The 57671-nt window shown below is 45.9% G+C and carries 46 protein-coding genes (1 of these 46 running past the window's edge); 26 read left to right on the top strand and 20 right to left on the bottom strand.

What is annotated here, in order from left to right; translation table 11 throughout:
• Both H6F56_RS16255 and H6F56_RS16250 read left to right on the top strand, forming a co-directional pair.
• Positions 1–1007, top strand: the 3' portion of a protein-coding gene (locus H6F56_RS16255) for a serine/threonine-protein kinase (RefSeq protein WP_309236552.1). 199 nt of this gene lie to the left of the window's left edge; 1007 of the gene's 1206 nt are visible here — the last part of the coding sequence; the start codon falls outside the window, past its left edge; the stop codon is at positions 1005–1007.
• A gap of 363 nt (positions 1008–1370) precedes the next feature.
• Positions 1371–3221, top strand: a complete 1851-nt coding sequence (locus H6F56_RS16250; protein ID WP_190670051.1) for a serine/threonine-protein kinase — start codon at positions 1371–1373, stop codon at positions 3219–3221.
• Between the two features lie 24 nt (positions 3222–3245).
• Here the strand turns inward: H6F56_RS16250 and H6F56_RS16245 are convergent, their stop codons facing one another.
• Entirely contained in the window at positions 3246–3755 is a 510-nt protein-coding gene (locus H6F56_RS16245; protein WP_190670049.1) for a DUF29 family protein, read from the bottom strand.
• Positions 3756–3874: 119 nt separating this feature from the next.
• Here H6F56_RS16245 and dusB point away from each other — a divergent pair, with 119 nt between their 5' ends.
• A complete protein-coding gene (gene dusB / locus H6F56_RS16240) occupies positions 3875–4930 on the top strand; it encodes a tRNA dihydrouridine synthase DusB (RefSeq protein ID WP_190670047.1) in 1056 nt (351 codons plus the stop codon).
• 32 nt (positions 4931–4962) lie between these two features.
• Here the strand turns inward: dusB and H6F56_RS16235 are convergent, their stop codons facing one another.
• Positions 4963–10122, bottom strand: coding sequence for a PAS domain S-box protein (locus H6F56_RS16235; RefSeq protein WP_190670045.1), 5160 nt, complete (start codon positions 10120–10122; stop codon positions 4963–4965).
• A 534-nt stretch (positions 10123–10656) separates the two neighbouring features.
• The gene (gene apcB, locus H6F56_RS16230; RefSeq protein ID WP_190670043.1) at positions 10657–11166 is read right to left on the bottom strand and encodes an allophycocyanin subunit beta; all 510 of its coding nucleotides are present in this window, start codon (positions 11164–11166) and stop codon (positions 10657–10659) included.
• Between the two features lie 505 nt (positions 11167–11671).
• Between apcB and glnA the strand changes: the two genes are divergently transcribed.
• The 4 genes from glnA to H6F56_RS16210 all read left to right on the top strand — a co-directional run bounded on the left by glnA (position 11672) and on the right by H6F56_RS16210 (position 15772).
• Positions 11672–13093, top strand: coding sequence for a type I glutamate--ammonia ligase (glnA, locus tag H6F56_RS16225; protein ID WP_190670041.1), 1422 nt, complete (start codon positions 11672–11674; stop codon positions 13091–13093).
• A 138-nt stretch (positions 13094–13231) separates the two neighbouring features.
• Positions 13232–14287 (top strand): class I SAM-dependent methyltransferase, encoded by a 1056-nt coding sequence (locus tag H6F56_RS16220; RefSeq protein ID WP_190670039.1) that lies wholly within the window; start codon positions 13232–13234, stop codon positions 14285–14287.
• A 168-nt stretch (positions 14288–14455) separates the two neighbouring features.
• A complete protein-coding gene (locus H6F56_RS16215; RefSeq protein ID WP_190670037.1) occupies positions 14456–14956 on the top strand; it encodes a YbjN domain-containing protein in 501 nt (166 codons plus the stop codon).
• 54 nt (positions 14957–15010) lie between these two features.
• The gene (locus H6F56_RS16210; protein WP_190670035.1) at positions 15011–15772 is read left to right on the top strand and encodes a lipoate--protein ligase family protein; all 762 of its coding nucleotides are present in this window, start codon (positions 15011–15013) and stop codon (positions 15770–15772) included.
• Here the strand turns inward: H6F56_RS16210 and argF are convergent.
• The 4 genes from argF to H6F56_RS16190 all read right to left on the bottom strand — a co-directional run bounded on the left by argF (position 15758) and on the right by H6F56_RS16190 (position 20305).
• Positions 15758–16678: an ornithine carbamoyltransferase gene (gene argF / locus H6F56_RS16205; protein WP_190670033.1), complete on the bottom strand. Its 921-nt coding sequence runs from the start codon at positions 16676–16678 to the stop codon at positions 15758–15760. The two genes, H6F56_RS16210 and argF, sit on opposite strands and share 15 nt — an antisense overlap.
• A 297-nt stretch (positions 16679–16975) precedes the next feature.
• Positions 16976–17389 (bottom strand): response regulator, encoded by a 414-nt coding sequence (locus H6F56_RS16200; RefSeq protein ID WP_190670030.1) that lies wholly within the window; start codon positions 17387–17389, stop codon positions 16976–16978.
• 292 nt (positions 17390–17681) lie between these two features.
• Positions 17682–18077: a response regulator gene (locus H6F56_RS16195; protein ID WP_190670027.1), complete on the bottom strand. Its 396-nt coding sequence runs from the start codon at positions 18075–18077 to the stop codon at positions 17682–17684.
• Positions 18078–18151: 74 nt separating this feature from the next.
• On the bottom strand, positions 18152–20305 hold the full coding sequence (locus tag H6F56_RS16190; RefSeq protein WP_190670025.1) for a GAF domain-containing protein: 2154 nt from the start codon (positions 20303–20305) through the stop codon (positions 18152–18154).
• Between the two features lie 755 nt (positions 20306–21060).
• On the opposite strand from H6F56_RS16190, the gene H6F56_RS16185 reads away from it, so the two are divergent.
• Entirely contained in the window at positions 21061–21600 is a 540-nt protein-coding gene (locus H6F56_RS16185) for a pentapeptide repeat-containing protein (RefSeq protein WP_190670023.1), read from the top strand.
• A gap of 480 nt (positions 21601–22080) precedes the next feature.
• Positions 22081–25473, top strand: coding sequence for a PAS domain S-box protein (locus H6F56_RS16180; protein WP_190670021.1), 3393 nt, complete (start codon positions 22081–22083; stop codon positions 25471–25473).
• Between the two features lie 106 nt (positions 25474–25579).
• On the opposite strand, the gene H6F56_RS16175 is transcribed toward H6F56_RS16180, so the two are convergent.
• Positions 25580–25843, bottom strand: coding sequence for a transporter suffix domain-containing protein (locus H6F56_RS16175; RefSeq protein ID WP_190670019.1), 264 nt, complete (start codon positions 25841–25843; stop codon positions 25580–25582).
• Positions 25844–25851: 8 nt separating this feature from the next.
• Entirely contained in the window at positions 25852–26613 is a 762-nt protein-coding gene (locus tag H6F56_RS16170; protein WP_242032051.1) for a carbohydrate ABC transporter permease, read from the bottom strand.
• 436 nt (positions 26614–27049) lie between these two features.
• On the opposite strand from H6F56_RS16170, the gene H6F56_RS16165 reads away from it, so the two are divergent.
• The 6 genes from H6F56_RS16165 (at position 27050) to folE (ending at position 32056) form a co-directional block, all read left to right on the top strand.
• A complete protein-coding gene (locus H6F56_RS16165) occupies positions 27050–27745 on the top strand; it encodes an aldehyde oxygenase (deformylating) (protein WP_190670015.1) in 696 nt (231 codons plus the stop codon).
• A gap of 326 nt (positions 27746–28071) precedes the next feature.
• The gene (locus H6F56_RS16160) at positions 28072–29097 is read left to right on the top strand and encodes a long-chain acyl-[acyl-carrier-protein] reductase (RefSeq protein WP_190670013.1); all 1026 of its coding nucleotides are present in this window, start codon (positions 28072–28074) and stop codon (positions 29095–29097) included.
• 4 nt (positions 29098–29101) lie between these two features.
• Positions 29102–29224: a hypothetical protein gene (locus H6F56_RS26910; protein WP_255513733.1), complete on the top strand. Its 123-nt coding sequence runs from the start codon at positions 29102–29104 to the stop codon at positions 29222–29224.
• A 23-nt stretch (positions 29225–29247) separates the two neighbouring features.
• On the top strand, positions 29248–30228 hold the full coding sequence (locus H6F56_RS16155; RefSeq protein WP_190670011.1) for an acetyl-CoA carboxylase carboxyltransferase subunit alpha: 981 nt from the start codon (positions 29248–29250) through the stop codon (positions 30226–30228).
• Between the two features lie 271 nt (positions 30229–30499).
• Entirely contained in the window at positions 30500–31225 is a 726-nt protein-coding gene (locus tag H6F56_RS16150) for an SDR family oxidoreductase (RefSeq protein WP_190670009.1), read from the top strand.
• A gap of 108 nt (positions 31226–31333) precedes the next feature.
• Positions 31334–32056, top strand: a complete 723-nt coding sequence (gene folE / locus H6F56_RS16145) for a GTP cyclohydrolase I FolE (protein ID WP_190670007.1) — start codon at positions 31334–31336, stop codon at positions 32054–32056.
• A 59-nt stretch (positions 32057–32115) separates the two neighbouring features.
• Here folE and H6F56_RS16140 read toward each other — a convergent pair whose 3' ends face one another.
• A complete protein-coding gene (locus H6F56_RS16140) occupies positions 32116–32751 on the bottom strand; it encodes a phosphoribosylanthranilate isomerase (RefSeq protein ID WP_190670004.1) in 636 nt (211 codons plus the stop codon).
• Between the two features lie 157 nt (positions 32752–32908).
• On the opposite strand from H6F56_RS16140, the gene psaK reads away from it, so the two are divergent.
• The 7 genes from psaK to H6F56_RS16105 all read left to right on the top strand — a co-directional run bounded on the left by psaK (position 32909) and on the right by H6F56_RS16105 (position 39546).
• On the top strand, positions 32909–33175 hold the full coding sequence (psaK, locus tag H6F56_RS16135; protein ID WP_190670001.1) for a photosystem I reaction center subunit PsaK: 267 nt from the start codon (positions 32909–32911) through the stop codon (positions 33173–33175).
• Positions 33176–33554: 379 nt separating this feature from the next.
• Complete coding sequence (locus tag H6F56_RS16130) at positions 33555–34790, top strand: site-2 protease family protein (protein WP_190669999.1); 1236 nt, start codon at positions 33555–33557, stop codon at positions 34788–34790.
• Positions 34791–34992: 202 nt separating this feature from the next.
• Entirely contained in the window at positions 34993–35628 is a 636-nt protein-coding gene (locus tag H6F56_RS16125) for a Uma2 family endonuclease (protein WP_190669997.1), read from the top strand.
• 21 nt (positions 35629–35649) lie between these two features.
• Complete coding sequence (locus tag H6F56_RS16120; RefSeq protein WP_190669995.1) at positions 35650–36186, top strand: nucleotidyltransferase family protein; 537 nt, start codon at positions 35650–35652, stop codon at positions 36184–36186.
• Positions 36187–36546: 360 nt separating this feature from the next.
• Complete coding sequence (locus tag H6F56_RS16115) at positions 36547–37101, top strand: GIY-YIG nuclease family protein (RefSeq protein WP_190669993.1); 555 nt, start codon at positions 36547–36549, stop codon at positions 37099–37101.
• A gap of 3 nt (positions 37102–37104) precedes the next feature.
• The gene (locus H6F56_RS16110; protein WP_190669991.1) at positions 37105–38733 is read left to right on the top strand and encodes a DGQHR domain-containing protein; all 1629 of its coding nucleotides are present in this window, start codon (positions 37105–37107) and stop codon (positions 38731–38733) included.
• 183 nt (positions 38734–38916) lie between these two features.
• The gene (locus H6F56_RS16105; protein ID WP_309236550.1) at positions 38917–39546 is read left to right on the top strand and encodes a PAP/fibrillin family protein; all 630 of its coding nucleotides are present in this window, start codon (positions 38917–38919) and stop codon (positions 39544–39546) included.
• A gap of 134 nt (positions 39547–39680) precedes the next feature.
• Here the strand turns inward: H6F56_RS16105 and H6F56_RS16100 are convergent, their stop codons facing one another.
• Both H6F56_RS16100 and crtW read right to left on the bottom strand, forming a co-directional pair.
• Positions 39681–42788, bottom strand: a complete 3108-nt coding sequence (locus H6F56_RS16100; RefSeq protein WP_190669989.1) for an ExeM/NucH family extracellular endonuclease — start codon at positions 42786–42788, stop codon at positions 39681–39683.
• 507 nt (positions 42789–43295) lie between these two features.
• Entirely contained in the window at positions 43296–44120 is an 825-nt protein-coding gene (gene crtW / locus H6F56_RS16095) for a beta-carotene ketolase CrtW (RefSeq protein ID WP_190669988.1), read from the bottom strand.
• Positions 44121–44706: 586 nt separating this feature from the next.
• On the opposite strand from crtW, the gene H6F56_RS16090 reads away from it, so the two are divergent.
• Complete coding sequence (locus tag H6F56_RS16090; protein WP_190669985.1) at positions 44707–45534, top strand: SDR family NAD(P)-dependent oxidoreductase; 828 nt, start codon at positions 44707–44709, stop codon at positions 45532–45534.
• Between the two features lie 72 nt (positions 45535–45606).
• Here H6F56_RS16090 and H6F56_RS16085 read toward each other — a convergent pair whose 3' ends face one another.
• Positions 45607–46899, bottom strand: coding sequence for a glycosyltransferase (locus tag H6F56_RS16085; protein WP_190669984.1), 1293 nt, complete (start codon positions 46897–46899; stop codon positions 45607–45609).
• 32 nt (positions 46900–46931) lie between these two features.
• Positions 46932–47672, bottom strand: a complete 741-nt coding sequence (locus H6F56_RS16080; protein ID WP_190669982.1) for a DUF2993 domain-containing protein — start codon at positions 47670–47672, stop codon at positions 46932–46934.
• A 507-nt stretch (positions 47673–48179) separates the two neighbouring features.
• Between H6F56_RS16080 and H6F56_RS16075 the strand changes: the two genes are divergently transcribed.
• A complete protein-coding gene (locus H6F56_RS16075; RefSeq protein WP_190669980.1) occupies positions 48180–49745 on the top strand; it encodes an FAD-dependent oxidoreductase in 1566 nt (521 codons plus the stop codon).
• Between the two features lie 204 nt (positions 49746–49949).
• Here H6F56_RS16075 and H6F56_RS16070 read toward each other — a convergent pair whose 3' ends face one another.
• Together H6F56_RS16070 and nusA are read right to left on the bottom strand one after the other, a co-directional pair.
• Positions 49950–51887, bottom strand: a complete 1938-nt coding sequence (locus H6F56_RS16070) for an alpha-amylase family glycosyl hydrolase (RefSeq protein ID WP_190669978.1) — start codon at positions 51885–51887, stop codon at positions 49950–49952.
• A gap of 280 nt (positions 51888–52167) precedes the next feature.
• Positions 52168–53235, bottom strand: a complete 1068-nt coding sequence (nusA, locus tag H6F56_RS16065; RefSeq protein WP_242032043.1) for a transcription termination factor NusA — start codon at positions 53233–53235, stop codon at positions 52168–52170.
• Between nusA and H6F56_RS26905 the strand changes: the two genes are divergently transcribed.
• Positions 53234–53365 (top strand): hypothetical protein, encoded by a 132-nt coding sequence (locus H6F56_RS26905; RefSeq protein ID WP_255513731.1) that lies wholly within the window; start codon positions 53234–53236, stop codon positions 53363–53365. The genes nusA and H6F56_RS26905 overlap by 2 nt on opposite strands.
• Before the next feature lie 154 nt (positions 53366–53519).
• Positions 53520–53966 (top strand): helix-turn-helix domain-containing protein, encoded by a 447-nt coding sequence (locus tag H6F56_RS16060; protein WP_190669965.1) that lies wholly within the window; start codon positions 53520–53522, stop codon positions 53964–53966.
• Positions 53967–54159: 193 nt separating this feature from the next.
• Here the strand turns inward: H6F56_RS16060 and H6F56_RS16055 are convergent, their stop codons facing one another.
• The 4 genes from H6F56_RS16055 to H6F56_RS16040 all read right to left on the bottom strand — a co-directional run bounded on the left by H6F56_RS16055 (position 54160) and on the right by H6F56_RS16040 (position 57413).
• Positions 54160–55650, bottom strand: coding sequence for a serine/threonine protein kinase (locus H6F56_RS16055; protein ID WP_190669963.1), 1491 nt, complete (start codon positions 55648–55650; stop codon positions 54160–54162).
• An 87-nt stretch (positions 55651–55737) separates the two neighbouring features.
• On the bottom strand, positions 55738–56199 hold the full coding sequence (locus H6F56_RS16050; protein WP_190669961.1) for a hypothetical protein: 462 nt from the start codon (positions 56197–56199) through the stop codon (positions 55738–55740).
• Between the two features lie 70 nt (positions 56200–56269).
• Positions 56270–56647 (bottom strand): DUF1823 family protein, encoded by a 378-nt coding sequence (locus H6F56_RS16045; RefSeq protein ID WP_190669959.1) that lies wholly within the window; start codon positions 56645–56647, stop codon positions 56270–56272.
• A 265-nt stretch (positions 56648–56912) separates the two neighbouring features.
• Entirely contained in the window at positions 56913–57413 is a 501-nt protein-coding gene (locus H6F56_RS16040) for a type II CAAX prenyl endopeptidase Rce1 family protein (RefSeq protein ID WP_190669957.1), read from the bottom strand.
• Positions 57414–57671 lie beyond the last annotated feature (258 nt).

The raw sequence follows: 57671 nt of genomic DNA, 5'->3' as shown, positions 1-57671 counted from the left end.
GAGAAGGGGGGTTCGGCAGAACTTTTTTAGCAGTCGATGAAGACCGGCTCAACGCACGCTGCGTAATTAAACAGTTTTTGCCACAATTTCAAGGCACGACAGCAATTCAAAAAGCTACGGAACTTTTTAGCCGTGAAGCGGTGCGATTGGATGAATTAGGCGAGCATCCGCAAATTCCGGCACTGCTAGCATATTTTGAACAAGATAAACGGTTGTATCTAATCCAAGAATTTATCGATGGGCCGAATTTGTTGCAGGTATTACAGCAGCAAGGTGCTTTTAGCGAACAACAAATTCGGGGATTGTTGCTTGATTTACTGCCGGTTGTGCAATTTATTCACGAGCATCAAGTGATTCATCGTGATCTCAAGCCAGATAATATTTTACGGCGCAACAAAGATGGCAAGTTGGTGTTAGTTGATTTTGGCGTGGCAACGCAAGGCACCGGCACCGCACTCGCGCAAACCGGCGGCACGAGAGCCGGTACTCAAGGTTATGCGCCAATGGAACAACTCCGGGGTGGGCAAGCGTTTCCGGCGAGCGATCTTTACAGTTTAGGTGTGACTTGCATTCAATTGCTGGCAGCACGAATGCCAGATGAATTGTATAACCCTGTGGATGGAAATTGGATCTGGCGAGAAATCCTTGCGAAAAAGGGGGCATCTGTTAGTGATCATTTGGGGAAAATTTTAGACAAAATCTTACAAGAAAGACCCAGTGATCGCTATCAGTCGGCGGCGGAAGTATTGCAAGATTTAAATGCTTCCTCACCCGTAACGCCGGCAAAGGTTTCTCCCAAATCTTTATCAACAACTGCTCAGCCGGCGAAATCCGATATGATTGCTCTGGAATTAGAATCACTCAAGTCTCAGATGAGTCAAGCTCAACCGCCGGCTAATCCGCCGGCTGCCGGCAATCAATCTCCTCCATCTAAAAAAGCTGCCGGTTTTGACCCTGTAGAGGCTGATTTAGAGTCGCTAAAAACCGAGTTTGGTCAACAAAGTTAATTCCTAACGGGTGCATCTAGGATTTGCCAAAATATTGGAGTGCGAGCATCTTGCTGCCACAAATGACGACAAGCGGGCAAAATGCCGGCACGAGAAGTTTACAAAAATGGGATGATCCTATTCATAACCGTGTTTCTAAAGTCCATAGTTTTTAACCTAAAATTTGGTAAATTTACGCTAAAAACGACAGACTTTATCAATCTCTTGAAAAATCTGATCATTTCACCGGCGCAACTTCATCTGCTGATATCTGACAACAGACTGCCGGAAAAATTTGCGGTTTTTCTAAAAACTAAGTTTTGCAAAAGATATAATATAAATCATACCAAAATTTTTATCTAATATCTAAAACCTGTATTTTTTATGAGTTACTGTCTTAACCCAGACTGCCAGAATCCCCAGAATCTTGAAGGGATGATGTTTTGCAAAAATTGCGGGACAAAACTGCTGCTAAAAGATCGCTACTCTGCGATTGAAGTGTTGGGGGAAGGGGGATTTGGCAGAACATTTATCGCCGAAGATTCAGATCGGCTCAATGCTCGATGCGTGATTAAACAATTTTTGCCATTATCACAAGTTCAGCAAAACTCTGGCTTATTGCAGAAAGCAACTGAAATGTTTACCCAAGAAGCGAGACAGTTGTTGCAACTTGGAGATCATCCGCAGATTCCGGCTTTATTTGCTGACTTTGAACAAGAAGGCCGGCTGTATTTAATCCAAGAATTTATTGATGGGCAAAACTTATTACAAGAGTTAGAGCGAAAAGGCGCATTTAGTGGGGAAGAAATTGAAGAACTTTTGCTAGATTTACTGCCGGTGCTGCAATACATCCACGACCGGCAAGTGATTCACCGAGATATTAAACCCGAAAATATTCTGCGCCGTAAAAGTGATGGGAAATTAGTGCTGATTGATTTTGGCGTTGCCAAGCAATTAAGCGCTAGCGTTTTAGTAAAAACCGGCACAAAAATCGGCACAGAAGGCTACGCACCCATTGAACAACTGCGAGGCGGCAAAGCCTATCCCGCCAGCGATATTTACAGTTTAGGTGTCACCTGCATTCACCTGCTCACCGGCACAGCCCCCGATGAGCTTTATGATCCGATGAAAGGCAATTGGTTGTGGCGATCACACCTCATGGAAGAGGGACTTGCCGTCCGTGACCGATTAGGAAAAGTGATCGATAAACTACTGCAAGATTGGGTTAGCGATCGCTATCAATCTGCCGGTGAAGCGATCGCTGACCTCTATTGGTCGCTGACTTCATCCTCAAACTCGAATTCTCCCACCAAAATTCAACACCCAAACACCGGCATTCCCCAGAGTTGGCGCTGTGTTCATACCCTTGCCGGTCATACTAACTATGTCATTGGCGTTGCGATCAGCCCAGATGGCAGAACCCTGGCAAGTTGCAGCTATGATAAAACGATTAAAGTCTGGCATTTGGGCAATGGTCAACTATTAGGCACCTTAAATGCTCATGCCGCCTGGGTAAGTTCCCTCGCGATTAGTCCCGATGGCAAAACCCTGGTTAGTGGCAGTTTAGATAACACCATCAAACTGTGGGAACTTGGCAGCGGCAACCTGAGAACCACCCTCACAGGTCATTCCGGCTATATCATTTCCCTCGCCATCAGTCCCGACGGCAAGACACTCGCGAGTGGCTGTTTTGACAACACGATCAGGCTGTGGCATCTGGAAACGGGCAACCTAATGGGCACCCTCACGGGACACACCGGCTATGTGGAATCTCTCGCCATCAGTCCCGATGGGAAGCGGCTTGCCAGTGGCGGTGGCTTTGATGACAACACAATCAATCTGTGGGATTTAAGCAGTGGCAACTTGATAGATACCTTGAAGGGTCATGGTGCCTCGGTTCGTTCCGTCGCCTTCACTCCAGATGGTCAGCGACTTGCCAGTGGCAGTGAAGATAAAACGATTAAACTTTGGGATTTAACCACCAAAACAGTAGACTATACAATTGCGAATAAATCTGGCTGGGTGCAAGTGGTAGCGGTTAGACCAGATGGGAAATTACTTGCCACCGGCAGCCGGGATAGCACGATTCATCTGTGGCATCTTGATAGCGGGCAATTGCAATATACCTTGAAGTGGCATTCCGGGCCGGTTACGTCTCTCGCTTTCAGCCCTGATGGGACACGTCTGGCGAGTGGCAGTTGGGACAATATGATTAAAATTTGGCAAGCTGAATAGAAATTGCCGTGCTATTTGCGAATGCTATTCTTGCCAATCTTCTCCACCGGGTAACTGAATTAAATACTCATCCAAAATATCTGGTAAATCATAGGCTGAATGCACATAAGTAAGATCCAGCAATTGCTTTGCTGTTAAAATAATTTGCGGCTTATCCAGCATCTCTGAAAGTTGAGAAGGTCTTAAGCGTCCTCCTAGCACTTCTACGCTAGCGGGACGGATGGCAGCGGCTAGTGAGTCTTGAAGAATTTGCTCCCATTCATCACTTTTGATATAGTGTGAACTTTTATTGTCTTGCAGATTCAAGTCTTGAATTTGTACAATTGAATCAGATATAGAAGCAACCCAGGAATTTGTCAATCGTCGCTCAACTTGGTTTTTAATTAAGTGAACGAACAGCCTGATTAAAAAAGATTTGATATTTCGCAGGGTCGCTTTTTTACTCATCCAATCTAACTCATCCACAATAGCCAAAGCGTCTGCATAGCGACCTTCAAGGATACTACTTCTCAAATCTATAAGTTCTTGAGTCATAAAACTTTCCTGCACAGCCGGCATTTCTGCCCTGAGTTTAGCGCATGACACTGCTTGCAAGATTAAGTCTAGATAAAACAAGATAAAATAAAGAAATTAGATTGGCTCTGTCATTAACGATGCCTGCTCTCTCCCCAGAATTAAAACAAAGATTATCAGCGCCCCTCAAAATCGGTAACTTTGAGGTCAAAAGTCGCGTCCTGCAATCGCCGCTATCCGGCGTTACAGATATGGTATTCCGTCGCTTGGTGCGCCGGCACGCACCCGACTCGATGATGTACACCGAAATGGTGAACGCCACCGGCTTGCATTATGTGCGGGAATTGCCGAAAATTATGGAAGTTGACCCCAACGAACGTCCAATCAGCATCCAATTATTTGACTGCCGGCCTGATTTTTTGGCACAAGCAGCCGTGATGGCTGTTGAAGAAGGCGCGGATACGGTTGATATCAACATGGGGTGTCCGGTTAACAAAATTACCAAAAATGGTGGCGGTTCTTCCTTACTGCGCGATCCAGAAACCGCAGAAGCAATTGTTCGTGCCGTGGTGGAAGCTGTCGCAGTGCCGGTGACGGTTAAAACCCGTATTGGTTGGACAGACAACGAAATTAATATTCTGGAATTTGCTAAGCGCATGGAAGATGCCGGCGCACAGATGATTACCATTCACGGTCGCACTCGCGCTCAAGGGTATAATGGTGCTGCGAAGTGGGAATGGATTCGGCAGGTGAAAGAAATTCTCTCAATTCCTGTGATTGGAAATGGGGATATTTTTTCAGTTGATTCAGCAGTTCGATGCTTAGAAGAAACCGGCGCGGATGGGGTAATGTGTTCGCGGGGAACGATGGGTTATCCCTTTTTGGTGGGAGAAATTGATCACTTCCTGAAAACCGGCATAGAAAAGATTGCACCCACTGCTATTGAACGGTTGGAATGTGCCAAAGAACACCTGCAAGCCCTTTATTTATATAAAGGCGAACGCGGGGTGCGGCAAGCGCGTAAACACATGACTTGGTATGCAAAAGGTTTCCCGAATGCCGGGGAGTTGCGAGATAAGTTAGCGCGGATGGAAACAGTAACCGAAGGGTGTGATTTAATTGATCGGGCAATTGATTGTTTGAATGCCGGTGGTGAATTTGCCAGTGAACCTCTGACATTGGCAAATATCGGATAAACTTAACGGTTAGAAAAAAGCTCCAGTTGCTCTTAGAGAGGTTGCTTGACTGGAATCTCGATTATAAACTCAGATCCCGCTCCGGGGGCTGAAACACACCGCAAATTTCCTCGATGTTTTTCGACCGCAATTTGATAGCTAATCGACAAACCTAAACCCGTTCCGCTGCCGATTGGTTTGGTGGTAAAGAAGGGATCGAATAGCTTGGATCGCACTTGTTCGCTCATGCCTGGGCCATTATCAGAAATCGCGATCCGCACAAATGCTAGCTCGTTCGCAGATAAACGATCAATGAACTCTGTGTGAATTGTAATTTGGCTAGAGTTCGCTTTAATGTTTTCGGGTGGGTGGTGTTTATTGTATTCCTCAAGCGCATCAATGGCATTTGTCAGAATATTCATAAACACCTGATTGAGCGAGCCGGCATAACATTCAACTAAAGGTAAGCTGCCATATTCTTTGACAATTTCGATGGGGTTGCGCTCTGACTTCGCTTTCAAACGATTGGCGAGAATTAGCAGCGTACTTTCAATGCCATCATGAATATCAACCTCCTTCATTTCCGATTCATCTAATCGGGAAAAAGTACGGAGAGAAAGGACAATTTCGCGAATGCGTTCTGCTCCTATTCTCATTGAAGATAAAAGCTTAGGTAAATCTTCTTGCAAGAAATCTAGCTCAATGGCTTCGATTTCTTCCTGAATTGCCGGCGTAGGATTTTGATAAGTTTCCTGGTAAAGGTGCAGCAGGTTTAGTAAATCTTGGGTGTAATCATTTGCATGGGTGAGATTGCCGTAAATAAAGTTAACGGGGTTGTTAATTTCGTGAGCAACTCCAGCAACCAACTGCCCTAAAGAAGACATTTTCTCGCTTTGAATTAACTGAGTTTGCGTGCGTTGGAGTTGGTGCAAAGTTTGCTCCAGTTCGTGGGCTTTGGCGCGGCTTTGTTCGTAGAGTTGGGCTTGATCCATTGCGATAGCCAGTTGATCGCCAACCGCTTGCAACAGTTCAATTTCCTCTTCACGCCACAGCCGTGGTTGAGTATGATTGCAGACAATCACCCCAATGTCTTCGCACGATTGCGTTTGAATAGGCAGTGAGAACGACGAATTAATTCCTAAGAAGAAATAAGTTGCTTGCACTTGCGGATCGTCAATTGTTCTGATGTCGTCTACCCACATAGTTTTCCGCTGCACAATATGGGACAAGATTAGGTTCATTGACTCAAGCGGATAAGAACCCAAAAGTGATGGCAAAGCGGGATTTCTTGCTTCGTGTACTGTTTCCCAAACACCGGGAAACGACTGGATGCGAACCCAGCTAAAGGTACACCAGTCTACCTGCAAAAGATTACGAATCTCTTGTACGGTTGTTTCCAAAATCGTACCTAAATCAAGAGAATTGCGAATTTGACCGGCAAGCCGGTTTATCAGTTTTTCTCGCATTGCTTGCTGCCTCAGCGCTTGTTCAGAGCGCACCAAAGCCTCTTCTACCTGCTTGCGATCACTGATATCTCGTGACATTCCAATGATACCCAGCACATTTCCTTCCAAGTCGCGCCAAGGACTTTTGGCGGAAAGATAAGTTATGATTTGGTCATTTATTTGGACTGGCTCTTCCACAATCTCAGTCACACCCCTATTCATAATTCTGAGATCATTTTCTCTGAGCTGAAGCGCTGCTGTAGCCGGCATTATGTCAGCATCTGTCTTGCCGACAACTTCCTCAACTGATTTTCCCAAGACGTTGGTAGCAGGTGTATTCAACATCGCATAACGCCCCTCACGATCCTTGACAAAGACTAAATCAGGTGTGCTTTCCATGACAGAATGCAAGAGATTATAGCTTTGTTGAATCTCTGCTTCTGCTCGTTTGCGATCAGTGATTTCAATGACAACAATTCCTAAGCCTAAAGCTGTGCCATCTGGGCTAGGAAGCGGAAAATAAGAGTTGATCCAGTGCCGGATAACGCCTGGGTGCTTTTGGGTTTCTCCAGCAATTTCAATGTTAATGACTGGTTCGCCAGTGGCTAAAATTCTGCGATAAATTGGCTCTAAAGTGGGGGCCAGTTCAGGGATAATTTCCCATATATTGCGACCTAGACACTCTGCCACCGGCATTCCAATGAAATCTGCTAGGGTTTCGTTAATTTGAACATAACGCAGTTGGTCATCAAAGATACAGAGACCTGCAGGTGCAGTGGTGAAAAAGGCATCAAAACGAGCTTGTCGCAAGGCTAATTCTTTTTCTAAAGCTTTGCGAGTGCTGATGTCTTCTATCACCCCGATCATATACTTTGGTTCGCCGACAGCGTCGCGCACCATTGACACCGTTAAATTCACCCAAACTGGAGAACCATCTTTACGGATGTAGCGCTTTTCCAGCAAGTGCGTCTGCTTCTCACCCGACAGCACGCTTTGCATCGCCTTGATATCTGCTTCAAAATCGTCTGGGTGGGTAATCTCTAGATACTTGAGTGCCAGAATTTCCTGGTGGCTGTAACCTAAAATTTGGCAAAACTTCGGGTTCACTCTTAAAAAGCTGCCATCTAAACCGGCATCAGCAATGCCAACGGCTGCATTATCGAAAGTGACACGGAATCGTTCTTCCGACTCGCGCAAAGTTGCTTCTGTCAGTAGCCGATCATGTACCTGTTGTTGGAGTTGCTCATTTGCTGTGGAAAGTTCGGCAGTGCGTTCCGCCACCAACCCTTCTAGCTTTTCCTGATACTCGCGCAACGCTTCTTCAGCCCGTTTGCGCTCTGTAATTTCCACAACCACGCCGCCGACTCCCAAAACTGTGCCATCGGCCCCGGGAAGTGGAAAGTAAGAGACCATCCAATGCCGTTCTACACCAGGTTGTTTGGGTGTTTCACCGTTAAGCTCCATGTTAAGAATCGGTTGGCCGGTGGTCATCACCGTCTCAAAGGTAGCCTGCAAGAATGCGCCTATATCGGGCAGGGCTTCCGACACAGTTTTACCGATAGAGTCTGCCATCGACACCCCATTCATCTCGGCTAGGGCTGCGTTGATGTTAGCGTACCGCAACTGCTCATCGAAGATAACCATGCCGGCGGTGGCGGCGCTGAAGAAGGCGTCAAAACGAGCTTGCCTCCTCTCTAATTCTTTTTCGAGCGCTTTGCGTTCGCTGATATCGCGGGTGACAGTGGCGATGCCATAAACTTCGTCGGTTTGTGGATCTTTGAGGGCGAAAACATTCCAAATGACGGGAATCGCTGCGCCGGTTTTAAAGTGTCTGAATTGAACTTCGCCTTCCCATCGCCCTTGTTCCATGACAGTGGGCAGAATCTGCTCTAAAACATAGGCTCGGTCTTCAGGGAAGAAACACTCTATAATTTTGGTGTTCTTGACTTGTTCAAGGCTCTCAAAACCAATCAACTTTTGACCGGCTTCGTTCAAGTAAGTCGCTTCACCAGAAAGGTTTGAGATACCGACAAAGTCATAACTGCCTTCTATTAAAGCAATAAATTTTTGCTCTTCTTTCTCAGCTTGCTTGCGCTCACTAATATCTTGATGGGTTCCGAGCATCCTCAGCGGTTTGCCGACTTCATCTCGTTCTACTATCTTGCCGGTGCTGAAGATCCACTGCCATTCCCCCGACTTTCTCCGCATTCTAAATTCGGCTTGGTAGGCAGACGTGCGTCCTTCTAAATGTAGGTTCAGCGCCTCCTGCACTTTTGGCAGATCGTCCGAATTTACTAGATTTACCCAACTATTAACGTGTGCTTCAAGCTCTCCCACCTCATAGCCGACCATTTGTTGAAATTGAGGGCTAAAATAAGCTTCGCCGGTGGTTATATTCCAATCCCATACACCGTTATCTGCTGCCTCTAGCGCCAGCTTCAAGCGTGTTTCGCTCAGGCGCAGCGCTTCTTCAGCTTGCTTGCGAGAGGAGATGTCCCTAGCAATGCCAACTAAACCGATTACGTTTCCTTCTCGATCTCGCCAGACGCTTTTTGTCGTCAAATATGTCCGCAGAATGCCATTTATCGGCATAACTTCCTCGATGGTTTCTGCTTCACCGCTCGTCATAATTCTGCGGTCTTTTTCTTTGATTTTAGCGGCAACTTCTGGGGGAAATAAGGCAGTATCATCCTTATCCAGAATTTCCTCTTTTGCTTTCCCAAACAGCTTGGTAAACGCCGAATTAATGATTACATGGCATCCACAAGTATCCTTGACAAAAATAACATCAGGAGTTCCTTCGATGACTGTTTGTAAAAGGCTGTAATTTTCCCCAATTTCTTGTTTAGTTTGCGTTGAAGTGCGGGTGTCTTCGATGCTTGACCAGATAAATTGTTCTCCCTCGATTTCAACGAGCGTCCCCTGGAGCCGCACCGGCACTAAATGCCCATCTTTGTGAATGTACTCTTTCTCATAAGGGCCGTAGCGTCCGGTTTTTTCTAAGTTTTCTAGTTGGATTTGTTCTAGTGCAGCGTATTTTTCATGGGTTATTTGCCAATAGCTGAGATTGAGCGTTTCTGGGACGGTGTAACCAATAATGCTAGCGAAAGCTGGATTAACTTCAACTAGAGTGCCATCAGGCCGGCATAAGGCCAAGCCGGCGGGACATCTGTCAAATAGATAACGATTAAATTGAAAGCTGTCTTGTAAAGTTTTTGATACCGGCTCTGAATCAGAGTCACCCTGAACAATTTCTTTAGATAAATGCTGCTTTTCGTCTGTGATGTCAAAACAAGTGCCGATATAGCGGAGTAAATCGCCTGCCGGTGAAAATTGAGGAACGCCGGTTTCTAAAATCCACCGATATTCCCCGCCGGCATCTTTGCGGCGATATTCGATCTGGAAGTGCCGGCACTCTTCAAAGGCGCTTTGGTAAATATTTTTATATTTTTGAATATCGTCTGGATGGATAACCTCAAACCCATCACTTCCCAGTTGTTTTTCGGGAGTACCCCCTTTTAATTCCAGCCCTACCGAACTGAACAACTGTCGGTTCATCAGGGGTGAAATTCCCCCCTCATCTCCCTTTTTAGGGAAGTTTAACCCTACTCCAACCCCTACCTTCCCTTCTCTTTTAGCAATCTCATCCGCCCAAAGTGTCACAGGGAATGGGGGGGTTAGGAAGGAAACTTCTTCTAACTTCCCAAACAGCTTTGTGGTGGGGCGATTGCGTGAGGGATTTTTGCCGTTTTGTTTTCGGGGAGTCACAGACAAAAAACCTTTTTCTAGAACTATAAGTCTTTATTCTAGAGGAACTCCTTATTTAAGTTTTTCCGTAAAATTGCGGATATTTTTTGCCGGCTATCCCTTAACCCGAAATTTTTAAGAATGATACTAATAAAATTTTATTGAACACGACTCGACCTGATCCACTCTGGCGTCAAAACGCAGGCTTTCAGAAGCTCTCAATTCCACATCCTGCAAAGATCAAGACAGAATCACTACATAGATTCGTGTATCTTTGTAAACTTTCAGTTAATCCTTAAAAACAGAAAAAGTCTGCATCGGCAAACTTTCTTCAAAGTGTAAATAAAAAATACAAAAAGCCCGCCGGTGCGGACTTTATTTGATCGCGCTGCAATGATCAACGCACTTAAATCTCAGTTATCCTAATTTGCTTTTAACTTGCTTTTAATTGTGATTGGATTAGCACTTAGTAGAGAGTCGCTAAAAAATAACGGCTAACCATTAAGTGCTAACCATCACATCTAAATAAGTTGCAATCGCACTCACAAATTGTTATTAGATATCCCGCTCACTCAACTCACGGGTCATGTGTTCAAACGGCTGATCTAACCAAGCACCGGGTGCAATTCCCGCTGCTGCGACTTGCTCCTTAACAAGCTCCTTGAGAATTTCAATGCCTACAACCGTCGGCCCAATGGGTACACCTAAAGAATTATAGGTTTCCCGCAGACCTTGGAGTACCCGCTCATCGAGCACATCCGTATTACCAGCAACCAACGCATAAGAGGCATAGCGCAGGTAATAATCCATATCCCGCAGACACGCTGCGTAGCGACGGGTTGTGTAGGCATTTCCACCCGGACGGAGCAGTTCCGGCAATTCAACAAACAGACGAGATCCAGCTTGCTTAACCAGCGCTGCTGCATTCCCATTAATCACTGCTGCTGCCTGAACCCGTGCGGTGCCGGTTTCAAAATAGGATTTTAGCTTTTCAATCCCATCCCGGTCGAAGTAACGACCCGTAACATCGTAGTTTTTAATCAGGCTTGTGACTGCGTCCCGCATTCAATTTCTCTCCCAACAATCTCAACACAGAATTTGCAACTTGTGACCGGCCTCCACACACCTAGTACCATCTTGCACATTTGAAACCTGATAGCGAGAGCGTTTATCAACTGCTCTAGCTTGATAAGGAGTCGGGCAAGTTGACACCAATTGTCCCGCCAGTCCGCGTAGGCGTCATACAAATAGCCGATTGTAGTCTACTACAAAGCGTTACCCACAAACATATTTGCCAGCTTTTGTTCTTTATTTGTCATTGTTTTAGAGCGCTTTGTTGTAACGCTTCTTTACAATATCTTGCTCATCTTTAACCCCAGCAACTAACCATACTCAGCACTCTTTACTATTGGCGCTAAGTCCAGAGTGTGGTTAAATCCATCAAGCACTCTGCGCGACGAAAAGGAATATTGTATCCTACGATACAAAATACTGCCAATCCTTATCTCTAGGATGATTCAGATTCAACAGAGTGGCAAAACTTTACATATCCAGGAACAAGGAGCCGTTCATGCCCCAGACCCCTCAAGAAGTCTTGAATCTGATCCAAGAGCAAGACATCAAGATCATCGATCTAAAATTTATTGATACGCCAGGTATCTGGCAGCACTGCTCTTTCTACCGCGATTTGATTGACGAGAGTGCCTTCGACGAAGGTGTTCCCTTCGACGGTTCCAGCATTCGGGGTTGGAAAGCTATCAACGAATCAGACATGGCAATGGTGCCTGATCCAACCACGGCTTGGATCGACCCATTCATGAAAGAGAAGACTCTAAGCATGATCTGTAGCATTAAAGAACCGCGCACGGGTGAGTGGTACAACCGCGATCCGCGCACGATTGCTCAGAAAGCCGTTGATTACTTGATTTCCACCGGCATCGGCGATACCGCGTTTATTGGCCCAGAAGCCGAGTTCTTCGTGTTTGAAGATGTCCGTTTCGACCAAACTGAGAACTCAGGGTTCTACTACGTCGATAGCATAGAAGGGCGCTGGAATTCTGGTAAAGAAGAAGCCGGCGGCAACCTCGGTTACAAACCTCGCTACAAAGAAGGTTACTTCCCAGTCGCGCCGACAGATACGCTGCAAGACATCCGTACCGAAATGCTGCTGACAATGGCAGAGTGTGGTGTTCCCATTGAAAAGCACCACCACGAAGTTGCCACCGGCGGACAAAACGAACTGGGTTTCCGCTTTGACACCTTGGTGAAAGCGGCTGACTATTTGATGACTTACAAATACGTCATCAAAAACGTTGCCAAGAAATATGGCAAAAGCGTCACTTTCATGCCTAAGCCGCTGTTTAACGACAACGGTTCCGGGATGCACACCCACCAGTCTATTTGGAAAGACGGCCAACCGCTGTTCTGGGGCGACGGTTATGCCAACTTGAGCCAAACTGCTTTGCATTATATCGGTGGCTTGCTGAAGCACGCACCGGCATTGCTGGCACTCACCAACCCCACCACCAACTCTTACAAACGCTTGGTGCCTGGGTTTGAAGCGCCGGTTAACTTGGCTTACTCTCAAGGCAACCGTTCTGCCTCGATCCGCATTCCCCTATCTGGGATGAACCCCAAAGCCAAGCGCTTAGAGTTCCGCTGTCCAGATGCCACCTGCAACCCCTACTTGGCGTTTGCGGCGATGCTGTGTGCCGGTATTGACGGCATCAAGAACCAGATCGACCCCGGTGACTCTCTGGATGTGGACATCTATGACCTCACTCCTGAAGAACTGGCCAAGGTTCCTTCAACGCCTGGATCTCTGTTGGACGCACTCAAAGCACTCGAAGCCGATCACGAATTCTTGACGAGCACCGGCGTGTTCACCGAAGACTTCATCAATACCTGGATCGAGTACAAACTCGACAACGAAGTCAACCCGATGCGCTTGCGCCCTCACCCTTACGAGTTTGCTCTCTACTACGATTGCTAAAACCGGCCTCTTCGTATAACGAGCGCAGCAGCCACCCTATGCGGTGGCTTTTTTTGTCTCAAAGCCGGTTCGATATTTATTCGTTACAATTATTAATAATTACATCTTCACATACCTAAAATTGACTGTTCCACTCCCATGCCTGACACCCTAACTAAACTCGCCTATCAAAGTTTCCAACAAGGTAAAACTTACTTTGGTCTGGCTCACAAAGCGATCAGTTCGCAATTGCTGAACTTGGTTAGTCCTTCTAAACAGAAAACTCAACCCCTACATCCAGAACTTTTACTAAAACTTCAACAAAGGTTGAATCAACTGCTTGAAAAAGACTGGCAGGATGCCGAACAAGGCGTGTATCCTTTCACCTTGCTGTTTGATAATCCTTGGGAAGATTTTTTCCGCTACTATCCGCTGATTGTGCTAGATATGCCGCAAATCTGGGAACGCGCGAACCAGAAAAAATATCATGAATTTTCCCCAGATATTAAGACAGAAGGTTATCCCAGCTACTACCTGCAAAACTTTCACCACCAAACGGACGGCTATTTAAGTGATATGTCCGCCAATTTGTATGACTTGCAGGTGGAAATTTTATTTAACGGTGCGGCGGATGCCATGCGCCGGCGCATTTTAGCCCCTTTAAAGCAAGGATTGCAAGCTTTTAGTTCAATCCCACCTCATCAAATTCGGGTTCTAGATGTGGCTTGCGGGACTGCGCGCACCCTAAAATTCATTCGGGGCACCCTGCCAGAAGCTTCCCTGTTTGGGACGGATCTCTCACCGGCCTACCTCCGCAAGGCAAATCAGTTACTCTCGGAAAATCCGGGAGAACTGCCGCAACTTTTACAAGCCAATGCAGAGGAGTTACCCTACCTGGATAACTACTTCCACGCATTGACTTGCGTTTTTCTGTTCCATGAGTTGCCAGCAGAGGCGCGGCAGCAGGTAATTGAGCAATGCTTCAGGGTAACAAAACCGGGCGGAGTCTTTGTGATCTGCGACTCAATTCAGGCGAACGATTCTCCTGATTTTATGCCGATGATGGAAAACTTCCCCGCTATGTTTCACGAACCTTACTACCGGCACTACACAACGGATAATTTAGTAGAACGTCTGGAAAAAGCAGGGTTCACGAATATCACCACGGAAATTCACATGGTGAGCAAATACTGGATCGCCCACAAACCATCCTGAGTGAAAAGTGAGCGGGATAAAGGGTGCGTGGGGGCGAGTTTATGGAATTCGCCCCCCACTCTTGATCTGCTGACGCCTTAAGAAAAAGTCAGTATCACTGGCTCAGAAGACCACTCACACGCGATACTGTTGCTTAAGGGACACCTTAACAGAGGAGGAGAGACTTGTATGACGACCAGTGAGCAAAATTTGCAAGCGGTTTCCGCTCAAAGCCCGTCAACTGAAGATATTATCACCAACAAACTGGTTGAAGATGCGACGACAATCAATCTTATCGGGGAGATTGAAACGGTTGTCACTAGTATGGCCATCGATCAAAAGGTGATGGTTGCCCAAGGCGAAGAGGGTCATCTTTGGAAGTTTAACTACGGTAGCGTTGAGGTGTTCGTGCAACTCACCGGCACGACGGATGATGATACCTTAAGCGTTTGGTCATTTGTGATGCAGCTGCCGGCTAAGAACGAACCGCAGTTAATGCGGAAGCTACTAGAAATGAACGCATCAGCCACATTTGAATCCCGCTTCGGCATTGTTAACGATCAGGTTGTGGTGATAGCAACGCGAACCGTAGCAGACCTTTCACCGACAGAAATTTCTAGAACCATTACAATTGTGGCGACAATCGCGGACGACAACGACGACGCGTTGCAGGCAGAATACGGGCAATAGTTAATAGGGCAAGGCTTCGCCAACCTAAAGGTAGGGGCACGGGGCATGGGATAAATGATAAAAACCGACACTTATAGCGTTCTCTCCTGTGCCTCTACCCCTTCTTGGCGTTTAATCCCGCTGCTGCAAGCGTCTGGGAACCTTCAGATGGCGATTGATCGTTGGTTGATGCAACAGCATAGTGCCGGCTTGCATCCGCCAACTTTACGGTTTTACACCATGTGGCCGCCGGCTCTTTCTCTGGGATATCATCAACATCGCTGGCCGGAATTTTGGCAACAAATCGAGTGGCAAGGGATGCCGGTGGATGTGGTGCGGCGTCCCACCGGCGGGCGGGCAGTGCTGCATCAGGGAGATTTAACCTATGCGGTAGTGACTTCAGGATTAGCCGGCAACCGCATTCAAGCGTATCAAGCAATTTGTGAATTTTTAATTGCCGGTTGGCGATCGCTGGGCATTGAGTTGCACTACGGGGATGCTGGGCGCAGTTACATTAACAACCCCAACTGTTTTGGCAATGCAACCGGCGCAGATTTAGTGACGGCTGCCGGTGTGAAGTTAATTGGCAGTGCTCAGTTAAGACGCGATGGCGCAATTTTGCAGCATGGATCGATGCGGCTACAGCCGGATACTAACCTGTTTTCTCAGGTATTTGGCGAAGAAGCAACACCGGCAGCTTTGTCCCTAAATATGCCAATTGAAACGATTATCAATGCGTTGGTTGCGGCTGCCGGCTGCTGTTTTGGGGTTGAGTTGGTGATGCAGCCGTTAACGGAGGCTGAGTGGCAAGAGATTCACCAATTAGTTTGCATCTAACACACTTGCCAACAAAGCCTTTTGCGCGTGCATTCGGTTCTCTGCCTGATCCCAAACCCGCGAATGAGAACCTTCCATCACTTCATCGGTAATTTCTTCTCCCCGATGTGCCGGCAGGCAATGCAAGACAATCGCATCTTTATCGGCATAACTTAAGAGCTGTTCATTGAGCTGGTAAGGTTGAAACAGCGGAACGCGATCCTTTGCTTGTTCCTCTTGCCCCATACTCGCCCAAACATCGGTGTACAGCACTTGGCTGCCGGTGGCAGCAGCGATGGGGTCATTGGTAATGGTAATTTCGCATTTGTCGCCGGCAAGTGTCCGCGCCTGTTCTACAACGTCGGCTGCCGGCATAAAGTCTGCCGGTGTAGCCACTCTGATATTCATCCCCGCCATTGCACAACCTAGCAGCAGAGAATTTGCCACGTTGTTGCCATCGCCTACATAAGTTAGGGTGATGCCTTTCAGCGTGCCAAAACACTCCTGAACCGTCAGCAAATCCGCCAAAGCCTGACAAGGATGTGCTTGGTCACTCAGGGCATTAATCACCGGAATATTTGCATAGTCTGCAAAAGTTTGCAAATCCGCTTGCGCGAAAGTACGAATGGCCAAAACGTCTAGATAGCGGTCTAAAACCCTTGCAGTATCAATCAGCGGTTCTCCTCGACTCACCTGAGTCACGCTGGGGTTGAGATCCATGACTTGGCCTCCCAACTGGTACATCGCCACAGAAAAGCTAACGCGTGTCCGAGTTGAAGCTTTGTAGAACAACAAACCCAAAACTTTGTTACATTGCCGGTTAATTTTTCCTGCTTTCATCTGTGCCGCCAGTTGCAGGAGTTCCTCTAATTCTCCATTGCTGAGGTCTGCCAAACTCAATAAATCGCGTCCTTTTAATGTTTCCATGCTCATCCTCCTCACTCCCTCCTGTAGATGCAATGGCGCGATTTCCAGCAGGTGCCTCAACGCCTGTCCGGATTCGCCGATCTGTTGATTGTCTTAAAAAGCTAGCAGATTTTTCCGTGTGCAGACTAGCCTGCTGCCTGTTTCGTCATGTACTCTTAAAATTTTCATAGGGTTCGTTAACACAAAACTTCTCTTCGTTTTAACAGGAAGCGACAAAGCGTTTTTCCCGTTAATTTCCTCGCATGGAAAATTGGAATTTTCTGCTACTTAAAAAAATAACTTATTTTAAATAATCGTTTATTTTTTATGATTTGGCTCATTATTATGATGATTTTTAACTTTCATCAATTCTTTAATTTGGATTAAAATTTGATCTAATCCAGCATCCTTTGCTAAAAAATCGTCAGCTTGTGGACACAATTTTTGACCGGCTTCTCTATCGTTTTGGCTAATAAATCCACTTGCTAACACTAAAATTGGCGGATTTTCTAAGGTTTTTTTGAGATGACAGATAATCTCACTGCCGCTAATCTTTGGTTCAAATTTAGCTCTAGGAATTGAGAAGTCTACAATGGCTAAATCAAACTGACTCGCTTTATTTAAAAAATTTTCTACTTCAAGAAATATAGAAACTTCAAATTCTTTTCTAAAGTATCGCTGGATTGCCAAACACCAATATTCATCATCATCGAGAACGGCAACCTTATACATTTTCCTCATTACCTTCTTTGATTGATGATACAAACTTTGAACTCTAACGCAGAGTTATTTAAATTGTTACATATAATGTTCGGTCAAAAATCGGCAAAAATTTAAAATAATATTAAAGTTATCGGCTAGCACTCGGTGCAACCGGCAAATAAAAGCAAAGTCGTTGTGTTATATCTTTCGGTTGCGGCAGTTTACCTTTACCAACCGTCTTATTGCTTTCCATACTTCTCGTAAACTCAACGCTTGTTGACTTTCTGCTAAGCCCAGCATTAGGCACAGTGACTTTCAGTTTTTAATTCTTTTTAGTGAGCTGAGCGATTAATTCTAAAAGCGCCTCATAATCTGTGATGGGTTTAGTACAAAAATCATTCGCGTGGGAAATTGACAACAGGGTTTGTCGCTCTGTCAACATGGCATAGGCGGTAACAATAATAATCGGAATATGGGAGGTTGAGGGTTGAGTTTTGAGGATGCGAGACAAGTCTGCCCCACTAACTTCTTGCCCTTCCCAAGTTGCCCCCGGTAAGTTGACATCCATAAGCACGATGTCTATACTTCCCGATTCACATTGCTTGAAAATTTCAACTGGATTGTCTGTAATGGAGACGGTATGCCCTCCCATGCGTTGAATTAATTTGGCCGTACCTTTGGCCAAGAGGTAATCATCATCAACGAGTAAAATGTTCACTCGACACCTCTGCAATGGTTGCTGGACTGGAATCAATGGGTTTTCCCTGAATTACAGGGGGTATTTGAGGCATCCTACATCCACGGTAAAGTGAAAGCAACTGTTGTGCCGTGTCCCAAACCGGGGCTTTCCAGCCAAATTTGACCCCCCATCAGTTCAGCCAAACGTTTGCAGACGGTTAAACCTAAGCCGGTGCCGCCATAGCGCCGCTTAATTGAGCCATCTCCTTGCACAAACGGTTCAAATAGCAAACTCGCTTGGGTGCTGTCGATGCCGATGCCGGTGTCAGCGACGGAAATTTCAGCAAATTGCCGGGAAAATGGCTCTGGTGCCCCAGCAGTGGGAGAAAAACCGGCACCGAGTCGTTTGATAGCCCGAATGCGAACCTCGCCGGTGCTGGTGAATTTAAAGGCATTTGAAAGAAGATTTGTCAGGATTTGCCGGAGTTTGACTTTGTCAGCCCAGAGGCTTTCCACCTCACACTCCACGATCAGGGGAATATTCTTACACCGGCTATCAATACTGAACATCCGCGTGAGTTCTTCAAGTAAGGGCGGCAGACTGACTCGCTCAAAGTTAAGATTCATCCGACCGGCTTCTATCTTGGCAATATCCAATACATCGTTAATAATTGCCACTAAATTTTCTGCAGATTGGTGGGCGACGTGGATATATTCTTTTAACTCTTCTTCGCTGTCATAATAACCTTCTTTTAGGAGTTTCAGGTAATTGAGTGTCGAGGCAAGCGGTGTGCGTAATTCATGGCTGGTGGAGGAGAGAAAATCCGATTTTAACCGGCTGGCTTCCTCGGCAGCGGCACGGGCGGCATTGAGTTCTTGGTTTCGCATTTCCACTAACAGCCGGTGTTCCCGTTCCCACAAATAAAGCCGGTTTTGCATCACCGCCATCGCCAAGTGAGTGCCCAAAGACTGCACCAGTTCCAGTTCGTCACGAGTCCACTCTGGGGCTAGACCGAGTTTTAACTCTCGCCAAACTTCAAACGAATCACGGACTCTTGCTGTTCGTTCATCTGGGTTAAAACGACCCGCCCACAGGATATCCGTATCAATTTCATTGCGGAAAAGGGTGAGGCAACCAAGGGACTGTTGCCCGTAGCGCAGGGGCATCACCAGCAAGCTGCGTATAGAGCCGGTACGAAAACTGGGCGAGACCGACTCCAGTAAAGGTTCTTGGTAAAGATCCCTAACAATGCGAACCGAGGCGAGCGCGCGCGTTTGTCCGGAGAAGGCGTTGGAGTCAAATAGCCACTGATCGACCTCATCAGCAGTTGGTTGATAACCTACTCCTGCTAAGCTTTCTTGCGCCATCAAATGTTGCCAGAAGGGATGATATTCCAGCCAGATTGCTCTGCCGGTTTCAGAGGGTAAATCGGGTTGTTCACCGATAGTGTAAAGTTCTGGAAGTGAGGCGGTGTCCATTGGATTCAGGTAAAGTCTGCCGCCGGCGCAAGCAACAGATTTTACGACTCTTCCCAAAACATTTTGTAGGCTTTCTTGAATATTGAGAGGCGCGTGTAGCAGTTTAGAAATTTGATTAATTAAAGTTTCTCGACGTGCCTTGGTACGGGCTTGCTCTAGCAGATTAGATTGGGTGATCGCAACTGACACTTGATCCGCGATCATCTGCACAATTTGCAAGTCTTCCGATGAGAAAGTCTTAGGATCTACGTGATGGGAAACCAGCAAACCCCAAAGTTCTCCCTCGTGTAAAACCGGCACCACCAGAGACGAGTTTACCCCCATCCTTGTCAGGTATTCCACATGGCAAGGATCGACAGGTCGTTGTAGTACCTCTTCAATGGTTTGCGCTCGCACTTCTTCAATGCTTAAGCCGCCGGTGGTATCCACAGAGTTGATACAGTTAAAGGTGATACGCTGGGCTGCAACATCCACAATTGAACGCACTCGTGCCTTAACAAACAGCTCGCGGGCGTGAACGGGAATGTCGCTGGCAGGAAAGTGCAAACCTAACAGTGATGGCAGACGATTCTCATAGATGGACTCGGCTATCACTTCGCCGGTGCCATCTTCATGAAATCGATAGACTTTCACCCGATCCGTGTCGAGAAACAAGCGCATTTCTGCCACTGTAGCCGACAGAATTTCTGATAACTCTAGGGATTGACGGATGCGATTTGTCATCCGATTTAACAAACTTCCCTGAGTTAGGGCTTCACTTACATCCTTGTTTCTAGTTGAGCGGCTCATTTGTATGACTTTCTGCTATCCTATAACTCAATCTTACTGGTTACTTTTCTATTAATTTAATAAAATTTATTTTAAATTTTCAAATATCTAATTCTAAAAACAACACCCCACAGATTTAAGCGTTGCGAAATTTTTAGAAGAGAAAAAACTTTAATGAAGCAGATTAAATTTGATATCATTTCTAAAAAAGGGGCATAGAGCATAGGACTTTTTCTGCGGGAATTCCTAATAGACAAGAGATAGGATACTGACAAAAAAGGTATAGAAGATAAGTCTATTTACCTACGAAATACAGTTAACGGGTGTTTTTTGGAAAATCTACTAACTGATGTATTCTTTTGTTACAGGGTTTTATACTTGATCGCCTGTGGAGACTTAAAATTTTAAAGAGGGTTGTTAAAACTTGAGTCTCTGCAAGCAGATTGATCAATTAGGCCGAAACCGGCTTGAACCGGCTCGCTGAAAAAACCTTTGCATCGCTCCCTGACAAGCTTTTTCTCATTTGCACATCTACTAATCTAGCTTTAATGGAGATGAGATTGGGAACTTCCCGTCAGAGACTTTGGATTTCTCCAACCTGAGTTGTTCGATTTCGGGTATCAGCTTTCTGTTGCTTTAAAGAAAAGGGTAATAATTGTAAATAATTCTCCAGTTCTGAAAAAACGAAAAATCTGTTAGGAATTAAGGGAAAAACCGGCGGCAATGCCACTGAGTTGTTCCAACAGTCAAGATTATTGTGCCCAAAAAAAATCAAAATGGCTAACGAACGACATCTTGCGGTGCTTAAAGAAGGAACTGCTGACTGGAATGCGTGGCGGTTAGAGTCCCCCCCAAACTGCCCTGACTTGCGGAAGGCGTTGTTATACCAGATGAACCTAGAAGGGGCGAATCTTAAGTGCGCTGACTTGCGTGAGGCTAACCTATTCTGCGCCAATCTTGCTGGTGCTAATTTAGCGGGGGCTAACTTGGTTGCGGCTGATCTGCGTCAAGCCAATTTAGCAGGGGCTAACCTTGAAGGTGCCAATATGCTTTCAGTTGACCTGCGCGAGGCGAACTTAGCCGGCGCTAACTTGGTTGCAGCGAATCTGCGGATCGCCTATCTTCGTGGATCTGATATGCAAGGGGCAGATTTGCGGACGGCAAACTTGCACGGCGTTGATATGGCCAAAGTTAACCTCAGTCGCGCAGACTTGCGCGGGGCGGCCCTTAAAACCACTAATCTTGTTGGTGCAAATCTCCAGGAAACGAAATTGGGTGATGCCAACCCTGAGGGCGTCACGCCTCAACTTGGTTAAATGCCACTCATCCACTGCTTACCCCCGCTGTGCAATACACGACTTTCGCATCTGCTGGTCTACGTCCAGGTTAACACTTAAAATCATCCTAAAGGTAGAGTTTATTTGAGAGTAAAACAGCCTAAGGTTAGATATCTTCCCATAATGTTTTCTCAAACCCAAAGAACGCCGAGCCGACTCTACTAGCGAGAAGCCAAAACTGCCACAGGCTAACGCTCTACATCTTCAACTAACACCACTTGACATTTGAATAGCCTTCCCTGCCCTTGAGATAAAAGGGTAAGCAGCCGCTAAAGCTGCAAAGGGAAAGGTGTAAGTTGCATCTATCCAGTGTCGGCACTTTTAGTATTCATGGGTCGGCACAACAGGCGCTGGTTATTGTCCAACAAAAGCCCTGATCTTAAGTGGAACTTTCTAACATATTCACACGCTCGGAAAATTTGCCCAGAATTTTTTATACTTTTTTAATCGGATAGCCCCATGACACTTCTTCCTACTCAGACCCTGCACTGCCATCCCTCCGACCGTAGCGCACCCAGCCTGATGGAAGACGTGTTCCGACTATATGAGCGGGCTTTGGACGCAACCAGCACCGGCATCGTCATTGCGGACGCAACCCAACCCGACCAGCCCCTCGTTTACTGCAATCGCGCCTTTGAGCGCATCACCGGCTACTTGCGAGAAGAAATTATCGGGCGTAACTGCCGGTTTTTGCAAGGGCCAGACCCCGATCCAGTCGCCCTCCAAGAAATTCGGTGCGCCCTGCGCGAAGAGCGTGACCTACAAATCATCTTGAAAAACTACCGTAAAGATGGCACCCCATTTTGGAATGAACTTACCATTTCGCCGGTACGCGACAACGACGGGCGATTAACTCACTTTATTGGGGTGCAGACAGAGATCACCGCTCGCAAACAAGCAGAAGAAGCCTTACGAGAAACCGAAGCCAAATATCGCAGCATCTTTGAAAACTCCACCGAAGGCATCTTCCAAACCACACCAGACGGACGATACCTGAGCGCCAACCCAGCCTTAGCCAGAATTTATGGCTACGACTCACCTGAAGAACTGATGCGATGTTGCGGCGCACACAATATTTATGTTGAGAATAGCCGGCGCAGCGAATTTACACACCACATCCAAGAACAAGGTTCAGTTAGTAATTTTGAAGCCGCAATTTACCGAGCTGACGGTAGCGAAATTTGGATTTCAGAAAACGCTTGGGAAGTCCGAAACCAACAGGGCGAGCTTTTGTACTACGAAGGCACCGTCGTGGATATCACCCAGCGCAAACAAGCCGAAGCCGCCTTGCGAAATCAAGAATACTGGCTCAATACCTTAATCGACGCAGTCCCGGATGCCGTTACCTTGAAAGACAGCCAGGGGCGCTGGGTTGTGGCCAATCAATCCGCCCTCCAACTTTTTGGCCTAGAATCGGTAGAGTATCGCGGCAAAACAGACGATGCCCTCGCCCCCTATATCAGCGAACCCCACAAACATCTCTTAGCCGAGATTCGGCAAACCGATGAAACCCCCTGGACTGCCGGCAACCATCACACCCAAACCCTGCCACAGTCAGATGCCTCAAGCAAAGTCTATGACACGCACAAAGTGCCCCTGTTTAACCCGGATGGCAGCCGCAAAGGACTCGTTGTTGTCAGCCGCGACATTACAGATCGCATCGCCGCAGAAGCCGCACTGCGAGACAGCGAAAAGCGCTTCCGCACCATTTTCGAGGGTGCAGCGATCGGCATGGGACTTGCTTCTGTCAAAGGACAAAAACTGATTGCCACCAACCCGGCATTTCAGGCAATGCTAGGTTATAGCGAAAGCGAGTTGCGCGGCATGACGTTTACTGCTTTGACTCACCCAGACGATGCCGATTTAGAGGGCGATTGGCCGGCGAAGGGCGAACACAACGCTTACCAAAGTGAAAAACGCTTTATTTGCAAAAATGGTAGCATCTGCTGGGGCCGGCTGAGTGTCTCCCCGCTCCGGAATGCTCAAGGCCAAGTCCAGTTTATTCTAGGCGTGGTGGAAGACATTACTGCTGCCAAGCAAGCGGCTCTTGCCCTATTTCAACATGAAGCTAAATGGCGGTCACTGATTCGCCATAGCTCTGATATCATCACGATTACGGATGCCGAAGGTACAATCCTCTACGCCAGTCCCTCAGTCTCGACGGTGTTGCGTTACCCACCGGAAGAAATGGTGGGGCAGTATGCCTTTGAATTTGTCCACCCTGAAGACTTGCCCCAAGCACTCGCTAATCACGAACGTCTGACAAGTAAGCCGGCAGTCTCAATTCCTCAAGAGTATCGCCTCCGGCGTGCCGATGGTTCTTGGTGTTTTCTGGAAGCGGTTAGCGTTAATTTACTCGAAGATCCGGCTGTTAAAGGAATTGTCATCAACTCCCGCGACATCACATCTCGCAAACAAGTCGAGTTGCGGCTGAGTAAAATTAATGAGTGCTTCTTGGGATTTGGCACCAATGCCGTTGAAAATATCCAGAGGCTAACTGCACTGGCAGGAGAACTCTTAGGAGGCGCTTGTGCGCTTTACAACCGGCTAGAGAAGATTGGGCAAACACAAGAGAAGCCCTTGCTGCACTCAGTTGGACAGTGGCATACCCCAGCTAACTATTGCCCGGTGGATCGCGCTGATGGCCATATCTGCTATGACGTGATTCAGCAAGGGAATGCTGAGGCTGTCATTATTTGTGACTTGCAGAACACCATTTATGCCGAGACTGATCCGTCTGTAGCATCTTACGGGCTGCAGACTTACATCGCTCAAGCAGTGCGCCGGGGAGAGACTTATCTCGGTTCTTTGTGCGTGATGTATACTGAGCCGATTACATTCACGGAAGCTGACCAGAAGCTGATGGGGATTGTTGCTGCAGCGATTGGAGTCGAGGAAGAACGCGCAGCAGCCGCTACAATAGAACGCCAAAAATCCAGAGAATTAGAAATTACTTTGCACGAGTTGCAACAAACTCAACTGCAACTGATTCAAACTGAGAAAATGTCTTCTTTAGGTCAATTGGTGGCTGGGGTTGCTCATGAAATTAACAATCCCATTGGGTTTGTCACCGGCAATTTAAGCCATGCGACGATTTACATCCAAGATTTGTTAGGTTTGGTAGAACTTTATCAACAAGAATATCCAGAACCGACTGCACGAATCCAGCAGGAAGTTGAGGCGATTGATTTGGATTTCTTGCTGCAAGATTTGCCTAAGCTTCTGGATTCGATGAAAATGGGGGCGGAACGCATCTGCGAAATTGTGCGAACGCTGAAAAATTTCTCTCGCTTAGATGAAGCGGAAGTCAAGCCGGTTAATATTCATGAGGGAATTGATAATACACTGCTGATTTTACACAACCGGCTAAAATCCAAGGGGTCTTTTCCTGGGATTGAGGTCATTAAAGAGTATGGGGATTTACCTCCCGTCGAGTGTTATGCCGGCCAAATTAATCAAGTGTTTATGAATCTCCTGGCGAATGCCATTGATGCTTTGGAAGAGTCCTTTGCTAGTGCCGATACAGCCGATGCTCAAACCTCAACATCTGAATGTAAACTCCCCACGATTGGGATTCGCACCTTTGTTTCCGCTGCCGGTGGTATTGTCGTAGCAATTTCTGATAATGGCCCTGGCATTCGGGAAGAAGTCCGTAAGAAGCTATTTGATCCCTTTTTTACCACAAAGCCGGTGGGCAAAGGTACTGGACTTGGCTTATCCATCAGCTATCAAATTGTGGTGGAAAAGCATGGGGGGAAATTATCCTGTTTATCTGATCCGGCAAAGGGAACAGAATTTATTATGGAGCTTCCCAGCCGGCCACAAACAGATGCTTTAAATACGCAAAGTTAAAAATATACTTGATCTCGTTATTTTCTCAGATGAAAAAATAAACAAACTTGTTTGTTTGCTCATCATCTATTTTCCTAAAAATTCCATTTCTCCCTAGTGCCCTTATTCAATGCCGCCTGATCCACTTTCTCAAACGCTTCCACAACGTGCGAAGATTAAAATAGCGTCGGTAGCGGGTTGCGGCTTCTTTTCCTACCAGTAACAACGCCAGCCAAAAAGCTACTTCTGCTAGAACTAGCATGACTGGAACCAAAACAGCTTTAAAGGCAGCAGTTAATGGCAGCCACGGCACAATAGCAACAATGGCAATCCAGGGAAGAAACGAGAAAATGATTAAAAATAGACCTAGCTTTTGTAAATTTCTCGACATCTCGCCGTTTAGTTCTTAATTCCTGTCGTAGCAATGCCGCGAATGAACTGCCGCTGGCCGGCAAGAAATAGCAACACAACCGGCACGGTTGCAATCACTACGGCTGCCATTAGTAACGACCAGTTATTGGTAAATTGCTCTTGAAAATCTGCTAAAGCGAGCTGTACCGTTCTCAGTGCTGGTCGGGTGGTGAAAATTAAGGGTTTGAATAAATCATTCCACTCACCGATAAAGGTGAACAAAAACAGTGTGACCAAAGCCGGCCTGGCTAACGGTAGCATGACTCGCCATAAAATTTGCAGCCGGTTTGCCCCATCAAGTGCCGCTGCCTCTTCCAACTCCACCGGCACTGTGAGAAAATATTGCCGCAGCAGAAAAATTCCAAATCCATTGGCCGCCGTGGGTAAAATCAGCGCTGCGTAGGTATTAATCAGGTTTCCCCATTTCAGCACTAGGAAGATGGGAATCACCAGCAGTTGAAATGGAATCACTAGCGTTGCCAGTACGATTAGCAGGACGATTTGCCGGCCCTGAAATTTTAACCGGGCTAAGGCGTAACCCGCTAGAGCCGAGGTGACAACTTGAAAGCCAGTAACTGCCAGGGCAACGAAGGTAGAATTGGCAAACGCTAGCAGGAAATTCCCGCGCCGCCACGCCTCCTGATAATTTACCAACGTCAGATGATTTGGCCAAATGCCCGATGTGCCGGTGGGGGTTAATGAAGAGAGAAATACCACACCCAGTGGCAACAGCACCACTGCCGCACCCATGACTAACGCAAGCAGGCTCAACCATGTTCCGATTTGAGAAGTATTTGCCGGCTGCGAGACAGACCGGGCGGATTTCTGGCTGTGCTGGCTTGCCGGTTTAAGATTATCCAAACTGTCTTGAGGCATGGGAGCTTATGAGATTTCCCTATTATAGGAATTACTAATTAAAATCACGACCCTTGATTTAAGGAAGCCTGATCAGATTTATTGCGTTATTTGTAGTTTATAATACATCTATTAAGATAAAAACCTGTCTGAGGGCGACCCGTTAAGACGCTAAAGCTTTCCCAGAGCCAATAACAGAGCTAAACCCTTTGTTGAAAGTTATGTAAAGTAAACTATAAGGTAAGTTACATTCCACAACCTTTAACTGTTGCCCTACAGTTTACGGGTCAATCTCGTATCGGCTTACTCGTGATGAGGAGAAAAGAAACCTATGCCGCAGCTTGAGGCCAGCCCAACCATCGATTTTCAAAGCGAAAAATACAAAGACGCTTACAGCCGCATTAACGCCATTGTTATCGAAGGCGAACAAGAAGCCAACGAGAACTATATCAAACTGGCTGAACTGCTGCCCGATCAAAAAGATGAGCTGATCGGCTTATCGAAAATGGAAAACCGTCACAAGAAAGGATTCCAAGCTTGCGGGCGGAACCTTGAAGTGACCCCTGATATGGAATTTGCTCGCAAGTTTTTTGCCGGCTTGCACAAAAACTTTCAAGTGGCAGCAGCAGAAAATCAAGTTGTAACCTGCTTGCTGATTCAATCACTGATTATTGAGTGTTTTGCGATCGCTGCTTACAACATCTACATTCCCGTTGCTGATGAGTTCGCTCGCAAAATCACCGAAGGCGTCGTCAAGGATGAATATAGCCACCTCAACTTTGGAGAAGTTTGGCTGAAAGCACACTTTGAAGATTCCAAAGCTGAACTAGAAGAAGCCAATCGCCAGAACCTCCCGCTTGTCTGGCGGATGCTGAACGAAGTTGAAGCAGATGCCAGTATCTTGGGGATGGAAAAAGAAGCACTGGTTGAAGATTTCATGATTGCTTACGGCGAAGCCCTCAGCAATATTGGCTTCACTCCCCGCGAACTGATGCGCTTGTCTGCTTACGGTCTGGCTGCTGTGTAGTTCTCTCTCGGCTATAAAGCTGTCTGTTGTACCAAAATCAGTCTAAAAATCCAAGTAGGGGCACGCTAGGCCGTGCCTCTGCTATTTTAAGCAGATGTGTGCTGTAGTATGTTAATGATTAAGTAATCTTTAACAATTTTTGCAGTCCATGCCCGTGTAAGGATTCGGTGTTAGGGATCAAGGTCAAGAAAAGTGGAGCGAAGAATCATCTATTCTCTCCTCACTCTCTTACCTCCTCACTCCCTTGATGATGCGTGCGCGGATTAACATAATTTGTTTGCCCTTCCTCATTGCCCCCAGATTCACCGGCTCACCCCTAGCAGTTCATGTTTGGTTTAATCGGTCACCTTACCAGTTTGCAACACGCCCAGTCTGTCGCCAGAGAATTGGGATATCCAGAATACGCAGATCAAGGGTTGGACTTTTGGTGTTCTGCCCCTCCCCAAATCGTTGACGAGATTACTGTCACTAGCATCACCGGCCAAAAAATCGAAGGCCGGTATGTAGAATCGTGTTTTCTACCAGAAATGCTAGCTAGCCGCCGGATTAAAGCAGCCACGCGTAAAATCCTTAACGCAATGGCTCACGCCCAGAAGCATGGCCTAAAAATCACCGCTTTAGGGGGCTTTTCCTCGATCATTTTTGAAAACTTCAAACTGGAGCAGCAGTTCCAGCAAATCCGCAATATCAAACTAGAGTTTGAACGCTTTACCACCGGCAACACGCACACGGCTTATATTATTTGCCGGCAGGTAGAACAAGCTTCCCAGAAACTGGGAATAGAACTGTCAAAGGCAACCGTCGCAATTTGTGGCGCAACCGGCGACATCGGTAGTGCCGTCTGCCGGTGGCTTGACTCCCGCACCGATGTGGCTGAACTGTTGCTAATCGCACGCGATCAAGAACGATTGCAAGCTTTGCAAGACGAGCTAGGACGGGGCAAAATCATGCAGCTAGAGGAAGCCCTTCCCCAAGCTGATATCGTGGTTTGGGTGGCAAGTATGCCCAAGGGCGTGGAAATCGATCCAGCGCAATTAAAGCAGCCGTGCCTGATGATTGACGGCGGCTATCCCAAAAATATGGCCACCACAATTCAGCATCCTAATGTTTATGTGCTCAATGGCGGCATTGTTGAGCATTCCCTCGATATTGAGTGGAAAATCATGAACATCGTCAACATGGATGCGCCGGCGCGACAGCTATTTGCTTGCTTTGCCGAGTCAATGCTGCTGGAATTTGAGAAGCTGCACACCAACTTTTCTTGGGGCCGCAATCAGATTACCGTGGAAAAAATGGAGCTGATTGGCCAGATGTCCGTTAAACACGGATTTCGGCCCCTACTGAGTTACTAGCTGTTTGTCAGCAGTCAGTCGTCAGTTGTCGGTTGTTTCCTCTCAGTTGCCGGTTGGCTTTAAATTAAAAAAGCCAACTGCCGGCACTGAAACGATCACCACGCTTCCACTGACCGCTGACCGCTGATCGCTGACTATTGACTGTTAACTATGGCAACCGCTGAGCGCAGAACCTTTCTTTTAGACTTTGAAAAGCCCTTAGCAGAACTAGAGGGCCGCATTGACCAAATTCGGCAACTCGCTGAAGAAAACGGGGTCGATGTCTCCGAACAAATCCGGCAGTTAGAAGCGCGGGCTTTGCAACTGCGTCAAGAAATTTTTAGTAGCTTGTCGCCGATGCAGCGAATTCAGCTGGCGCGTCATCCCAGACGCCCCAGCACGCTGGATTACATTCAAGCGATGAGTGATGAGTGGATGGAACTGCACGGCGATCGCCGGGGTTCAGACGATCCAGCACTTGTTGGCGGCGTTGGGCGTCTTGCCGGTCGTCCAGTCGTGATGCTAGGTCATCAAAAAGGCCGCGATACGAAAGATAACGTGGCTAGGAACTTTGGCATGGCATCTCCCGGCGGCTACCGCAAGGCGATGCGGTTAATGGAACACGCCAACCGTTTTGGAATGCCAATTCTCACCTTTATTGACACGCCGGGAGCGTGGGCCGGCATCGAAGCTGAACACCTGGGCCAAGGAGAAGCCATTGCTTATAACCTCCGGGAAATGTTTAGTCTGGATGTGCCGATTATCTGTACGATTATTGGCGAAGGTGGATCGGGTGGGGCTTTGGGCATTGGGGTAGGCGACCGGCTGCTGATGTTTGAACACGCGGTTTATACTGTGGCAACGCCTGAAGCCTGTGCCGCGATTCTTTGGAAAGATGCCGGTAAAGCAGCACTCGCCGCAGATGCGCTTAAAATCACCGCTTGGGATTTGAAAAACCTCGGCATTCTCGACCATTTGCTGACTGAGCCTGTAGGGGGTGCCCATTCTGACCCGCTTAAGGCAGCAGAAATCCTCAAAAAGGCGCTGTTGCAGCAGCTGGATGAACTTTCCCAGCTCACAAGTCAGCAACGTCGGGAACTGCGATATCAAAAGTTCCGCAATATTGGGATGTTTGAAGAAGCTCGCGCTTAATTTATTTTGCTGTTTTCAAGCGATACCGTCTTTAAAAGACGATGAATTTGATTCGCCGGCAGAGGTATGGGCGGCTGAGGGCCAATTTAGAGTTCCCGCCCTTACCTACTGGCATCTAAAAGAATTCCAAAGCCTCAATGGTATAATTGCATAAGTTACAATTTGTAACAGTTTTCTCATACCGGCTCGCGTGCAGTTTTCTGACGCGACGGGCTTGATTCCGTGTGAGGAACGCAAAGCTCAAGCCGATCGGAGATAATCAAAACATTTAATGAATTTTCCAACAAAACGACGCGCCCTGATTACAGGAGCAAGCAGTGGGATTGGTAAAGCAACAGCCTTGGCGTTCGCGCAAGCAGGCGTTGATGTCGCCCTTGTTAGTCGCTCACAGGAAAAGCTAGAGACGGTTGCTGAGGCAGTCCGTCAGGCTGGCGTCAAAGCCGGTGTTTATCCCTTGGACTTGGCTAAGGTTGAGTTAGTGCGAGAAGGGATGAGTGCTATAGCCTCCGATTTTGGCCCTATTGATATCTTGGTGAATAATGCCGGCATGGGTTACACCGGCACCTTAATGGACACACCTCTAGCCGACTGGCAGGGGGTGATGGATCTGAATCTCACCAGCGTTTTTCAAAGCATCCAAGGAATTTTACCGATGATGCGCCAGCAAGGGGCCGGCATAATTATTAACGTTGCCTCTGTAGCTGCCTACCGCGCCTTTCCGGGCTGGTGTGCCTACAACGTCAGCAAAGCTGGCTTAGTAGCCCTTTCTAAAACCCTGGCAGAAGAAGAACGCGGCAGTGGCATTCGCGTCACAACCATCTGTCCGGGTAGCGTTAACACCCCTATTTGGGATACAGAAACCGTTCAAGCTGATTTTGAACGTTCTCAGATGTTAACCCCAGAAATTGTCGCCAGCTCAATTTTACAAATCGCACTGCTGCCTCAAGGGGCTGTGATTGAAGAAATCACGTTGATGCCGAGTGCCGGTGCTCTGTGAGTGTTGAGTTATAAATTAAACATTCGCAAGTTTGCACTCAGCTTGCCTCAGCGCTTACCCTTGAACACTAACTCTGCTAACCACTACACACCCTAATCTAGACTGCTAATGACTATTGCATCTTCCGGCGGATCGAACTCAATTATTAACAATTCCATAACGCCTGACTCTGCGGATGCTGTCGGCTTCGTTCAAACACGACCCGATCGCAATACTAAATTAGACGGGGCCAAACCTAATCTCCACCCTCCCACTGAAGAAGACAACGAGAAAATGATGGAAGCGGTGAAAACCATTCTGTTAGGCGTTGGAGAAGATCCAGAACGTGAGGGATTGCTCAAAACGCCGAAACGGGTGGCAGAGGCAATGCGGTTCCTCACCGGCGGCTACACCCAATCTTTAGAAGAAATTGTCAACGGTGCCATCTTTGATGAAGGTCATAATGAGATGGTGTTAGTCCGCGATATCGCCGCCTTCAGCCTCTGCGAACACCATATGCTGCCATTTATGGGCAAGGCGCACGTTGCTTATATCCCTAACCAAAAAGTTGTTGGGCTTAGCAAACTCGCCCGCATTGTGGAAATGTACTCTCGCCGGCTACAAGTGCAGGAACGCTTAACCCGTCAAATTGCAGAAGCGGTGCAAACAATTTTAGAACCGAAGGGCGTCGCGGTTGTGATGGAAGCCTCCCATATGTGCATGGTGATGCGCGGTGTCCAAAAACCCGGTTCTTGGACAGTCACCAGTGCGATGCTGGGGGTATTTCAGGATGAACAAAAAACCCGTGAAGAGTTTCTTAATCTCATTCGCCATCAGCCGGCGTTCTTTTAGGGACTAGGGGCTAGGGGCTAGGGGAGAACGAAAGAATACTTGATCATGCCCCATGCCCCCTAAACCCTAACCGCCAGTCTCTCAAATAATCTGGCGACTTTTATTAAATCTTTATCTCCCGGTGACCGCTCTACGCCACTTGAGAGGTCGATACCGGCAGGTTTAACTTGGTTAAGGGCATCGGAGACGTTTTCTGGTGTTAAGCCTCCAGCAAGCAGCCAAGGGCAACTGGGGTTAAATTCCTGTAAACTCTTCCAGTCAAGGGTTTGGCCGGTTCCGCCTTGCATCTGGGGGTGGTAGGCGTCTAATAGCAGCGTATCGACATAGCCGGCATAAGTATCGGCTTGATCGAGTGCCTCTGGTGAGCGCACTCTCAAAGCTTTAATAATTTCAATATTGGGCAGCAACCGGCGCAACTGCAGGCAAACGTCTGGAGATTCGTCGCCATGCAACTGGATGCCGGTTAAACCTCCAACCGCAACGGTTTCACAGATTTGCTCATTCGTCTCATTGACAAAAACGCCGATTCGGTCAATATTCACCGGCTCGATTCGGTCTGCTATTTCCCGAATTTGTAGCGAACTCACGTAGCGCGGGGATGCCGGTACGCAGATAAACCCTAAAGCAGTGGAACCCATCTGTGCGATCGCACACCCCTGATCGGGTTTCGTAATTCCGCAAATTTTTACTCGCATCAAAAAAGCTCTATTTCTGGTTAATTTTGTAGTTTTGTGTCAAAAATGCCACGATTTGTTAACTATTAAAACAAATATAGACGATCAACTCAACCTTTCATGTAGAAAATATAACAAACTTGTTTATCGCACCTTATCAAGGTTAGGAGATAGTAACTTGATTTACTCAACTTTACTGCTAACATCTGCTTCAACGGCGCAGTGGTCGCCCAATGTTGCGATCGTGATGGTTGTCGCCAATCTCTTGGCAATTGCTATCGGACGCTTTGCCATTCAGAAACGCGGAGTTGGCCCTCGTTTACCCCTTGAAGTGCCCGGTTTGTTTACCGGCTTTGGCTGGCCGGAATTGCTAGCAACCATGAGCTTTGGTCACTTGCTGGGTGCAGGCGCGATCTTGGGACTGGGTAACGCCGGCGTCCTGTAGGCAACATGAGGCGGTGAGGGGGAAGCCGGTGCTTTAGCTTGCTAGAACCTCACCCCACCCTTGAATTGGGGACTGAAGCATTAATCGGCAACGAATTGCTAGAAACTGCATTGAAAAGCGATGCGCCCTTTCAACGCGAACCGATAATAATTTAAGAAATATAAATTAAATCTAAAAAAAGATGATTCGCTTTCTTGATGACTCTTCAATTGAGAAACCGATTTCGCCGTAAAGAGTCTATGAGATGCGCTCAAGTTGTAGAAATACATTCGCTGATGAGTAGCGTGTCCCGCAGGTGAGCCGGCGAAATCAGTAGAATTAAGAAAGCAAGCTTTAATTCTTGCACAGATAAACTGCTGCGCTCGGCAAGGAAAATTTCATGCAGTCAGGTTGGCGAATTGGTTATCTATTTGGAATCCCTTTATATATTGATTCCTCTTGGTTCATTATTTTAGCCTTGCTAACGCTTGCCAATGGGGCGGATTGGCAAAATCAGCATCCAGAATGGGGTTCCGTTGTCGCCTGGAGTGCCGGCCTTGTGTTGGCGCTATTGCTGTTCGCTTCCGTATTACTCCACGAATTAGGCCACAGTTTAGTCGCGCGTTCCCAAGGCATTAAAGTTAATTCCATTACGTTATTTTTATTTGGTGGAGTTGCCTCGATTGATCAAGAATCAAAAACACCGGGCAAAGCGTTTCAGGTGGCGATCGCCGGCCCTGCGGTAAGTTTGATCTTGTGCTTTCTGTTTGGTGCATTAGCCCAGCTACCAGGGCCGTTGCCGGTGAAGATTATTGCAGAGCATCTCACCCATATCAACTTGATTTTGACTTTATTTAACCTAATCCCCGGCCTGCCTTTAGATGGGGGACAGATTGTTAAAGCAGCCGTGTGGAAAGTGACCGGCGATCGCTTTGCCGGCGTTCATTGGGCTGCGAAAGCCGGTAAAGCCCTAGGCTGGGGGGCGATTCTGTTGGGATTAACTGCCGTTTTACTGGGGGGAAGAGAAGGAATTGGCGGTTTGTGGATCGCACTGCTGGGCTGGTTTGGAGTCCGCAATGCCAGCGCCTACGACCGGCTGACCGATTTGCAGGAAGCCTTAGTGCGGCTAACGGCAGGGGATGCGATGAGTCGCGAGTTTCGGGTTGTTGATGCTGAGATGACGCTGCGCGAGTTTGCGGATCAATACCTGTTAATTGAAGGCGGTGCGTCAGAAAAACCTTTTTATGCAGCGTCTAATGGTCGCTATCGCGGCATGATTGTTACCGATGATATTCGCTTTGTCGAGCGCAGCCTTTGGGAAAAACAGACGCTTCACCACATTGCGCGTCCGTTTGCAGACTTGATTACCGTTGACGAAAAAACGCCCATTGTTGAAGCGATTAACCGGCTGGAAATTCATCAATTGCGGCGCATGACGGTTCTCTCTCCAGCGGGTGCGGTTGCCGGTGTTATTGATCGCGGCGATATTGTGCAAGCTGTTTGTCAGAAGTTAAACTTACCGATTCCTGAAGCAGAAATCAAGCGAATCAAGCAAGAAGGCGATTATCCCCAAGGGTTACAGCTGGCGACGATTGCTAAAGCAACGGCTGATGTCGTTGCTCATAAAAAGTCTTAGAAGTTTGCCGTTTTATTTCCTAATTCCTAAATGCCGGCATGATCTTGATCTTAAGCCGGTTTTTTATTGATGTGAGATAGAAATATTTTTAGAAAAAATGCCTGTTGAAGTGGCATAGGTTCTCACAATGCCAAACCGGCTCACGGGTGAATAGCAAGTTACGCTTGAAGAAGTTGCCTGAGCAATCGACGGAGGAACATTAATGACTGTTACCATCCCCATTGGTGCCATTGAACTCACTGCCGGCAGCATGATGACCATTCATAACCTGTCCTGGCAGGAGTTTGAGGAGATTCTTACCGAACTGGGAGAACAGCGCAACACACGCATTGCATACTATCGAGGAACGCTGGAAATCATGTCTCCTTTGGCATTGCAGGAACGTCCCCATCGCATTATTGCCGATATTGTCAAAGCTATTTTGGATGCCCAAGGACAGGACTGGGAAGATTTTGGCTCAACGACTTTGAAGCAACCAGACATTGCCGGTGTTGAACCTGATACCTGCTTTTATATCCAGAATGCCGGTCGTGTTCGAGGTTGTACCAATATGAATTTGGAGGTTTACCCACCTCCCGATCTTGCGATTGAATCTGATGTGACTTCAAAGACGACCTTGAATGCTTATCAAGCCTTGCGTGTTCCGGAAGTGTGGATCTATCGAAATCGCAAACTGACGATTTATATTCTCCAAAACGAAGACTATACTGAATCAACTGTTAGTCTTATTTTTTCCGATCTGCCTATTACTGAAATGATTCCCCAACTGGTGCAAAAAGCGATTGAAGAAGGAACCAGTCGGATGTTGCGCGCACTGAAAATACAATTGGGTAAATAAGTGGAAAGACTTAAATAAAACATGGATAATACCCCTCGCCTCCAGAAGATTTTGGTAGATTCGCCCGTGGGTGTTGTACTGCCGGCAATCTCTCTGCTGAATTTGCCTAATTGGTGGTTAGCCGGTGGTGCGGTACGAAATACGGTTTGGAAATCAGTGTTCGGTAATGAATGTCAGTTAATTATTAACGATTTTGATATTGCCTTTTTTGATGGGCTGGGAGATCGTGATCAAGAACTCGCTGCGAAAGATATCCTGACAGCGCAGTTTCCTGAGTACAAATTTGATGTTAAAAATCAAGCGAGTTTTGCGCGTTGGCGTGCCGGCAGCCGGTTGTACAATAGCACTGAAGATGGGGTGAGTGATTGGTTGCACACAGCGACGGCTGTAGGGGTACGGTTAGATGAGCAAGGAGAATGGCAGTTCTTTACTCCTTACGGTCTAGATGATATATTTAATGGCATTATCCGACCGACTCCAGCACATTTACACAACCTAAATGCGGAGAGTAAAGCAGCTTCGTTTTTACAAAAATGTCCTTGCCTGCTTGTAGTATAGAAGTTGTCGGCAATATTAGCAAAGTTTAGATTAAAAGAATGAATGTACTACCAACTTGATATAATTACCTTGATGTGACTCAAACAATCAATTGCCTCCCAGTGATATTGACCGTATTATAGAGAAAATCCGATGTATGGATACAGATGCGAATATTGTGAAGTAAAGGTTCAACCTCGCACTGTCGAGCGCGAACCCTTCAAACACAACGATGGATTTGTCATTTTTGAAGATGTGATAATTGGTGGTTGTGATTTCTGTGGCAATCGCTAATACTGCGCTGATATTATTGATGGCTGAGCGGAATGTTCTAGAAAATTCTAAAAATTAGCTTTTTTATCCAAATTATTTGTAATTTATATGGAAGAAACAGTTCACGACAACTTTTTTAAAAACTTTATTGTAGTAACAGCAACTCTATCCTCAGCAGATTCTCTGCCTGTAGATGCGGGTATCTATGCGTTATATCATGCCTTTGATTTTTCAGAAAACGAGTTATCTGAGCAGATAGATGCTCGCATCAAACAAACTGTATTTAAAACCAAGTTTTCTGAAGAAGATAATAGAAGTAAGTTTATTGTAAATACTTGTGGAGAGTCAGTTGGTTTATCTGAAAAAATGGAAGTATTTATCAAAGCCGTCTCTGAGCCTAAAGAGCGAAGAATGTTAAAAAAACTCCTAATCTCAAGTAGTATTCTCCAACGTCCAGATTACATTGGCACTGCAAGCAACTTAAGAGAGAGATTTGTTCAGCATTTGGAGCGAGACGATGGGTTTTTCTCAAAGTACGCAAGCTTAAGACATAAGGATGAATTTTTATTCGTTTGTCTCCCTTGTCCAATAAATATTTCCAGAGAGTTGGAAAGCCTGTTAATTCAGCTATGTCAACCCAAGTTTAATACACAGAGGAGTTAGAAAATGGAATTAGATGCTCAGTCTCCAGAGACGATTGAATATAAAGCAATTACTGGTAAATTTGGTGAGGTAAGGTACTTCATAACCACTCTTGAGCAAAGTGATGCAGTTGAAAACATTCAATTTGCTGATGACATTCAAAGAAGTTGGAGCTTTTCAGAACGAGTTCAGAGAAAACTAGATGAAAACAGAGCGAAGACAGAAATATTTTCTTACCTAGCGCAGGGTGGAATTCGCTTTTTTAATTCAATTGTAGTCGTGCTTTTGCCCAACTCGAATGACCAAAGAGAGTTTTGGGACTTTACTCCAGCTCAGAGTAAGGGAATAATTTTGGAAAAATGGGTCACTTTAAAGCTGTATAAGAACGTAGCTAGAATTGTAATTGATGGTCAACATAGACTTCTTTCATTAAAGAGATATTGGGATGCCCATACTGGAAAAGAGCTTTTAAGTCCTCAACAAATTAAGGACAATTTCAGTTGCTCAGAAACCTTTGACATCCCAGTAGTTTATTTAGTATTTGGCAATCTTGGTAGGGTTGGTCATGCAGACTCCAGCAAAACTGTAAGAGATGAGATAATCAAATCAACTCGTAATATCTTTACAGTTATAAATAAGACTGCGAAATCAATCGATAAACAAACTCAACTATTGCTTGATGACAGTAAAATATCAGCATTGATTCCTAGAAAGCTTTTAGAGGAAAAAGTGCTTGAAGAGAGATTCATTAGATGGTCTTCCACATCACCAAGCTTGACTCAATCAGAACCTTATCTAACGACTCTGGATTTGGTTAGCCAATGTACTATTGAATTATTGAAAGATTATCAGAAGGAAGCTTTAAAGAAATCATTCAACTCACCAACTGAGCGTAATATGGCTCTGGAGACCTATTATGAGTCTCATCCTAGACTTCCTGAAATAGGCACAAAAGTATTGCTTAAGTGGTTTTTTGCTGAACTTCAGCCATTCAAGGATTGGGTATTACAGCTTAACCACGCAGGCATAAATATCCCTATTCAACCAGAGCAACCTCAATTAAATGCGAATCAAAAAGCAAGTATAAAGAAAACACGAGATGCCAGTATTTTATATACTATTTTAGGACAAAAAATTCTTTTTTCCGCTGTCTCAAGGTTCTTGCTTAGGATACCGCCAGAATACCGTATTCCAGCAATTCTTGATGCTATCTCGCTTAGTATTACTAAAATGGATGAAGCTGACTTTTTCAGACGCAATAAATCTCATTGGTCTTATGTTTTAGTGCAGCCAAATGCAAAGCTAAACATGATAACTAAAGGCTCTGGATCTGAGAGATGTATAGAGCTTATAAAAATGATATTGTTGGATTCCTCTGATGGTGTGAGGGAATTGATAAAACGTACTAAAGAAGAGGTCAGTAATGAGGTTAACTGGACGGAAAATCTTATTTTAACTTGGAGAAAAGATTTTCATGTAGTATTACCAGACGTTGAACTTATTGATGAGCAGATAAAAAAATCTTCTGAATCAGATGAATCCTTTGCTGGAGTTCGAGATTTACTTAACTCTAGTGAAGAGGACGAAGAGGAATCTGATGAAATTGAATATGACGAAGATATTTATAAAGAAACTGAGGAAGTACAAGATTAAGTTGGGCAACTACATAAAAACTTATTACTCAGTTTCTTTAAAGAGAATACTACAGGGCGGCTACTTTGCCACGGCTGATAGTATTCTTAAAACTCCCCCAACAGGTGTCGTTGTTCTGCTCTTTCCTGATAGAGATAGCCACCTTTTAAACACTCCAATGTATGCTTTCTTCAAAGCAGGGAAGTGGAAAATCAAGACATGGCAGAGGATGACGCAACGAGATTTGCCTTAAAAACCGGCCTCTTGCAACGAGTCGAAGCGTTAGGGCTACAGCAAGCCTTATTTCCCTCGGATGGAGGGGAGATCGATGAAATCGTGCGACAGCTAGAAAGGATCAATCCTATCCCGCGCCCACTCCAACCGGCATCTCTCCCTTCTCTACTCGGTAATTGGGAATTGGTGTACGCCTCAAAAGGAACCGTCGTTACCCGCCGGCTTGCTTCAATGCCAGATTTTGGGGAAACAATCAAAATTAAACGCGTGTGGCAAACTTTGACTGCCGGTAATTCTGGGAAAATTTTTGCTTCTAATAATGCTTTTCTTGACTTACCTCTGCTAGGGGAATGGCAGTTACAGGCTGCCGGCATTTGGACTTGGGGCGCTGATGAACAAATGGCTAAGGTGAGCTTTGACAGTTTTTCTCTACAAGCAACAAAGTTTTTTGGTATGGAAAATTGGCGTTTTCCTGAATTGAAAATCCCTGTATTAGAATTTCTCCGCAACGAGGCAGAGTGGACAACTTCCTATTTAGATGAAGATATCAGGGTAGGAAGAGGTGCCACCGGCAATCTGTTTGTATTTCGCCGTGAGTGACTGATAAAGAGAGCCGGTTTATCATTCATCGTTGGTAGAGATGCCAAATTTTCTGGTTCTATTTTTTGGACAAAAAATGCCGATTTGTCTCTATTAGTTGAGGACAAACCGGCAATCCTTTTTTGCAGAACTAATTAGAATGCAATGAAATCAGCAGAAGTGAGGCTGCCGGCAGAAACTCCCGTGAGAGTTGCCAGCAATTCATCGCTACTGGTTAGGCGGATCAAAGTATTGCCGGCATTAACCTCTGTGCCTTGAGAAATGGTCAATTGTTCAAACAACAAATTACCGGATAAACCAATTAAATCTTGACCATCTGTAAATTCAGTGATCGTGTCATTACCGGCACCGGCAGCTAAGACAAAAACATCATTGCCATTGCAGCCGGTTAAGATGTCGTTGCCATTGCCACCAATCAGAGAATCATTGCCATTATTGCCATTGAGTGAATCATTGCCGGCACCTCCATTTAACAAATCATTCCCATTTTGACCGAGAAGCGTGTCGTTGCCGGTGACACCGTTGAGGATGTCGGTGCCGTTGCCTCCACTAATGCTATCTCTTCCAGCGGTTCCGTTAATACTATCGCTGCCGTTGCCACCATTAATAATTGTGATTTCGCTGGCTAAATTCAGACCGATAATCACTGGATCATGGTCAGATGAACGGTAAGGCGTTGCGCTGTAAAGATCTGGTGAGGTTCCACCTGAAGGCGTTTTAAATTCCAGGTTGTAATCTAAAATTCGAGGTTCATCAGCGTTAATATGCCACTCAGTTACACCGGCAACTTGTTCGCTTAAATTCGCCGTCGTCAACGCGTGATCTAAATAGCCGGCTTGTCCGTCAAAAACGTAGGAATAAGGATTCTCAACAAATCGGTCAAGTTGATCAATTAACCCACCATTTCGTAGCACATCAATCGGATCTTCTTCGCCATAAGCATTCAAATCACCGATCACCAAAACATCCTCATCTCCCGATGATCTTTTGATGTTGTTAACAAATTCAAGCAACGTTTCTGCCTGTTGCGTGCGCTTGAGATTCCAAGCACCCTGTCCATCGCCTTGATCAGCATTCGGATCACTGGAATTGCTGGGTGCGCTGCCTTTAGATTTAAAGTGGTTCACCACGGCTGTAAATGTTTCGCCGTTAGAATTGAGGCTGAACGTTTGCGCCACCGGCAGCCGGTCAAAAATTGCCTCTGTGCTGCTGCTTGGGGAACCAGCCGGCGTCACTTCATCAGGTTTATAAATAAATGCCGTTTTGATTGCATCCGTTCCCACGCCGGTGGCTGGATCGCGGATATAATCATAAACATTTGCGCCGATATATTCATTTAAACCCTTCACCAAATCGGCAATTGCAGAATTCGCGCCATCTCCATCATTTTCGATTTCAATTAAGCCAACAACATCTGCATCCATCGCCGACAAAGCTGCAAAAATCTTGCTACGCTGGCGCTCAAATTCAACGGCGCTACTGGCACCGCGAGACGTGGGAAACCCGCCACCCATGCCATCGCCGTTGAAATAGTTAAGCACATTAAAACTGGCAACTTTAACATTTCCTCCAACTTCTTCAGGCGCGGCAGTGCGGGGATTGGTGGCTGCAAACGTTGGGGTAACGGTTGGCTGAATGCGATAACTATTGAAGCCGTAACCGACGACACCTGTTAAATTGGTGGTAGTGTCGCCACTCCGCAGGGTGTTATTTGAATTTAAGAAAGGAATCGTTGAAGGATTCTGAACATTGCTGCCATCATCAAGAAGAATTTGGCGCAGATTGTTAGCAGTTTGAGCCGTTGTTACAGCCGCTACGTTATCCTCATCATTTTCTGTCTCAGAGGAAGGAATATCCGTTGGATCGATAAAGTTGGTGGGATTATAAAGCCGGCCTTCAGATGAAAGCAAGACTTCCCCAAATCGGCCTAAATTAAAGTTTTCTGTGACGGTTAACGTTTCGGGGAAATTAACTAACATTCCCTCATAGCGTTCCAAATCACCCACGGCTGTCACCGGCAAGTCAAGGGTAAGGGGAGAAACTGTCCCGGAACCCGTTACACTCAAATCGCTGAGATTGCTAATTTGGGTTTGATTGGAAAACTCAGAAACGCTGCCGGTGAGTTGCACCTCATCCCCAATATTGACATCAAGACTATTCGGTGCAAAAACAAAAATGCCATCAGATGTTGCGGCATTACCATCACCGGCAGCATCTTGAATAAAAAAGCCATTTAAGCCGGCACTTCCTTGAAAATCGCCAACAACAACGCCTTGTGTTGTCACAGTATTCCCCACAAGCGAACTCGCTGCGCCGCTGCCTTGAATATCGTAGATAGGAGTTAGGGTGAATTCGTTATCAACGATGTTGACATTAACATTAGGAACCGGCGTCAAACTGTTAGAATAGGCAGGATCGCTGCTACTTGTAATCGTGTGGCTGATCGTGCCAGTGTGGGGAGAGCCTTCGGCATCCAGATCGTTCACGGCTCTAACCGTAATCGTTTGCGGGTTCGTATTATTCAGCGTCAGAGAAACTGTGTTGAAAAAGTTAACACCATCGCTGCTAATCTGAGTTTGTCCGTCAGCAGCAATTTCAAGGGTGACAGAACCTGCCGGCGCAGTATTCAGCGCAATATTATAAGTATCAGTGGTTTCTCCGGCTTCATTAACATCCGTGCTGCCGGCAGTTTGAGTAATCGTAATGCCGACAGTTGTACCGCCGCCATCTGCTGTATGAGTGCCTAAATTATCAAAGCTATCCGTAGCAAATCCATCCCATTCTGTACTGGGATTAAACGCATCGGTGGGATTAGGATCGCCGGCAATAATGCTACTTTTGCGGTGCAATGTATTGTCAGCAGTGCTGCTCAGTCCGCTTCCCCATTCAGTCCCCGGATCGACACCAATTTGTCCGATGGCATCAACAATCGTCCCACTTCCGCCACCTTTACGCAATACAATCGCATCGTCTCCGTTAAACCAGGATGCCGCACTGGTTTGATCGGCTTGCGCGAGAATAGCGGCGCTGGCGTTACTCTGTGCGAGTACAAAAACCTCCTCGTTTGCAACGGTGCCGGTGAGGTTGATCGTTAAGCCGGCACTGGTGCTGCCGTTGAAGTACATTTGCACCACATAACCTTCAGCTGCTAAATCAATTGCAGTGCCGGTGCCGTTGTAGATTTCTAACGCTTTGTTATTACTGCTTCCCTCGATATATTCTGAGAAAAATAAATCCGCCATAAATCCCCCCTTTCCTAACTATTGATTGAATTTGCAAGATCGCTTTTGTTCTGACAAAGCAGAAATCACAGCGCAGCGTTATAGAACTTCAGAAAGCTTTGAACTCTCTCCGTAAAATTCCGCAAAGTTTACTGTTTCTTTACCGAGCGTTAACCGTGCTTTTACTGAGAGCAACACCCGTCAAAAAGTTACCACTTATACAGAATTTCTGTAAAGTGATTTAGAAGACACTGAAGGTAAAATTTTGGTTAATTCTGGTTAATTTTGATTTGAGATGAGCTGATTGTGGAGAAAGCTGTATCTCATAAGCTTATTATTAATTCGATTTTTAATTATATATAAAATTTAGGGCGCAATACAGCGCCCTAACATATAGCAATCTTCTGTGATTAAGTAATGATCATCACCCTGAAAATCTTAGTGTGCCGGCATCTTGCCCGCTCATGTTATGACATCCAATTTAAGAGGGCTATAGCCAACTAATGCAAGTGAAAACTGCTAAGAAGTTCAGGATGCGGGTTGCTGCTTTGAATTTTTATAGATTTCCGGTAACTTCCACCAAGGAACATTAGGATTTTCGTGATGTTGTTGGTGGTAGCCAAAATGATAGCAAGTTACGAATGACCAGAAAACTGAAAATTCACTGCTCTGCGCTCGATGCGAATTCGTATAGCCTCCTTTGGGTTCTCGGTGGGGTAAGAAAGTCCCAAAATAGAATAATTGCAGCGAACTCAAAAGTGAAGGAAGACCCCAAAATAACTCTAAATTTATTTCGGGAATATGAGTCACGGATCTAACAATATTAAAGAGAACCATTAATCCAATAATTTGCTTCCAAGTCGTGTAACCCATCATAAAATGGAAATACCACGCAAAAAAGTTTTTGTGCTTTAAATTGTGAAAATCGGGATCGAGTTCAGTTGCCGGATGTTGGTGGTGTACTCCATGCTTTTTCAATAACTTTTTATAGGAAAACAGTGCGTAAACAAAGACGGCTGCTGAACCGATAAAATTGTTAATTTTGCGATTTTGAGGAAAGACTGCGCCATGCATGGCATCATGCGAAATAATAAATAAGCCCGTATACATAAAAGTCTGCCAAAGGATAGCCGGCAACACCAACCACACGGGAACTTTGGAAAGATCCAGGTAAAACAAGAAAACTAGGCTGCTTGCCCATAGCGCAATCATCGCAAAAGCGATTAAAATTCCCTTGCTTCCCTCTTCATTTTTAGCGTTTGCAGAAATTTCTATGGGTGGCAGGGATATTCTAGTGTTAACGCTTGAAGAAATTTCTACGGGTGGCAGGGAGGCTCTATCGAGCTGAATCATACTTTGACTCCGTGTAGCTTAAAAGTGAAAATTTACGAACCTGATCATCAAGACAAGACGGCGCAATAGGCAATAAAATATTATCGCCACAATGCTCTAAAACATAGCTTTATCTGTAGTAATTTTTCCAGATAAGCAAAAATAAGAATCCTTTATAGCCGATTTTTACAAAAATAAGAAACTTGGGCTTGACCTTAGTATTTTTTATGCACCGGCAGCTTCAATCCCCTTATGACAGAATAGCATATTTACATTTATTTACAATTGAGTTGTGATTTAATTCTAGCTTTCCCTCCAGCCCTGATTATCTGCCGGCAGTTTAAGTTCCCCGCATTCCTTACGGATGATATCATTATTGAGAAAACTGTGTTAAAAAGCACACTGCTATGTTCCGCTTAAACCGGCTCGAGGTTTGCAGCTTTTACAAATTTCATGACGCTTGCCGGTAAAAGGCTAGCAAATCTTTTTTATTCTGGCTCTAACTACGGATTGAAATTACGGTGAAACATCCGACAAAAGTTAGAGTTTATATTTAACGATTTTGAATAAACTAAGATAATAAAATAGGATTTTCAGGATAAGGAGTATGGCTAGCACAGTATTAATTACGGGTGCTTCAGAAGGCATCGGGAAAGCAACCGCGCTTCAGTTTGCTCGTGAAGGGTACGATTTAGTATTAGCAGCGCGTCACGCGGATCGATTGGAAGCGGCAGCCGACGAAGTGCGGTTGCTCGGACGTTCCGCACTTGCCGTCCCTACTGATGTCACCGATTCCGTGCAGGTGAGTGCGCTGATCCATAAGGCATTAGAGCAATTTGGCAAAATCGACGTGCTGATCAATAATGCCGGTTTATACATATCTGGGCCGGCAGACAAGTTTTCCCTAGAGGATTGGCACTCCTGCTTAGACCTCAATCTTTGGGGATATATTCACACAATTCACGCACTATTGCCGCATTTTATCGAACGAGGAACCGGCACGATTGTTAATATTAGTTCCATCGGCGGCAAAGTTCCCATTGCTTATTTAGTGCCTTACTCTACGAGCAAATATGCCGTCACCGGCTTAACAGAAGCACTGCACGGGGAACTAGCACCCAAAGGCATTCATGTTTGTGGAATTTATCCCAATATAATCAAAAGTAATTTTTTGGAACGGGCGATTTTTCGCGGCACAGATGAGCAAGACACTCAAGCACGTCACGATCAGGTGAAGCAGGTGCTAAGCGTTCCCGTCGTGGAGAAACCGGAAGATGTCGCCAAAGCCGTTTGGGATGGAGTCAAAAATAAGCGGGCTGAGGTAATTGTGGGTTCGGCAAATATGTCAAAGGCAGCTTATAGCTTGCTTCCTGGCGTAATGCAGTGGGTATTCCGGCGAACGTTTGCGCTCAAAGATAATAAAGTATCGAGATAAACACAAAGGCGGGATACCAACCAGATAGGATGCCGGCTCCACAAACGCTGTCTGTATTTCTCCCCCCTTCCCCTATTTCCTAGCCCCTAAAGCAGCCTGCTTTAGCGCTGGACGCTCAGCCTTAACAGCTTGCTCAACAATATCAGCAGCTCGTGTTACCCCACCGGCTTGAGCGATCGCTTGCTTGATCCGCAAGGCATTTTTTAAGTAAGAATCTTCTGTCAGCACCCGCTGAATCGTTGCTCGTAAAGTGGGAACGCTCAAGCTCGATACAGCAATCACTTCCCCAGTCCCCGTCCAGCGAATTCGTGCGCCGGTTCCAGGCTGTTCAAAGGTGATGGGAATGGCAACGAGGGGAACGCCGTAGCTGAGGGAATCGAGCACCGTGTTCAGTCCCCCGTGAGTAATGGTTAAGCTCGCTTTAGCCAGCACTTCCATTTGGGGGGCGTACTCAACCACTAATGGGGAACCGGGAAGTTGTTGAACGGCTTCTGCATTCATCCCACCGCCATGCGTGATCACCAGTTGCACATCCAGTCCTTCGCAAGCAGCGGCAATGGTGTGAAAAAGTTCGTGCTTCGTGTTTTGCAAACTGCCCAGTGAAGCGTAGATCAGAGGTTGGCCGGTTAACTGTTCAAACGGAAAAGAAACTGATCGCGGTGAGGCATTGCGAAATGGCCCGGTGTAATGGAAGTGCGCCGGCAGATTGGGGTTGGGGAAATCAAAGGCAGCCGGCTGCTGGCTAATGTGGGCTAGTCGGGCAGCAGAGGCATACAAGTTGCGGTATGCCGGCAGTTTCCAGGCTTGCCGATAGTGATTGAGCGTTTGCAGAATCGGTTGGCTGCTGCGGTCTAGCATATAATAAGCCGCCAGATTGCGAAGCCGCGCCCACCAACTATTTTGATAACTCCAGGGGGTGAAAAACGGGGGAACATCTGCTCTGCGGTGCATCGCCTGAGCACAAGAGACGCAAATAAAAGGAATACCAAGGAATTCTGCAACTGTTTCACCGGCAGGTTCGAGCTGATCGACGAGCAACACTTCAATCCCCGCCTCCTTAATCGCGCCTGGGGCATCTTCGCAGATAATTTCAGTAATGTGCCGGCAAAAATCGAGTGAGTAGCGCAGCGCTTCCAGATCGCTCAATTTACCAAGTTGCTCGCAAGTTTCAGCCAGAAAACCGGGCCGGTAAAGAGACTGCCCAATTGGCCAATAGTTCAGTCCCTCTGAGCGCACTTTAAGTTCTATATCAAGAATTTGCAAAAAAGTAACGCGATGACCGCGTTTTTGCAGCTCTCGTCCCAAGGCTGCCTGGGGATTTAAGTGCCCCGGAAACGGCGGGCAAATAATACCAAAGTGTGTCATAGAGCCACCCCAATAAAGTTTTAATAAGCCGGTTAACCGGATGGAAATTGCTCAATGTGGGCGGCAGCTTGCCAAGTTAACTTGCCGGCTGCTAGCTCGAGTTCCTGAAATTGCAAAGACATTCCTTTTTCCTCAAACTCAGGCAAACTTAAAATTTCGCTTGCCTGGGCCACCAAAGCTGCTGCTAATCCGGTTGGAGGTTCCTTCCCTTCCACATCACGCACCTCTTGGAGGACAATTTTTCGCCCATCCATCGCGATGCTTGGTAAGGCTGTGAAGGCAACGGATTGAGCTTGATTTGTTTTTTCCAAAATTGCTTCGCAGTTAAAAACAATATGACCATCGGCTAGGAAAAAACACCGCAGTTGCTGAACGTGAATTCCGCTAATTTTCCTCTCATCAAAACCTTGATTTTGTCGAGAATTTTTGGAGGAAGATTGGTTGTTAAGGGCGTGGCTGAGACTATCCTCGTTGATCACAGCACGAACAGTGCCATCGGAAGGATGCGTCAGTTCAATTTTGCCGAACAGGGCGCTAAAAGGCTTAACCGTAACCCGATTAATTTGTAGCTGCAATTCTTCTAGGCGCAAATTTGCTTGCATTAATAAGCCAGCGATCTTGATTGCAATTGACTCAACTTCTCCCCGTGCGAGTTTGTTGAGATCGGTCTTAATCCGAACTTCTAATTCTCCCGCATCGTGCAATTGACTTGCCAGCGCCATCTCAGCAATTTTATTAATTGCTTGTTCTCCCAGTCCCGCTGTTTCTCGCATTTTGCTACTTCTGCTTCACTATTACTACTGAATCTGCGCTATTATTTATCGCGAAAATTAGTAATTGTGTCGAACTTTAGGTTTTCCAATTTGCTAGAGTTCCAATTCAACTTTCAAAAGCAAATCTGTTTGCGCCAACAAAAAATAAAATCTTGTCGGCACATAAATTGACACTTTCCTCCCTCACAAAAGATTGAGGGATTCTGGGTGTTTATATAAAATCAAAGCAATGCTATCTGTAAGCCTGGAGTTATTCTATGAAGTTAAAGGCGCACATTCCTCTCTCTCAGGCGTAATCTGGGTTTTTCGCATTCTCTGCCACAAGCATTATCTAGTATTACTGGTTTGTGTAAGCAATAATACAAAAATAATCGAACTGAGCAAGCAAGTTGACACAAAAAAGGACTATTAAACTCGCTGCGGGTGTTGCGGCTGGTGCGACGATGTCAGCAAAAACTGATACCAGATTAGGATGTAAAGAAAGCTTCTGTAGAAAATCGACAACTCATGAGCCAAACCGAGCAAATTCTATCTCAGCTACCTGGTGACGCATTGGGGGCATTGCGTCGCGCTGATAGCCTTTGGCAAGCCATCAAAGAGGGTAGCGCCCCTGTGCCGGCTGTGGTGAAGCAAAACGAGCAGCCTCTGGAAACTGTAGAGTGGGATATTGTGATCGCCGGCGGCACTTTGGGAATTTTCATCGGTGCAGCTTTAGCGCAACGGGGATGGCGGGTAGCGCTAGTTGAGCGGGGAATTTTGCGCGGCAGAGATCAAGAATGGAACATCTCTCGCAAAGAATTAGATGTGTTTGTGGAATTAGATTTACTTTCGGAAGCAGAATTAGGGCAAGCGATCGCAACAGAATATAATCCCGCCCGTGTAAGCTTTTTAAATGGCGCTGAAGTTTGGGTGCGTGATGTTCTTAATATTGGGGTTGATCCAGTTTCTTTACTCGATACACTTAAGTTGCAATTTTTAGAAGCCGGCGGACAGTTATTTGAAAATACGGCTTTTGAGGCAGCCATTGTTCATCCAGATGGAATTACGGTAGAAATCAAAAGTCAAGCGGAAGACTCCTCTCCCCGCACTTTAACAACTCGATTGTTCATCGATGCAATGGGACATTTCTCACCCGTGATTCGGCAGGCACGACAAGGGCAAAAACCAGATAGCATTTGTTTAGTCGTGGGGAGTTGTGCGCGGGGATTTCCTCAAAATGAAACGGGCGATTTGTTTGTATCTTTTACGCCAATTCAACATCAATGTCAGTATTTTTGGGAAGCATTTCCCGCGAGAGATGGGCGCACAACTTATTTATTTACTTATTTAGATGCTGATCCTCAACGCTTTAGTTTAGAGTTTCTATTTGAGGAATATTTGCGGTTGCTGCCGGCATATCAAGGCGTTGAAATCGATCAATTGGAATTTCAACGAGCACTGTTTGGGTTCTTTCCTTCCTATCGGCAAAGCCCCTTACAAATGCCTTGGAGTCGCATTCTGCCGGTGGGAGATAGTAGCGGCAGTCAATCTCCTTTGAGTTTTGGTGGGTTTGGGGCAATGGTGCGCCATCTCAAGCGTTTAACCACCGGCATTGAGGAAGCGCTGCAAGCAGACACACTTTCTGCGCCGGCTTTGGCTTTATTGCAACCCTATCAACCGAGTTTATCAGTAACGTGGCTATTTCAACGGGCGATGACTGTTGGGATTGAGCGTAAAATTGAACCGGAACAAATTAATCAGTTACTCTCTGGGGTATTTGCCGGCATGGAGCAGTTGGGAGAGCCGGTTTTAAAGCCTTTTCTACAAGATGTGGTGCAGTTTTCAGCTTTATCTCAAACGCTCCTTAAAACAGCTATAAATAATCCGGCATTAATTATCAAACTAACGCCACAGCTTGGACTCATTCCGCTCTTAGATTGGATGCGTCATTACATTAATTTGGGTGTTTACAGTGCGCTCTTTCCCCTCGGACAGGCAATGGAACCGTTTGTTAAAACTTTATCGCCGGCACAACAATATTATTATCATCGCTGGCTTGATGCGTGGATCTATGGTTCTGCCGGTGATTACTAAATAAATATTGGTAGATGCAGGGCGGCTTATCTTTAAGTTCTGAATGTTTTACTAATCATTTAAAAAAATAAGTTTTTTTAATAACAATTATTCAAAATAAATTTTGAATAGAATAACGATATCTGTTTATCAGATTATTCAATTAAAGTGATTTGGCGCAGCAACCCAATTTTTTTAAGAAACTGGGTTGCTTTTTCGCTTAATTTAATGGCTCCAAGTATCGCGCCACTTGACAATACCTTCGTCTGCTAAAAGCCAGCGTCGGCAGACTAAATTTTCCCGCACCGGCGAGTGACCTTCACGCCACATGGCATACTTATATGAAATTGCCTTGCCGGCACTTTCATTAAACGGAATTTCGGTAAACCAAGTATTTGCATTGATATATTCCAGGGGGTAAGCTTTGGCAATATCCCAATTTCCTAATTCCGGACAATCGCCGATAATTACCACAATTTCACCCGGATTCGTTGAGATGCCATTCACTTGCACCCGCACCAGAGTTTGCCCTTTAACTCGCTCTCCAACATGACTGATGACAATGGCTTCTTTCGCTCCCAATTCTAAATCATAGAGATAGCCATCTTTAACTTCTAATTTACGTCCCGTTAAAACGCAAGTATGCTCTTTATCGGGTAAATCAGTCTCCACCTTCTCAAGCGTCACCGGCTCACCTTTATTCATCGCCACAAAACAGCGGGAATCCCGATAGCGTCGTAGGTAACAATAAACATCAGAAGTGATATATTTTAACCACTGGCTTCCTAAACAAACCGCAGGGTTGAGCCGGCGCAATCCTGAAAGTAACCGAATATCCCGATAAATGGCTGTATCGGTATCCCAGTTTTCCATCATTGGGCGGTTATAAGGATCGTTATTACCGTAGGGATCACCATCAGTATTCGTATCATTGTGCAGATACTGTTCAGTCCCGTAATATATACAAGGAATCCCTCGGCAAGTCATTACCAGATTGATAGCCAAGCGCACTACATCTGGATCTGGATTCAGTGTTTGGAACCGATGCATATCATGATTATCAATAAATGTAATCAGTTCCGTCGCGCCATCATAGCGGTAATCAAGATCGAAAACGTCCTGAATCATTTGAAATCCCGGTGGTGCATTAACCGCTAAGGCTTGCCGGAGCGCCATGCACAACCCAAAATCCAACATTGTCATGCCAGATCGATTTGCAAATTCAACTGATCGCTCATCATTTGCGCTACTGTAAATCCACTCTCCAAAGATAAAAACGTCAGGTTTATGCGTTTGGATATCTCCATTAAATTCTTGCCAAAACCAAATGGGCATATGCTTCACAGTATCCACCCGCAAAGCATCAACGCCCCGATCTAGCCATTGCTTAATCGCTGACTTAATGTAATTTCGGTACTCAACATTATTTTCATTGAAAGTTGCCAAACCGGAAAGTTCACAGTTCTGCACTTGCCACTCGTCTTCCCAGTTGGTCACTATCCCATAGTGGTGATACCAGTTATTTTTATCGTCATTAAAATCAGCAATTTTTACGCCATCGTCGTAAAGTTCTCCTTTTTTGCCGCTAAAATCTGGGTTGCTGTGGTTACAGACAATATCCAGGATCATTTTCATATCCCGTTTGTGCAACTCAGTAATCAATCGGTCAAAAGCTGTATTTTTCGTGTCCTGGGTTTTGTTTAGAGAAGGCTCATCATCTTTGCCAATAAATCGAGGATTAATCCGCTTAAAGTCTTTAATCCAGTAGCCGTGAATCGCTGCTTGTTCAATAAATAATGCTTCAACTTGCTCAAAAAGAGGAGTCAGCCAAAGTGCAGTTACTCCCATACCTTTTAAGTAGTCTAGTTTGTCGATAATTCCCTGTAAATCTCCGCCCCAGTATTTGCCCCAATCTTCGCCGGCAGGATCATAAAGTTCAGGATTTGGGCCTTCGCTATTTTCTGAATCGCCATCGAAAAAGCGGTCTACAACAATAAAATAAATGGTTTCTTGACGGAATTCAATCGCTCGCGTAAAAAGAAACTCATACGGGTTATCATCTTCTCTGGCTTCAGTGATTTCAGCCGCAGTGCCGGCATCAACAATTGATTTAGAATCGGATAAAGAAGTCGTTATAGCCTGGGATAAAGATTTGGGTTCCATAAAATCAGCTCTCTTAGCTGGGCAAAGAAGTTAGCAAGTAGGTGTTTAACCGGCACTTGAATATGGCAATTGTCTCCAATTCAGGGGGATTTGTCTAGCCTTTTGTGTAACAGGCTAGTTTAAACTTTCTTAAGCGCTTAAATTAAGTTGTATTTCTACCCATTACAGAAACGCAAATTCTGCAAAATGCCAAAGTGAGAGTAAAGAGAGAAAGCGCTTATCTCAAAATTCTGCGATTAAGGTAAGAAGCTTTCTTCTCTAACACTTAGCAACCATCAATTTAAGTTTTAAGTTCAATTTGCCAACCCGTCAGACGAGCAGCAAGACGGAGGTTTTGCTCATCTGGCCCTAATGCTAAAGGTAACTGGTCTGCCGGCAAGAAAACTTCAGCAACCAGTGTTTCTGGATCGACGAGCAAAACCTTCTCTACCTGTGCCGGATACAAAGCTCTGGCAATATAGGTGGCTGGGTCATCAGACCATCGAATAATATCAACTTTTTCGCCCCGCAACTCACTCACCACCGCCTGCAATCGCGCTCCATTCTCTCCCACACAAACGGCAACGGGATCTAAATCTGGCTGTTGGGTATCCACCGCAATTTTACTACGAGAGACAACCAAAGGAGACTCGGGTGTTGCATCTCTCACAACTGCGATAATTTGGATAGTTTCCTGCTGAATTTCTGGCACAATTCCGGTTAAAATGCCGGCAACCAAACCTGTTGTTGCTCTAGAAACGCGCAACTGCGGCCCTTGCCGGGGAGTTTCATACACTTTTTTGAGATAAACTTTCAGCTTTGCATCCGTTGAATAGTTGTCTTGCAGCAACTTTTCATAATTAGGCAGTTCCGCCTCTACCTCTGGCTTGCCGGCACCACTGCTGACACCAACAATGGTGGCTTTGCGCTCAATGCGAATCACCCTTGCTTGCACAACGGTGCCTCTAAGCTCTAGAAACTGTTCTTTAATGAGCTGGCACTGCTGTTCTTGTAGTTTTTGGGTGAGTACCTGTTTGGTTTGTAAGGCGGCGAGTCGCCCAAATTCCCCCTGATCGGGTGTCACGTCTACAACAACGGTATCGCCTAAGCCGACTGCGGCAGCCGGTTTTGTGTTGAAGGCAACCTCCTGATCTGGCTGGCTGGCTGCTTCTACAACAGTTTTGGTTGCGAGGACTCGAAAGCCTTCTGCTTCCAAATCAAGTTCAACTTTAAAGTTGTTGAAGTAGTCTTCTGGAAAGTTCGACCCTTCCAGGCTTTGCATCCGGCGATAGCGCTCGTATCCTTTTAGCAGCGCTTCTGTTAGAGCGTTCTGGACGGCTTGTTTCGGCAAGTTGCGCTCTCGACTCATGACGTCGATTATTGCTTTGAGTCCGGGTAAACTGACCATTGACATGGAAATTGGAGGTTTTAGATGTGAGATGACCGATCAAAAATTAGGCGATTGGCTGTTTTATATTGTTGACCTTAATGGTGCGTAAGCAAAGCATTTGAGCTAGCTGGGAAGTGTGCCGGTGTGGGAAACCAGGCAGAAGCGATTTACGCTCTCAGGAAGTTCGCTTTTTCCGCTGTACAAGCGGTCATTTTACAATTAAATAGCATAAAATAGAATAACGATATATTTCAAAAAATTTTATGCCGGTTAAAGACTTTCTCACCTCACTGCAAAGAAAGCGTCTGCAAAAAGCTATCCGGAAGAGTGATTGCCCGCGCTTGCGCGAGCACGCTTTAATTTTGTTATTACAAAATGATGGTAAAACTTACGAAGAAATTGCTGATTTTATCGGGTGTTCCTACCGAACCGTTGCTTATTGGTGTGTGCATGGCGATCCGGATAATCTCGACAGCCTGAGAGATAAGCGGGAGCAAGGGAACTATCGCAAGGCTAATGAGGGTTACATTCAATCATTGCTAGAATCGATCAAGAAAGACCCGAAAAAGCTGGGATATGAGTTCGATTTGTGGACAAGTCAACGCTTAGCAACGCATCTGGCGCAGCAAACCGGCATTGAAATTAGTGCCACGCAAATTACGCGAATTTTACGCAAGCATAAAGTTCGTTTGCCGATGAGCAGAATCTAGGGTGCTTGTGGCAAGGAGGCAGTGCAACTTAGCTGTATGAAAGCTGAGAGGTGAGGGGTTGCTGGTGTAGCGGGATTGAATTTTAGATCAGTGAAAAGCCAAGGGTGTAGAGGTGCATTTACTTGGGGAATTACGGTTTTGCCGGCCTCGGTGCAGATAAGGTTGAAGCGTTCCCAAGAAAAATTAAAATAAATTATTGAGATTCTCCTGCTAACCAAGCCCGAATTTCATTTGCCAACTTAATTAATTCAGCTTCACTTAATTCTTGACCAAATATATATTTCTCCCATTCATTTTGAGAAGGGCCGGCAGTAATTACAACGGCTGAGTGAGGCGAATTACTCTCACAATCGTCGCTCTCACCATAAGTCGCAACTGCCACATCTTGAATTTCAGAGGTTACTCCAGTTTCCCGACGATAATTATAGAGCCAGACCTGCTGCCATTCCATGACAAAGCTATCCAGTTCAAAACAAATATAAGTGCGCTCAAAATAACTCCGGGGATACACACGCCAACTTCCCAATAAAATGAAAATAGCGAGTAACGTTAGCGCCGGAATTAATAAGTTTAAAAATTGCATCGTGTAAATAATTACAGGAAACGCAAAACTTAGCAGCACTAAAGCACCGCCGGCAACACTGGCACGCAGTAAAATCGCTTGTTTTGGGATACTTCCTGCTGAATCCTGCAATTGGCTAAATACAGCACTGAAACTGTTTTGCAAGGCTTCTAAACCTTGGTTGATAACTTTTTTAACCGGCTCAATGACTTCAACTTCCACACGCGCCGGAATTTCAATCTCTAACCGTTCCGGCGAGTGATTGACGATCGCACAAGTATCGGCAACTACAGGAAGCTCTGCGATCGCCCAAGGAATCGTGAGCGCACCTTTCAGTGCATCCCGTGCTCGCACCGCTGAAGAGAATCTTCTCTCCACAGCCGGCTGTATCAGTTGATCAACCCACCGCACAAAATTTCCACTGACATTAGAAGTGATGCGATCGCTCCATTGAACACGTAAATCTCGCTGTGGCAACTCTGCCGGCGCTGTGCCGGTGAGCAAATGAATCAGCGTTGCACCCAAGGCATACAGATCCGATGCCGGCACGGTTTGGCCGCCATATTGTTCAAGGGGGGTATATCCGTAAGTTCCCACCACCGTAAATGTTGCGCCCGTTGCACTTGGCCGGTTCTGCACAGCCCCAAAATCTACTAAATAAACCCGATCATCCGCCCCTAAAATTAAATTACTCGGCTTGATATCGCGGTGGATCACCGGCGGCTTCAGTTCATGGAGATAAATTAAAATCTCTAGCACATCTTGCGCGATTTGGCGAACTTGCTGCTCAGAAAACTGCTGCCCCTCTTCTAGCAATTGCTTCAGCGACGAACCGGGGATATACTCCTGAACTAAGCCAAACCAGAGATTAGACTCATCAACCGCAAAATAATCTCGATACTTAGGTATCTGCGGATAATTTAGCTGTTGCAGCACCTTCGCCTCACGTTCAAACAGTTTGAGGTCATCCCACTGCATCTGACCCCCAAAAGCCAGCAGCTTGACCACAACTTGATCTTGCGATTCTAAATCCTCTGCCAACCAAGTTTGACGCACGGGATGATCACTCAGCTGGTGTTTGAGCTGATAGCGATTCTGCAATACAGAGGATAATTTGAGCATATTGTACTCGGCGGATGCGATGCAAATAAAGCTATTACCACAATAGCTGTTACTCCCCAAAAATCAGCCAATGCGACTGGCAATTACCTATCTGCGCCAGATATCCGAGTCATTTCGCCGCCAAACATCAGGATCATTTCTATCATCCGGCAACCAAGCGTTAGGATCTCCCTCCACCTGTTCTACCCCGTTTTTGGTGAAGGAAAGTTTAACCACATTACTTCGCCCCAGATCCAGATAACCCGAATCCCACACATCCATGCTTGTGATGCCGGTGAAGACAACCCTGTAAGCGCCGGCACAAAGGTTTAGGGTTTTGCGCCGGTTAAAATTTTGCGGCTGAAACACTGGTTTTTCATTAATCCACACATTTCCCCAATCATTGCCACGCGCGATTAACTCTACAACCACCCGATGTTGCCGGCACACATTTCGATTTCGATATCGATAGTCAGCGATGATTGCCGATCCGTCTATTATCGCCGGCAATGGGGGAATGATGGCGGGAGTGCCGGTTAATGCCAAAGACGAAAGGAACGTAAAAAACATAGGAGTTTCCTCTAGATAACGACTACTTGACGTTCCAGAATTAACACCTACTAGATCGCTGACAAATCAATTACAGTTCCTCACCTTTAGCGCCCTTCATATAACTCAACAGCCAATTTGCCATAGTCGCCCGTCGAGTTTGCCTAGGGCCAAATTCACCTACTTTGTAACCTTTAAAACCCAACTGCTCTTTCAAAAGTTGCTTATTTTCCGATGGAATCGAGCGAGTGAGTTTCACCGTAGGCGGGCGGTTGGCTATAAAATCTGGCGGTTCAGGATACTCATCTCGCCATTCAACCGCAACAGCAGAAGCATCCCACTTGCCGGCGGCTTCATCATAGCGATATCCCAAGTAATGCCAAACCAATTGGTTCACCGTCGTATCCTCAATTTCTTCATTAAGGATTGCCCAAATCGTTTCATTATTCAGTGCCGGCAGTTCAGACATAAGCAGTTATTCAAAGAGAGGGAATACCTCGGTTAAACTCAATCAAAAATTTTACCATACCCTAACTTACGTCTCGCAGATAAACCTGATTCAACTATCTGTGCCTTTCTGCCGGCACACTGCATGAACCTCTATGTTCATCTGTGGTTCCTTAAAAAATCTATTTTTAGAAAAACTAAAGGTAAAAGCAATAAAATCCTTCAGCCCCTTAAGCATGAAGCTTTTGATATCCACCTAACAACAGCAACCAGACGGCTACAATCATCTAGTGAATCACCACTGGCGGCCAAAGAGAACCACTTTGCCAGTACGAAATCGTACAAATTGCCCCTAAAAGAGCTGCCAAAAATAAAAATATTGGATGTATAAAAGTTTCACCGGCAACTGGGAAAAAAGTCATTGCATTCAGCGGATGGTACACAATAAAAATCACCAAACCACCCAAGCCCCAAAACCACAAGGCTGCTGGCGAAGCATTTTCTGTGGGGTGAGGCAAGAGTAAGACACGAAAAAATAACTCTTCAGTGAGAGCCGGTCTTAACAAAGAACCTCCGATTACCCCAATAACGACCACCCACGATTTTTGAATATCTATTTTAATAAAACCCGTTCCAAATCCTACCGGCAAAGCAATCAACGTATAAATTCCCAACAGTGCGGTTGACCATAGCCAAGCTTGGGCATCAGGAATGGTTAAGAAAGCAGCAACTAACCGATGCCAGATAACTTCTCCCCCTGGAAAATTGACGAAGAACTCTGGAAACATATAAAATATTTTCTTAATGTTGATGGTAAGTGTTTAAAGGCAAGTGTTACAGGTAGTTTAATATAGCGTTTCTCGAATAACAGAGGTACAGTAATGGGGAGCTGTTGAGGGTGTAAAGATGAAAGCCTACTCACTGGACTTGCGGGAAAAAATAATCCAAGTGTATGAGAATGAAGAAATATCGCAACGGGAATTGGCGAAACGATTTTGTGTAGCCAAAAGCTTCATTCAAAAGTTAATAAAACAGTAGAGAGAAAG

This window comes from Microcoleus sp. FACHB-672 (assembly GCF_014695725.1).
In the GTDB taxonomy this organism is placed as follows: Bacteria; Cyanobacteriota; Cyanobacteriia; order Cyanobacteriales; family Oscillatoriaceae; genus FACHB-68.
The sequence above is the reverse complement of the archived record's forward strand: the minus strand, read 5'-3'. Positions and strand labels throughout refer to the sequence as shown.

Coding starts and splice junctions, on each gene's coding strand:
- H6F56_RS16120 (WP_190669995.1), top strand. CDS start 35,650: ATGGATAATACCCCTCGCCTCCAGAAGATTTTGGTAGATTCGCCCGTG.
- H6F56_RS16150 (WP_190670009.1), top strand. CDS start 30,500: ATGAATTTTCCAACAAAACGACGCGCCCTGATTACAGGAGCAAGCAGT.
- H6F56_RS16060 (WP_190669965.1), top strand. CDS start 53,520: ATGCCGGTTAAAGACTTTCTCACCTCACTGCAAAGAAAGCGTCTGCAA.
- H6F56_RS16140 (WP_190670004.1), bottom strand. CDS start 32,751: ATGCGAGTAAAAATTTGCGGAATTACGAAACCCGATCAGGGGTGTGCG.
- glnA (WP_190670041.1), top strand. CDS start 11,672: ATGCCCCAGACCCCTCAAGAAGTCTTGAATCTGATCCAAGAGCAAGAC.
- H6F56_RS16200 (WP_190670030.1), bottom strand. CDS start 17,389: ATGTATAAGGTTGCCGTTCTCGATGATGATGAATATTGGTGTTTGGCA.
- H6F56_RS26905 (WP_255513731.1), top strand. CDS start 53,234: ATGACGTCGATTATTGCTTTGAGTCCGGGTAAACTGACCATTGACATG.
- H6F56_RS16070 (WP_190669978.1), bottom strand. CDS start 51,887: ATGGAACCCAAATCTTTATCCCAGGCTATAACGACTTCTTTATCCGAT.
- H6F56_RS16155 (WP_190670011.1), top strand. CDS start 29,248: ATGGCAACCGCTGAGCGCAGAACCTTTCTTTTAGACTTTGAAAAGCCC.
- H6F56_RS16185 (WP_190670023.1), top strand. CDS start 21,061: ATGGCTAACGAACGACATCTTGCGGTGCTTAAAGAAGGAACTGCTGAC.
- dusB (WP_190670047.1), top strand. CDS start 3,875: ATGCCTGCTCTCTCCCCAGAATTAAAACAAAGATTATCAGCGCCCCTC.
- H6F56_RS16080 (WP_190669982.1), bottom strand. CDS start 47,672: ATGCGAGAAACAGCGGGACTGGGAGAACAAGCAATTAATAAAATTGCT.
- H6F56_RS16210 (WP_190670035.1), top strand. CDS start 15,011: ATGATAAAAACCGACACTTATAGCGTTCTCTCCTGTGCCTCTACCCCT.
- H6F56_RS16110 (WP_190669991.1), top strand. CDS start 37,105: ATGGAATTAGATGCTCAGTCTCCAGAGACGATTGAATATAAAGCAATT.
- H6F56_RS16215 (WP_190670037.1), top strand. CDS start 14,456: ATGACGACCAGTGAGCAAAATTTGCAAGCGGTTTCCGCTCAAAGCCCG.
- H6F56_RS16170 (WP_242032051.1), bottom strand. CDS start 26,613: ATGGGTGCGGCAGTGGTGCTGTTGCCACTGGGTGTGGTATTTCTCTCT.
- folE (WP_190670007.1), top strand. CDS start 31,334: ATGACTATTGCATCTTCCGGCGGATCGAACTCAATTATTAACAATTCC.
- apcB (WP_190670043.1), bottom strand. CDS start 11,166: ATGCGGGACGCAGTCACAAGCCTGATTAAAAACTACGATGTTACGGGT.
- H6F56_RS16115 (WP_190669993.1), top strand. CDS start 36,547: ATGGAAGAAACAGTTCACGACAACTTTTTTAAAAACTTTATTGTAGTA.
- H6F56_RS16085 (WP_190669984.1), bottom strand. CDS start 46,899: ATGACACACTTTGGTATTATTTGCCCGCCGTTTCCGGGGCACTTAAAT.
- H6F56_RS16220 (WP_190670039.1), top strand. CDS start 13,232: ATGCCTGACACCCTAACTAAACTCGCCTATCAAAGTTTCCAACAAGGT.
- H6F56_RS16100 (WP_190669989.1), bottom strand. CDS start 42,788: ATGGCGGATTTATTTTTCTCAGAATATATCGAGGGAAGCAGTAATAAC.
- H6F56_RS16055 (WP_190669963.1), bottom strand. CDS start 55,650: ATGCTCAAATTATCCTCTGTATTGCAGAATCGCTATCAGCTCAAACAC.
- H6F56_RS16130 (WP_190669999.1), top strand. CDS start 33,555: ATGCAGTCAGGTTGGCGAATTGGTTATCTATTTGGAATCCCTTTATAT.
- H6F56_RS16160 (WP_190670013.1), top strand. CDS start 28,072: ATGTTTGGTTTAATCGGTCACCTTACCAGTTTGCAACACGCCCAGTCT.
- H6F56_RS16050 (WP_190669961.1), bottom strand. CDS start 56,199: ATGTTTTTTACGTTCCTTTCGTCTTTGGCATTAACCGGCACTCCCGCC.
- nusA (WP_242032043.1), bottom strand. CDS start 53,235: ATGAGTCGAGAGCGCAACTTGCCGAAACAAGCCGTCCAGAACGCTCTA.
- crtW (WP_190669988.1), bottom strand. CDS start 44,120: ATGATTCAGCTCGATAGAGCCTCCCTGCCACCCGTAGAAATTTCTTCA.
- H6F56_RS16075 (WP_190669980.1), top strand. CDS start 48,180: ATGAGCCAAACCGAGCAAATTCTATCTCAGCTACCTGGTGACGCATTG.
- H6F56_RS16180 (WP_190670021.1), top strand. CDS start 22,081: ATGACACTTCTTCCTACTCAGACCCTGCACTGCCATCCCTCCGACCGT.
- argF (WP_190670033.1), bottom strand. CDS start 16,678: ATGGAAACATTAAAAGGACGCGATTTATTGAGTTTGGCAGACCTCAGC.
- H6F56_RS16040 (WP_190669957.1), bottom strand. CDS start 57,413: ATGTTTCCAGAGTTCTTCGTCAATTTTCCAGGGGGAGAAGTTATCTGG.
- H6F56_RS16165 (WP_190670015.1), top strand. CDS start 27,050: ATGCCGCAGCTTGAGGCCAGCCCAACCATCGATTTTCAAAGCGAAAAA.
- H6F56_RS16245 (WP_190670049.1), bottom strand. CDS start 3,755: ATGACTCAAGAACTTATAGATTTGAGAAGTAGTATCCTTGAAGGTCGC.
- H6F56_RS16090 (WP_190669985.1), top strand. CDS start 44,707: ATGGCTAGCACAGTATTAATTACGGGTGCTTCAGAAGGCATCGGGAAA.
- H6F56_RS16250 (WP_190670051.1), top strand. CDS start 1,371: ATGAGTTACTGTCTTAACCCAGACTGCCAGAATCCCCAGAATCTTGAA.
- H6F56_RS16190 (WP_190670025.1), bottom strand. CDS start 20,305: ATGAGCCGCTCAACTAGAAACAAGGATGTAAGTGAAGCCCTAACTCAG.
- H6F56_RS16125 (WP_190669997.1), top strand. CDS start 34,993: ATGACTGTTACCATCCCCATTGGTGCCATTGAACTCACTGCCGGCAGC.
- H6F56_RS16175 (WP_190670019.1), bottom strand. CDS start 25,843: ATGTCGAGAAATTTACAAAAGCTAGGTCTATTTTTAATCATTTTCTCG.
- H6F56_RS16045 (WP_190669959.1), bottom strand. CDS start 56,647: ATGTCTGAACTGCCGGCACTGAATAATGAAACGATTTGGGCAATCCTT.